This window comes from Advenella incenata (genome assembly GCF_004217095.1).
GTDB classification, from domain to species: domain Bacteria; phylum Pseudomonadota; class Gammaproteobacteria; order Burkholderiales; family Burkholderiaceae_B; genus Advenella; species Advenella incenata.
The window spans coordinates 173014-230022 of record NZ_SHKO01000002.1 but is presented as its reverse complement, the minus strand read 5'-3'; the positions used below and the strand labels follow the sequence as shown (position 1 = coordinate 230022).

General features: G+C 56.4%; 58 protein-coding genes and 1 pseudogene (2 of these 59 cut by a window edge). 6 read left to right on the top strand and 53 right to left on the bottom strand.

Annotation, left to right across the window (positions count from 1 at the left end; all coding sequences use genetic code 11):
* Both EV681_RS12295 and hutG read left to right on the top strand, forming a co-directional pair.
* On the top strand, positions 1 to 1269 hold the 3' portion of the coding sequence (locus EV681_RS12295) for a gamma-glutamyltransferase family protein (protein WP_128393193.1). Its footprint begins 321 nt before the window's first position; 1269 of the gene's 1590 nt are visible here — the last part of the coding sequence; the start codon falls outside the window, past its left edge; its stop codon occupies positions 1267 to 1269.
* 30 nt (positions 1270 to 1299) lie between these two features.
* Complete coding sequence (gene hutG, locus EV681_RS12290; protein WP_130304159.1) at positions 1300 to 2097, top strand: N-formylglutamate deformylase; 798 nt, start codon at positions 1300 to 1302, stop codon at positions 2095 to 2097.
* A gap of 139 nt (positions 2098 to 2236) precedes the next feature.
* Here hutG and EV681_RS12285 read toward each other — a convergent pair whose 3' ends face one another.
* The 5 genes from EV681_RS12285 to EV681_RS12265 form a co-directional block, all read right to left on the bottom strand.
* Positions 2237 to 3778, bottom strand: a complete 1542-nt coding sequence (locus tag EV681_RS12285; RefSeq protein ID WP_128393195.1) for a tripartite tricarboxylate transporter permease — start codon at positions 3776 to 3778, stop codon at positions 2237 to 2239.
* On the bottom strand, positions 3775 to 4212 hold the full coding sequence (locus EV681_RS12280) for a tripartite tricarboxylate transporter TctB family protein (RefSeq protein WP_128393196.1): 438 nt from the start codon (positions 4210 to 4212) through the stop codon (positions 3775 to 3777). The genes EV681_RS12285 and EV681_RS12280 overlap by 4 nt, the downstream gene beginning before the upstream one ends.
* Positions 4213 to 4298: 86 nt before the next feature.
* Positions 4299 to 5294, bottom strand: coding sequence for a Bug family tripartite tricarboxylate transporter substrate binding protein (locus EV681_RS12275; RefSeq protein ID WP_128393197.1), 996 nt, complete (start codon positions 5292 to 5294; stop codon positions 4299 to 4301).
* 222 nt (positions 5295 to 5516) lie between these two features.
* Complete coding sequence (locus EV681_RS12270; RefSeq protein ID WP_128393198.1) at positions 5517 to 6932, bottom strand: sensor histidine kinase; 1416 nt, start codon at positions 6930 to 6932, stop codon at positions 5517 to 5519.
* Positions 6929 to 7609: a response regulator gene (locus tag EV681_RS12265; RefSeq protein ID WP_128393199.1), complete on the bottom strand. Its 681-nt coding sequence runs from the start codon at positions 7607 to 7609 to the stop codon at positions 6929 to 6931. The genes EV681_RS12270 and EV681_RS12265 overlap by 4 nt, the downstream gene beginning before the upstream one ends.
* A gap of 338 nt (positions 7610 to 7947) precedes the next feature.
* Here EV681_RS12265 and EV681_RS12260 point away from each other — a divergent pair, with 338 nt between their 5' ends.
* Positions 7948 to 9381 carry an NAD-dependent succinate-semialdehyde dehydrogenase gene (locus tag EV681_RS12260; RefSeq protein WP_130304158.1) on the top strand — a complete coding sequence of 478 codons (1434 nt, stop codon included), beginning with the start codon at positions 7948 to 7950 and terminating at the stop codon, positions 9379 to 9381.
* 301 nt (positions 9382 to 9682) lie between these two features.
* Positions 9683 to 12166, top strand: a complete 2484-nt coding sequence (locus tag EV681_RS12255; protein ID WP_130304157.1) for a membrane-bound PQQ-dependent dehydrogenase, glucose/quinate/shikimate family — start codon at positions 9683 to 9685, stop codon at positions 12164 to 12166.
* A 103-nt stretch (positions 12167 to 12269) separates the two neighbouring features.
* On the opposite strand, the gene EV681_RS12250 is transcribed toward EV681_RS12255, so the two are convergent.
* Complete coding sequence (locus EV681_RS12250) at positions 12270 to 13055, bottom strand: IclR family transcriptional regulator (protein WP_128393202.1); 786 nt, start codon at positions 13053 to 13055, stop codon at positions 12270 to 12272.
* 191 nt (positions 13056 to 13246) lie between these two features.
* On the opposite strand from EV681_RS12250, the gene EV681_RS12245 reads away from it, so the two are divergent.
* Positions 13247 to 13993, top strand: a complete 747-nt coding sequence (locus EV681_RS12245) for an SDR family oxidoreductase (RefSeq protein ID WP_130304156.1) — start codon at positions 13247 to 13249, stop codon at positions 13991 to 13993.
* A gap of 325 nt (positions 13994 to 14318) precedes the next feature.
* Here the strand turns inward: EV681_RS12245 and EV681_RS12240 are convergent, their stop codons facing one another.
* The 10 genes and pseudogenes from EV681_RS12240 to EV681_RS12195 all read right to left on the bottom strand — a co-directional run bounded on the left by EV681_RS12240 (position 14319) and on the right by EV681_RS12195 (position 24144).
* Positions 14319 to 15824: a tripartite tricarboxylate transporter permease gene (locus EV681_RS12240; protein WP_128393204.1), complete on the bottom strand. Its 1506-nt coding sequence runs from the start codon at positions 15822 to 15824 to the stop codon at positions 14319 to 14321.
* A gap of 103 nt (positions 15825 to 15927) precedes the next feature.
* Positions 15928 to 16374 (bottom strand): annotated as a pseudogene (locus tag EV681_RS12235) (tripartite tricarboxylate transporter TctB family protein); the annotation flags it as partial.
* Between the two features lie 104 nt (positions 16375 to 16478).
* Positions 16479 to 17468 carry a tripartite tricarboxylate transporter substrate binding protein BugE gene (locus tag EV681_RS12230; protein ID WP_128393206.1) on the bottom strand — a complete coding sequence of 330 codons (990 nt, stop codon included), beginning with the start codon at positions 17466 to 17468 and terminating at the stop codon, positions 16479 to 16481.
* Between the two features lie 700 nt (positions 17469 to 18168).
* On the bottom strand, positions 18169 to 19149 hold the full coding sequence (locus EV681_RS12225) for a branched-chain amino acid ABC transporter permease (RefSeq protein WP_128393207.1): 981 nt from the start codon (positions 19147 to 19149) through the stop codon (positions 18169 to 18171).
* Entirely contained in the window at positions 19146 to 20033 is an 888-nt protein-coding gene (locus EV681_RS12220; RefSeq protein ID WP_014752524.1) for a branched-chain amino acid ABC transporter permease, read from the bottom strand. Before EV681_RS12220 ends, EV681_RS12225 begins: the two co-directional genes overlap by 4 nt.
* 85 nt (positions 20034 to 20118) lie before the next feature.
* The gene (locus EV681_RS12215; protein WP_128393208.1) at positions 20119 to 21315 is read right to left on the bottom strand and encodes an ABC transporter substrate-binding protein; all 1197 of its coding nucleotides are present in this window, start codon (positions 21313 to 21315) and stop codon (positions 20119 to 20121) included.
* Positions 21316 to 21358: 43 nt separating this feature from the next.
* Positions 21359 to 22078, bottom strand: coding sequence for an ABC transporter ATP-binding protein (locus tag EV681_RS12210; RefSeq protein WP_128393209.1), 720 nt, complete (start codon positions 22076 to 22078; stop codon positions 21359 to 21361).
* Positions 22075 to 22848: an ABC transporter ATP-binding protein gene (locus tag EV681_RS12205; protein WP_128393210.1), complete on the bottom strand. Its 774-nt coding sequence runs from the start codon at positions 22846 to 22848 to the stop codon at positions 22075 to 22077. The genes EV681_RS12210 and EV681_RS12205 overlap by 4 nt, the downstream gene beginning before the upstream one ends.
* Before the next feature lie 446 nt (positions 22849 to 23294).
* Positions 23295 to 23645 carry an ArsR/SmtB family transcription factor gene (locus EV681_RS12200; RefSeq protein WP_130304155.1) on the bottom strand — a complete coding sequence of 117 codons (351 nt, stop codon included), beginning with the start codon at positions 23643 to 23645 and terminating at the stop codon, positions 23295 to 23297.
* Entirely contained in the window at positions 23629 to 24144 is a 516-nt protein-coding gene (locus tag EV681_RS12195; protein WP_130304154.1) for an SRPBCC family protein, read from the bottom strand. The genes EV681_RS12200 and EV681_RS12195 overlap by 17 nt, the downstream gene beginning before the upstream one ends.
* Before the next feature lie 363 nt (positions 24145 to 24507).
* On the opposite strand from EV681_RS12195, the gene EV681_RS12190 reads away from it, so the two are divergent.
* Positions 24508 to 25485 (top strand): Bug family tripartite tricarboxylate transporter substrate binding protein, encoded by a 978-nt coding sequence (locus tag EV681_RS12190; protein ID WP_423191205.1) that lies wholly within the window; start codon positions 24508 to 24510, stop codon positions 25483 to 25485.
* Positions 25486 to 25601: 116 nt separating this feature from the next.
* On the opposite strand, the gene EV681_RS12185 is transcribed toward EV681_RS12190, so the two are convergent.
* From EV681_RS12185 to EV681_RS12005, 37 genes are all read right to left on the bottom strand, one after another.
* On the bottom strand, positions 25602 to 26510 hold the full coding sequence (locus EV681_RS12185; protein WP_128393213.1) for an aldose 1-epimerase: 909 nt from the start codon (positions 26508 to 26510) through the stop codon (positions 25602 to 25604).
* A 35-nt stretch (positions 26511 to 26545) separates the two neighbouring features.
* Positions 26546 to 27358 (bottom strand): 2-oxo-tetronate isomerase, encoded by an 813-nt coding sequence (otnI, locus tag EV681_RS12180; protein ID WP_130304153.1) that lies wholly within the window; start codon positions 27356 to 27358, stop codon positions 26546 to 26548.
* Positions 27358 to 28353, bottom strand: coding sequence for an Ldh family oxidoreductase (locus tag EV681_RS12175; protein ID WP_130304152.1), 996 nt, complete (start codon positions 28351 to 28353; stop codon positions 27358 to 27360). The genes otnI and EV681_RS12175 overlap by 1 nt, the downstream gene beginning before the upstream one ends.
* Positions 28354 to 28682: 329 nt before the next feature.
* Positions 28683 to 29312 (bottom strand): bifunctional 4-hydroxy-2-oxoglutarate aldolase/2-dehydro-3-deoxy-phosphogluconate aldolase, encoded by a 630-nt coding sequence (locus EV681_RS12170; RefSeq protein WP_130304151.1) that lies wholly within the window; start codon positions 29310 to 29312, stop codon positions 28683 to 28685.
* A 136-nt stretch (positions 29313 to 29448) separates the two neighbouring features.
* Positions 29449 to 30858 (bottom strand): FAD-binding oxidoreductase, encoded by a 1410-nt coding sequence (locus EV681_RS12165; RefSeq protein ID WP_128393217.1) that lies wholly within the window; start codon positions 30856 to 30858, stop codon positions 29449 to 29451.
* A 261-nt stretch (positions 30859 to 31119) separates the two neighbouring features.
* Complete coding sequence (locus tag EV681_RS12160; RefSeq protein WP_128393218.1) at positions 31120 to 32904, bottom strand: IlvD/Edd family dehydratase; 1785 nt, start codon at positions 32902 to 32904, stop codon at positions 31120 to 31122.
* A 33-nt stretch (positions 32905 to 32937) separates the two neighbouring features.
* A complete protein-coding gene (locus tag EV681_RS12155; protein WP_423191204.1) occupies positions 32938 to 33957 on the bottom strand; it encodes a TRAP transporter substrate-binding protein in 1020 nt (339 codons plus the stop codon).
* A gap of 32 nt (positions 33958 to 33989) precedes the next feature.
* Positions 33990 to 35270 carry a TRAP transporter large permease subunit gene (locus tag EV681_RS12150; protein ID WP_128393220.1) on the bottom strand — a complete coding sequence of 427 codons (1281 nt, stop codon included), beginning with the start codon at positions 35268 to 35270 and terminating at the stop codon, positions 33990 to 33992.
* 21 nt (positions 35271 to 35291) lie between these two features.
* Entirely contained in the window at positions 35292 to 35849 is a 558-nt protein-coding gene (locus EV681_RS12145) for a TRAP transporter small permease (protein WP_130304150.1), read from the bottom strand.
* 114 nt (positions 35850 to 35963) lie between these two features.
* Positions 35964 to 36716, bottom strand: coding sequence for an SDR family NAD(P)-dependent oxidoreductase (locus EV681_RS12140; protein ID WP_128393222.1), 753 nt, complete (start codon positions 36714 to 36716; stop codon positions 35964 to 35966).
* A 19-nt stretch (positions 36717 to 36735) separates the two neighbouring features.
* Positions 36736 to 37818, bottom strand: a complete 1083-nt coding sequence (locus tag EV681_RS12135) for an Ldh family oxidoreductase (protein WP_130304149.1) — start codon at positions 37816 to 37818, stop codon at positions 36736 to 36738.
* Complete coding sequence (locus tag EV681_RS12130; RefSeq protein ID WP_128393224.1) at positions 37815 to 39347, bottom strand: tripartite tricarboxylate transporter permease; 1533 nt, start codon at positions 39345 to 39347, stop codon at positions 37815 to 37817. Before EV681_RS12130 ends, EV681_RS12135 begins: the two co-directional genes overlap by 4 nt.
* A 10-nt stretch (positions 39348 to 39357) precedes the next feature.
* Positions 39358 to 39825 (bottom strand): tripartite tricarboxylate transporter TctB family protein, encoded by a 468-nt coding sequence (locus EV681_RS12125; RefSeq protein ID WP_130304148.1) that lies wholly within the window; start codon positions 39823 to 39825, stop codon positions 39358 to 39360.
* A gap of 77 nt (positions 39826 to 39902) precedes the next feature.
* On the bottom strand, positions 39903 to 40871 hold the full coding sequence (locus EV681_RS12120; protein ID WP_128393226.1) for a tripartite tricarboxylate transporter substrate binding protein: 969 nt from the start codon (positions 40869 to 40871) through the stop codon (positions 39903 to 39905).
* A gap of 236 nt (positions 40872 to 41107) precedes the next feature.
* Positions 41108 to 41953, bottom strand: a complete 846-nt coding sequence (locus EV681_RS12115; RefSeq protein ID WP_128393227.1) for a fumarylacetoacetate hydrolase family protein — start codon at positions 41951 to 41953, stop codon at positions 41108 to 41110.
* Positions 41950 to 42696, bottom strand: coding sequence for a FadR/GntR family transcriptional regulator (locus EV681_RS12110; protein WP_128393228.1), 747 nt, complete (start codon positions 42694 to 42696; stop codon positions 41950 to 41952). Before EV681_RS12110 ends, EV681_RS12115 begins: the two co-directional genes overlap by 4 nt.
* Before the next feature lie 153 nt (positions 42697 to 42849).
* On the bottom strand, positions 42850 to 43245 hold the full coding sequence (locus tag EV681_RS12105; protein WP_128393229.1) for a type II toxin-antitoxin system RelE/ParE family toxin: 396 nt from the start codon (positions 43243 to 43245) through the stop codon (positions 42850 to 42852).
* A gap of 8 nt (positions 43246 to 43253) precedes the next feature.
* A complete protein-coding gene (locus EV681_RS12100) occupies positions 43254 to 43553 on the bottom strand; it encodes a type II toxin-antitoxin system Phd/YefM family antitoxin (protein ID WP_128393230.1) in 300 nt (99 codons plus the stop codon).
* A 102-nt stretch (positions 43554 to 43655) separates the two neighbouring features.
* Positions 43656 to 44597 (bottom strand): sugar kinase, encoded by a 942-nt coding sequence (locus tag EV681_RS12095; protein WP_130304147.1) that lies wholly within the window; start codon positions 44595 to 44597, stop codon positions 43656 to 43658.
* A 300-nt stretch (positions 44598 to 44897) separates the two neighbouring features.
* Positions 44898 to 45530, bottom strand: a complete 633-nt coding sequence (locus EV681_RS12090) for a 2-dehydro-3-deoxy-6-phosphogalactonate aldolase (protein WP_130304146.1) — start codon at positions 45528 to 45530, stop codon at positions 44898 to 44900.
* Entirely contained in the window at positions 45511 to 46416 is a 906-nt protein-coding gene (locus EV681_RS12085) for a 2-dehydro-3-deoxygalactonokinase (protein ID WP_165393042.1), read from the bottom strand. The genes EV681_RS12090 and EV681_RS12085 overlap by 20 nt, the downstream gene beginning before the upstream one ends.
* Positions 46417 to 46615: 199 nt before the next feature.
* Positions 46616 to 48052 carry an FAD-binding oxidoreductase gene (locus tag EV681_RS12080; protein WP_130304144.1) on the bottom strand — a complete coding sequence of 479 codons (1437 nt, stop codon included), beginning with the start codon at positions 48050 to 48052 and terminating at the stop codon, positions 46616 to 46618.
* A gap of 32 nt (positions 48053 to 48084) precedes the next feature.
* Positions 48085 to 49452 (bottom strand): FAD-binding oxidoreductase, encoded by a 1368-nt coding sequence (locus tag EV681_RS12075; protein WP_128393235.1) that lies wholly within the window; start codon positions 49450 to 49452, stop codon positions 48085 to 48087.
* Positions 49453 to 49659: 207 nt separating this feature from the next.
* Complete coding sequence (locus EV681_RS12070) at positions 49660 to 50058, bottom strand: type II toxin-antitoxin system VapC family toxin (RefSeq protein WP_128393236.1); 399 nt, start codon at positions 50056 to 50058, stop codon at positions 49660 to 49662.
* Positions 50055 to 50375: an AbrB/MazE/SpoVT family DNA-binding domain-containing protein gene (locus tag EV681_RS12065; RefSeq protein WP_242612236.1), complete on the bottom strand. Its 321-nt coding sequence runs from the start codon at positions 50373 to 50375 to the stop codon at positions 50055 to 50057. Before EV681_RS12065 ends, EV681_RS12070 begins: the two co-directional genes overlap by 4 nt.
* 158 nt (positions 50376 to 50533) lie before the next feature.
* Positions 50534 to 50929 (bottom strand): hypothetical protein, encoded by a 396-nt coding sequence (locus EV681_RS12060; protein WP_128393237.1) that lies wholly within the window; start codon positions 50927 to 50929, stop codon positions 50534 to 50536.
* 271 nt (positions 50930 to 51200) lie between these two features.
* Complete coding sequence (rpsQ, locus tag EV681_RS12055; protein WP_024004135.1) at positions 51201 to 51482, bottom strand: 30S ribosomal protein S17; 282 nt, start codon at positions 51480 to 51482, stop codon at positions 51201 to 51203.
* A gap of 1 nt (position 51483) precedes the next feature.
* Positions 51484 to 51678 (bottom strand): 50S ribosomal protein L29, encoded by a 195-nt coding sequence (gene rpmC / locus EV681_RS12050; RefSeq protein ID WP_128393238.1) that lies wholly within the window; start codon positions 51676 to 51678, stop codon positions 51484 to 51486.
* A 10-nt stretch (positions 51679 to 51688) separates the two neighbouring features.
* Positions 51689 to 52105: a 50S ribosomal protein L16 gene (gene rplP / locus EV681_RS12045; protein WP_014752560.1), complete on the bottom strand. Its 417-nt coding sequence runs from the start codon at positions 52103 to 52105 to the stop codon at positions 51689 to 51691.
* A 2-nt stretch (positions 52106 to 52107) separates the two neighbouring features.
* Complete coding sequence (rpsC, locus tag EV681_RS12040) at positions 52108 to 52914, bottom strand: 30S ribosomal protein S3 (protein WP_014752561.1); 807 nt, start codon at positions 52912 to 52914, stop codon at positions 52108 to 52110.
* Positions 52915 to 52923: 9 nt separating this feature from the next.
* A complete protein-coding gene (rplV, locus tag EV681_RS12035; RefSeq protein WP_014752562.1) occupies positions 52924 to 53253 on the bottom strand; it encodes a 50S ribosomal protein L22 in 330 nt (109 codons plus the stop codon).
* Between the two features lie 3 nt (positions 53254 to 53256).
* Positions 53257 to 53532, bottom strand: coding sequence for a 30S ribosomal protein S19 (gene rpsS / locus EV681_RS12030; RefSeq protein ID WP_014752563.1), 276 nt, complete (start codon positions 53530 to 53532; stop codon positions 53257 to 53259).
* A gap of 12 nt (positions 53533 to 53544) precedes the next feature.
* Complete coding sequence (rplB, locus tag EV681_RS12025; protein WP_128393239.1) at positions 53545 to 54372, bottom strand: 50S ribosomal protein L2; 828 nt, start codon at positions 54370 to 54372, stop codon at positions 53545 to 53547.
* A 1-nt stretch (position 54373) separates the two neighbouring features.
* Positions 54374 to 54676, bottom strand: a complete 303-nt coding sequence (gene rplW, locus EV681_RS12020; RefSeq protein WP_128393240.1) for a 50S ribosomal protein L23 — start codon at positions 54674 to 54676, stop codon at positions 54374 to 54376.
* Positions 54673 to 55293: a 50S ribosomal protein L4 gene (gene rplD / locus EV681_RS12015; RefSeq protein WP_014752566.1), complete on the bottom strand. Its 621-nt coding sequence runs from the start codon at positions 55291 to 55293 to the stop codon at positions 54673 to 54675. The genes rplW and rplD overlap by 4 nt, the downstream gene beginning before the upstream one ends.
* The gene (gene rplC, locus EV681_RS12010) at positions 55293 to 55982 is read right to left on the bottom strand and encodes a 50S ribosomal protein L3 (protein ID WP_014752567.1); all 690 of its coding nucleotides are present in this window, start codon (positions 55980 to 55982) and stop codon (positions 55293 to 55295) included. Before rplC ends, rplD begins: the two co-directional genes overlap by 1 nt.
* A gap of 556 nt (positions 55983 to 56538) precedes the next feature.
* A protein-coding gene (locus EV681_RS12005) for an FGGY-family carbohydrate kinase (protein ID WP_130304143.1) crosses the window boundary here: on the bottom strand, positions 56539 to 57009 show its 3' end. 1086 nt of this gene lie beyond the right edge of the window; 471 of the gene's 1557 nt are visible here — the last part of the coding sequence; its start codon lies beyond the right edge, outside the window — the gene reads right to left on this strand; it ends in the stop codon at positions 56539 to 56541.

The following is a 57009-nucleotide window of genomic DNA, read 5'->3' as shown; positions in this document are numbered from 1 at the left end:
TGGGGCACCGTCACCGTACCTACGCAGGTGGCCGGCTGGCGTGCCCTGTCGGAACGATTCGGCAAATTGCCCTTTGAAGCGCTGTTTGAACCAGCCATCCGCTATGCGGAACAGGGCTTTATGGTTTCACCGACCATTGCACGCATCTGGGCTGCACAGGGCGAGACCTGCAAGGACCAGCCCGGTTTTGCCCAGGCATTTATGCCTGAGGGCGGGTTTCCCACGGCCGGCCAGTTATGGACGTTTCCTGAACAGGCCGCGACCCTGAAGGACATTGCCCAGACCCGCGGCGAAAGCTTCTACCGCGGCGCACTTGCCGAAAAAATCATTGCCTTTGCCGAGCAGACCGGCGGCTATCTGACTGCGGCCGACATGGACAGCGCTGCGGCAGAATGGGTTGAGCCCATCAGTGCCAACTTTCGTGACCTGACGCTGCACGAGATTCCGCCCAATGGCCAGGGTATTGCCGCCCTGATGGGTGTCGGCATCCTGGATCAGTTCGATCTTGAATCCATGGGCGTAGACAGCCCCGACTTTTATCATGTGGGCGTTGAGGCCATGAAACTGGCGTTTGCCGATCTGCATGAACATATTGCCGATCCTGCCCATATGACAATGACCACGGCAGACCTGTTGTCGCCTGCCTATCTGAAGGAACGCGCCCGCCTTATTAATATGGACAAAGCGTCGACGCCGGCGGCCGGCATGCCTGCCAGTGGCGGTACGGTTTATCTGACCGCCGCTGATCAGGACGGCACGATGGTGTCGTTCATCCAGTCCAATTATCACGGCTTTGGCTCCGGCGTGGTTGTCCCGGGCACCGGCATTGCATTGCATAACCGCGGCTGCGGCTTCAATGTTCGTCAGGGGCATGCCAACTGTGTCGGACCAAAGAAAAAACCCATGCACACCATTATCCCCGGCTTTATCACCCGCCAGGGCAAGCCGCTGATGTCATTTGGCGTCATGGGCGGCAGCATGCAGGCGCAGGGACATGCGCAAATGGTGGCGCGCCTGGGGGCATTCGCACAAAACCCGCAAGCCATGAGCGATGCGCCGCGCTTTCGCGTGGAAAACGGTCCTATCGTGTATCTGGAAGCCCATACGCCTGAGGCCGTGATCCAGAGCCTGAAGGCGCGTGGGCACCGGGTAGACGTCGCAGCTGCCGACAGCCTTGAGTTTGGCTCCGCACAGCTTATTTATAAAGCAGAGCATGGCTATTACGCAGCGTCCGACTCCCGCCGCGATGGTCAGGCCGTCGGTTTCTGAAGCCACGTTGAACGACCCAACGGAGTAACCATGTCGGAACCCATTTTTTCCCTGCAGCAAGGCGCTATCCCCCTGCTCATTTCCATTCCCCACATGGGGACCAGGCTGGATCCGCAGATTGCCACGAACTTCACGCAAGTGGCCGGATTCGTGGATGATACCGACTGGCATCTGGACCGGCTTTACGGATTCGCCAGGGATGGCGGCGCCTCTTTTCTGACGCCGGTCTATTCGCGCTATATTATTGATCTGAACCGCCCGCACGATGACGAGAACCTGTATCCGGGCCAGGACACCACCGGCTTGTGTCCCGTAGACACCTTTGACAAGGAACCACTTTATCTGGCGGGGCGCGAACCGTCAGAGCAGGAAAAAATCCGGCGTCGGCAATTGTTCTGGGAGCCGTATCACACGGCGCTGCAAACAGAGCTGCAGCGTATCAAGCAGGAACACGGGTTTGCGGTTCTGTGGGAAGCGCATTCCATCCGTTCCGAGATCAGCCGTTTTTTTCCCGGCAAACTGACAGACTTCAATTTCGGCACCGCCAATAATCAAAGCGCGCATCCACAACTGTGCTCGGTGCTCGCGCAACAGATCGAACAGGATGGACAGTTTACCGCTGCGGCCAATGGTCGCTTCAAGGGCGGCTATATCACCCGCCAGTATGGCAACCCGGCCGAGCGCATTCACGCAGTACAACTGGAACTGACCCAGATTGCCTATATGCAGGAGTCCCGGCCCTTTGCCTACGATCAGGCCAAGGCAGCCAGGGTTACCCCATTGCTGCAGCAGGCGCTGGAAACCACGTTGCGCTACGCACAAATGTGATTGGCTCCGTGTTGCGCAGTCCGTCACCCTATGACGTATGAAATAACCCACGGCCATCACGCTTTACTTGCTCAAACAAAAAGGGGCGCCCCACCGGGCACCCCTTTTTGATACTGCGGCACAGTACGATCAGTACCGCTTACTCACCGTCGTCTGCGGCTTGCGCCAACAGCTTTTTGCCTTTGCGACTGAACTTGCGCAACAGCAACGGCACTACCACAACCGCCGCCGACGCGATCCACAGGCCGATGGAGATATTGCTCTGAACCAGGATCGTGGCGTCGCCATTGGTAATGGACAGGGCGCGGCGCAGGTTTTGCTCCATCATGTCGCCCAGCACCACCCCAAGCACCAGCGGCGCCATGGGAATTTCCATCTTGCGCAACCAGTAACCGATCACGCCGACTATCACAACCATCATCAGATCAAAACTGCCTGCATTGATCGCATACACACCGATAAAGCTGATGCACAAAATGCCCGGGACCAGTAGCCAGCCAGGAACGGCAAGCACTTTGGAGAACACCCGCACCATCGGTACGTTCATGATAAACAGCATGACGTTGGCAATAAACAGCGATGCGATCAGCCCCCACACCAGTTCGGGTTTGGATTCAAACAGCACCGGACCGGGCGTAATGTTATACAGCGTGAGCGCACCCATCATCACCGCCGTGGTGCCCGAACCAGGTACCCCCAGGGTCAGCATGGGCACAAAGGAGCCGATGGCAGAGCCGGTCGCTGCCGCTTCCGGTGCAACCAGGCCACGCATATCGCCCTTACCAAACTTGGCATTGGGATCCTTGCCCTCGATGATGCGCTTTTCCTGTGAATAGGCCACCGCTGCGGCCACACTGGCACCGGCACCCGGCAGTACGCCCACGACAAAGCCGACAAAGGAGCTGCGCACGACACTCCACCAGGTAAAGGCCAGCTCTTTCAGATTGAACATTTTACGGCCACTGGAATCGACTTCCACGTGCTGTCCGCCCATGACCTTCTCAAGCATTTCAAGTAGCTCGGCCACTGCAAACAGCGCAATCACGACGACCACGAACTCGATGCCATCGGCCAGATGCACCGAGTCAAACGTATAGCGATAGACCCCGGAGTTGGCATCCACGCCAACCACAGAAATGGCCAGACCCAGCATGGCCGCCAGCGTTCCCTTGACCGGTTTTTTACCCAGCAGGCTGGTCAGGCAGCAAAACGAAAAAATCATCAGGACAAAATACTCGGGCGGGCCAAAAGCCAGGGCCCAGCGCGCCAGCATCGGCGCCAGCAGCATAATGCCGACCACCGAAACCATGGCGCCGAAGAAAGCAGACCAGGCAGACAACGACAGCGCGACATTGGCCAGGCCCTGGCGCGCCAGCGGATAGCCATCAAGCGTGGTCATGATCGCACTGGCTTCACCAGGTACGTTGAGCAGAATCGATGTAATCCGCCCGCCATATTCAGCGCCTACATAGACGGCCGCCAGCAGAATCAGGGCAGATTCAGGCGGAAAGTTCATGGCAAATGCCAACGGAATCAACATGGCTACGCCATTGATGGGTCCCAGGCCGGGCAGCACGCCCACCAGCGTACCAAGGAAAGCGCCGACCGCCGCAATGAGCAGATTACTCCAGGTCAGTGCAACACCGAAACCGATAGATAAATGATCGAGTAAGCCGCTCATAGCAAGCCCTCCAGAATACCTGTTGGCAGCACGACATCAAGCGCGCGATCAAACAGCAGGAAAAACAAAATACCCATGACAACGCCGCCGATCAGACACTTGATCCAGGCACCGCCGAACAGGCGACCGACCAGCACAGTCATGAGCGCGGTAGCAATAATGAAGCCGAGCCATTGAAACAGGAATGCGTAACCCATGGCAACCAGCACCATCAGGAAAATGCGGCTATTGGCGCCGGGCGGATTGGCCTCGGCGGTAAATTCGTTTTTGTAAATAAGCCACAGCCCGCACAGGCCGATGACCAGCGCAATGAGCAACGGAAAGGCGCGCGGGCCCACGGGCTCGTAGGAAACGGGTGCATGCAGGTTCCAGCCGAAGATGGTCAGGAATATGGCAAGCCCCAGGGATACAATCCCCAATATGCGATCATTCATGGTGGTAGTTCCAGACAGAGATTGTCACAGCGCGTCAGCGCCGGCCGCTGCCCGCGTGTACTGGCGGCAGCGGTCAGGCGGCACTGTTATTTTTTCATCAGGCCAAAGGAATCGGCCAGTTTCCGGTACTCGGCAACCTGTTGCTTAACGTAGGCGTCCAGCTCGGGACCGGTTTTGTCAAAGGGAAACAGGCCCTGCTGTTCGCGCAGTTTGGCAAAGCCCGGATCGCCAGTCATCTTCTTGAAAGCATCAAGCCAGAAGGTGTAATCTGCGTCGGACACTTTGGGGCCGACATAGTAACCGCGAATAATCGGCCACTGAATATCAAAGCCCTGTTCCTTGGCGGTGGGTACGTCCTTGAACTTGCCTTCCAGACGCTTGTCGTTGAATACGGCCAGCACTCTGATGGGCGCGCCGCCTTCGAGCATGGTGAAGGCTTCTGCCGCATCACCCATATAGGCTTGAATATGGCCGCCACGCAGTGCGGTGACAGACTCGCCGCCCCCTTCAAAGGCGACAAAACGCATCTTCTTGTAATCCACGCCCGCTGCCTTGGCCGTGAGCGCCGCCTTCATCCAGTCCTGACTGCCTACGGTGCCACCGGCGCCAAGCACGATCTTGGTCGGATCATCCTTGAACGCCTGCATTAGCGATTTCAGATCTTTATAGGGAGAATCATCGCGTACGACAGCCACGCCGTAATCGGTACCCACGGCGGCAAGCCAGCGGACATCGTTTTCGTTGTACTTGCCGAACTTGCCCTGGGCCAGATTGAGCAATGAGCCGCCCGAAAACGCCACAATATTGCCGCCTTCAGACGGTTTTTGTGCAACCACGTTATTGTAGGCAACAGCGCCAATGCCACCGGGCATATACACGATGCGCATCGCGGACTTGAGGGCGCCACTCTGTTTGAGGCCTTCCTGCGCCAGACGGCAGGTCAGGTCAAAACCACCACCCGGCTGGGCCGGTGCAATACATTCAGGACGACGGGGTTCGTCGGCAAACGCGGCCGGTGCAATCGCAAGCTGAGCAGCAATGACAGAAGCACCGAAGGCTCGGGACAGGAAAGAAGAACGCATGGTTAGTCTCATCTTTATAATTAAATGGTAGGAATTGGCCGGGCCTGCAGCCTGACCAGCCGTTCGGTTCTGCCTGTTGCTCTGGCGCACATGCGCGCACCAAATCCTGGCAAAACCCGCCCTGCGCGTTGCGCAACCGCCGCGACGCACGGGACCAATGAACTTTGCGTACCTTACAGATGGAACCTTTCGATTGCCTTTCAAAAACGGCGGCAATGCCGTTTAAGGCGTCAAATTAAGGGTAAACACTAGGCGCACACGCAAGCCCTTGAGCCGCTCGCCAGGCTCGAGAACCATCCGGGCCTGATGCATTTGCAAGATGGTGCTGACAATGGCCAGCCCCAGGCCGGCTCCGGGCAAATGTTTGCCCGCCTTGCCCCGCCGGAAGCGGGTGCCGGCTTTCTGCCTGTCCTCTTCGGACATCCCCGGGCCATTATCTTCGACCACGACCTGGGCCGTCGTATCGTCCAGGCGCACCAGCGAAATTGCGACCGTCCCCTGTTGCGGACAATAGCGAATGGCATTATCCAGCACGTTACGCAACGCTTCCTGCAACAACCAGGCAACCCCGCGCACGTACAGCGGGGTATCGGGCGGCATGACTTCCAGGTCAATGCGTCGCTCGCGTATGACCGGCCACAGATCGCGCACCAGTTCATTGACCACTGCACCCAGATCAACCGGGGCGCTATCTTGCCAGACCTGGGTATCCAGCGAATCGCGCACGCGCGCCAACGCCAGCATCTGGCTGGTCATGCGGATGGCTCGATCCACCCCTTCATGCATGGACAGCAGCACCTCGCGCACTTCCTGCGGGTCCGATTCACGCAAGGCGTAATCCAGCTGTGTCTTGAGCACAGCCAACGGAGTTTTCAGCTGATGCGAAGCGTCATCCAGAAACTGGCGCTGGCGGCCCGCCTGCTCGGTATAGCGCTGCATGTGCTGGTTGATCGCATTGACCAGCGGCTTGACCTCTTTGGGCATCCCCTCTGTGCTTACCGGCCGCAGATCATTGAGGGTGCGCGAGCGCATCTCGTAGCGCAGGCGCTCCAGCGGCCGTACGGCGAAAACAATACCGACGATCACAATGATCATCACAACGGCAATGAGCAGCAGATCCCGCCCTACCGAGCGCCATAACATGCGGTTGATAAAGGATTCCCTATCGCCAATGCCTTCGGCAACCTGAATGATGATGCGTACGCTTTTATCGCCGTACAGGGGCGGCACGGCTTCGCGCGCCATGACCACCGAGCGCACCGGCTCGCCCAGATAAACAGTATCGAAAAAATAGGCTTTGCCCGACTCCAGAGCCATTTCCGGCATCGGCAGATCGGCATTGCCAATAACCGACAGGCCGTCGTCGGCGGCAATCTTGAAAAATACGTCGGCATTGGCCGTCAGCTCGTAAAACTCCAGCAGAGTGTAGGGCTGCTCCAGCGAGAGCCCGCCACTTTGGGTAGAGATGTTATGGTTCAGTGAATTGAGCGCGCCGACCAGGGAGCGATCGTAGGCCACTGTAATTTGCTTGCGCAGGTCCTTGCTCGACAATCCCAGGGCGGTCAGCATGGTAAGCAAAAGCGCCGGCACCAGCAGCCATAGCAAAATGGATTTGAGGCTGCGCGAAAACAGCTTCATGCCTGCGCCGCCAATGCTTCCAGGCTGTAACCCACGCCACGCACCGTGACAATTTGCGTGCCGCTATCGGCCAGTTTCTTGCGCAGGCGATGCACGATCACTTCAATGGCTTCCAGATTGACTTCCTTATCGTCGGCCACGACCCGGTCCAGAATGGATTGCTTGCTCACCGGTTCGCCACTACGTTGCATCAGCACACGCAATACGGCGGTTTCCCGGGGCGACAGCGCCAGCGGCTGGTCGGCCAGATAAAACTGCTGCAGGCCCGCGTCCAGGGACAGGTTGCCCAATAGCAACCGCGGACGGCTTTTGCCACGACTGCGCCGGATCAGCGCCGTCAGGCGCGCTTCCAGCTCGCCCATTTCAAAAGGCTTGGCCAGAAAATCATCGGCGCCCTGATGCAGCAGATCAATGCGCTGGTTCAGGGAGTCGCGCGCAGTCAAAACCAGCACGGGCGTGCGATCGTCGCGTGCCCGCATGCGCGCCAGCACGCCGGCGCCGTCCAGCCCCGGCAGGCCCAGGTCCAGAATCACCGCATCATACTCCTCAAGCTCCAGACGTCGCACCGCCAACAGCCCATCGTCAGCCCATTCGACGATAAAACCTGCATAGCGCGCCAGGCTTTTGGCAAGCCATTTGGCCAGGGACGGTTCGTCTTCTACAAGTAATATTCTCATTGTTACGATACAGCACAGGCATACGCCCGGGAGGCAGAAGGAGATTGGATGGGGCGATTATGAACCCTGGAGCCATGAACTGCAACTGTCTTGCACGGTCTGGCAACGGACCCGGGCAAGTGCAAAAGGCGGCCTTTTTGGGTTTGCCCGCAAGCCGGTCGGTGGAAGATCGGATGAAAAATATTTCATTACCACGTGCTGCGCATGCAAAATTGCGCCAGTCCGTTTATTATCGGGATAGGCACAAGAATATAAAAAACCAACCTTATGCGGTACCGTCGCTTGCGATGGTGCGGCGCATTTTTATATAAATACCATAGACACAGAAAGGATAAGCAATGAGCCAGTATGAAGCACTCAGTCTTTACATTGATGGTGAGTTTCTTTCAGGAGACGGTCGTACCACGCAGGATGTCGTCAACCCCGCTACCGGCGAGGTACTGGCGCAATTGCCGCACGCCAGCGAAGCAGACCTGGATCGCGCCCTCAAAGCAGCAGATCGCGCCTTCCAGACCTGGCGGCACAGCTCTCCCATGGATCGTTCGGCCATTTTGCGCAAGGCAGCTGAACTTGCGCGTGAACGGGCCCAGGATATCGGCCTGAATCTGACACGTGACCAGGGCAAGCCACTGGCCGAGGCCGTCGGCGAGATCGTCAGTTGCGCCGATCATTGCGACTGGCATGCCGAGGAATGCCGCCGCATTTATGGCCGTATCGTACCGCCACGCAACCCGGCAGTACGCCAGCTGGTCGTGCGCGAACCCATTGGTGTATGCGCTGCCTTCACGCCATGGAACTTTCCATTCAATCAGGCGATCCGCAAAATTTCCGCTGCTATCGGCGCAGGTTGCACCATCATCCTGAAGGGTCCGGAAGACGCACCCAGTGCCGTGATGGCCATCGCCCGCATTTTCCATGACGCCGGCCTGCCCAAAGGCATTTTGAACATTGTCTGGGGCGATCCGCCAAAAGTATCCGATTACCTGATCCGCTCACCGATCGTGCGCAAAGTATCATTCACCGGTTCTGTTCCTGTGGGCAAGCAACTGGCCGCGCTGGCCGGCGCTCACATGAAACGCATCACAATGGAACTGGGCGGACACTCTCCGGTGCTGGTGTTTGACGATGCGGATATTCCAAAAGCAGCCAAAATGCTGGCCAAATTCAAGATCCGCAACGCCGGCCAGGTGTGCATCTCCCCGACTCGTTTCTACGTTCAGGAAAAGGCCTATGACCAGTTCCTTTCGGTATTTGTCGAGACGCTCAAGGGTGTCAAGGTAGGTGATGGCACGGCCAAGGACACGGAAATGGGACCGCTGGCGCATGAGCGTCGTGTGGGCGCCATTTCCTCTTTCGTCGAAGATGCCCGCAAGGGGGGCGCGACCATTGAACTGGGCGGCGATCCGCTGGGCGGGCAGGGATACTTCTTCCCACCGACTGTTGTCACCAATATCAGTGACGAGTCCCGCCTGATGACCGAAGAGCCGTTTGGCCCGATCGCGCCGGTGGTGCGTTTTTCCGATACGGAGGAAGTAATCAAGCGTGCCAACAGCCTGCCTTTCGGCCTTTCTTCATATGTGTTCACCACATCATTGCAGACCGCCACCAAGGCATCCAATGAAATCGAAGCGGGCATGGTCAACATCAACCACTTCGGCGTCGCTCTGCCCGAAACGCCGTTTGGTGGCGTCAAGGACAGCGGCATCGGCAGCGAAGGCGGTACTGAAACCTTTGACGGTTATCTGGTAACCAAATTCATTACCCAGATCTGATGAGTGCTGACCCGGCTCTTGCAGCCTGGTCAAAATGATGTCGTGCATTTGCTGTTGGTATATGACCGGCGCTCCCGCAAGGGGCGCCGGTTTTTTATGGCCGGCCGTTGTGGCCCACGCCAATTAACATATGGGAACGAATGTCCGCGCTCACGACCCGGTTATTTGACTTACAGCAGTGCTAGAATGACAAAATCGCATCTGACACAGTGCTGGCCATGCCTGCTGCTTTGTTTTCAGGACATGTTGTAAGTGAGCATAGTGTCTATGACAAATGTATTATCAACAAACGGAGCAGATCATGAACGCCATCGCGGCATTACTCACGCTACTATCCGGCCTGGCACTTGCCGCCGGAGGCGGCTGGCTGTTGTCACTTGGGGGCAGCATCTATTATGTGTCTGCGGGTATTGTCCTGCTGATCACGGCATTTCTTCTGTTCAAGCGCCGCCCTTTCGCACTCGTGCTATACGCTGCCTTTCTGATCGGCACCGCCGTATGGGCGTTTTTCGAATCCGGCTATGACTGGTGGCCGTTGGCTGCCCGTCTGGGTTTTTTCCTGATTCTCGGCCTTATCCTGCTGTTGCCCGGTGTTGCGCGTCCGCTGCGCAGCCGTCTTGAGTCCGATCGTCGCATGGCCGCCAACGAGGCCACCAACTCCAAGGCCGTGCTCGCTGTTATCACAGTCGTGATTGCGATCGGCACGCTGGGCAGTATCGCCAACCCAACGCATGAAATCGACGGGCAACTGCCTGATGCCGTAGTAAGTGCTGAGCCGGACATGGGCAACAACGCCCAAACCGGTGATAAAGACTGGCACGCCTATGGCCGCACGGGTTATGGCCAGCGCTATTCGCCGCTGGACCAGATAACGCCGGACAACGTGAGCAAGCTGAAGCTGGCCTGGTCCTATCAGACGGGAGACGTCAAGCTTGAAGGCGATACCAATGAGTTCACCTACCAGGCAACGCCAATCAAGATAGGCAATACGCTTTATCTATGCACACCGCATAACTGGGCGATTGCACTGGATGCCGATACCGGCGAGAAAAAATGGGAATACAAGGCCGATGTGGTGGCCGATGGCCAGCGCCAGCACCAGACCTGCCGCGGCCTGTCCTACTGGGCCGGTGACGGCGCCGCAACGGACGCTGCAGCGCCTACAGCAGGCGAGACCACAACGGCAACGGCCGACAATGGCCAGGCTGCCGCGACAGGTGCCACACCTGCACCCGCCACCGCTACGCCTGCAACAACTGCCGACTCCGGCGCCGCTTGCAGCACCCGCCTGTTTCTGCCAACAGCCACAGCCAAGCTGATCGCGCTGGATCCGCAAACTGGCGAAGTCTGCAAGGATTTTGCCGATAACGGTGAACTTGATTTGACCCACAATATGCCGTTCAAGCAGCACGGGTATTATTATTCCACCTCCCCACCGGTGGTTGCCGATGGCAAAATCGTGGTGGCCGGTGCAGTCAATGATAACTATGATATCAACTCGCCCTCCGGCGTAATCCGGGCCTATGACGCTCGCACCGGCAAGCTGTTGTGGAACTGGGACTCGGGCAACCCCGACGATACGGCACCATTTGATCCGAACAATCCGGATCAGAAATACACGGTCAGCTCGCCCAACAGCTGGTCTGTCGGCAGTGTCGACGAGAAACTGGGTTTGGTGTATTTCCCCATGGGTAACCGCACGCCCGATCAACTGGGCCAATACCGCAACGAGCATGAGGAAAAATATGCAACGTCGGTGGTCGCACTGGACCTGAACAACGGCCAGGCAAAATGGGTTCACCAGTTCATTCACCACGACCTGTGGGACATGGATTCACCCGCGCAGCCCAGCCTGATGGACATCAGCACCGCCGGCGGCGTGGTGCCGTCCATGGTTGTGCCCACCAAACAGGGTGATATTTTCGTGCTGGACCGTCGTACCGGCGAGGCCGTGTTGCCGGTACGCGAAGTGCAGGCGCCACAAGGCACGATTAAAGGCGAGCATAGCGCGCCAACACAACCGGAATCGGCATTGAACTTCAAGCCCGATCCCCTGACCGAAGGCAAAATGTGGGGTGGTACACCGTTTGATCAGCTGTGGTGCCGCATTCAGTTCAAGTCCCTGCGCTACGAAGGCCAGTACACGCCGCCCTCACTGCAGGGAACGATTGTGTATCCGGGCAACTTCGGCGCCTTTAACTGGGGCGGGATCGCGGTCGATCCAAAACGCCAGGTCATGTTCGGCATGCCGCTGCACCTGGCGTTCGTGTCACAGCTTGTGCCCAAGGAAGAACTGGGTAAAGATGTGCAGATGAACGTGGGTGAACAGGGCGTCAATAGCAATGAGGGCGCGCCGTATGCTGTCAATATGCATCCGTTCCTGTCGCCACTTGGCGTACCTTGCCAGCAACCGCCCTGGGGCTATGTGGCCGGGGTAGACTTGCGCACCGGCCAAACGGCATGGCAACACAAAAACGGTACCATTCGCGACCTGTCACCACTGCCACTGCCCATAACCATGGGCGTACCGGGCATTGGCGGCCCGATGATCACCGGCTCCGGCGTGGTCTTCATGGGCGCTGCCGTGGATGATTATCTGCGGGCCTACGATCTGACGACCGGCAAGGTACTGTGGAACGCCCGGCTGCCCGCTGGCGGACAGGCAACTCCCATGACCTATCTGAACAGTAAAAATGAGCAGATGGTCGTACTGGTTGCTGGCGGCCATGGGTCGGTCGGCACCAAACTGGGTGACTACGTCATGGCCTACAAACTGGCGCAGTAACCGGCCGGTGCATCAGGGACTCTGCCGCAGCGAACATGGCTGGCGACAGAGTCCCTTTCTTTACTTACCGATACATACAGTCCGTACCCCCCCCCTGTTCGCGTTATTCATGCCCCAGCCGGCGCGAGATGCGTTCTGCGGTATCCAGTAGCATCGGACGGATGGCGTCTGCCGAGGGCGTATGCAGGGCATCGATACGCGCAATATGCGGCACATTGATGGCAGCAATAACCTGCCCGTGCTCATTGCGCACAGGCGCTGCCACATTGGTCACGCCCTGGATTTGCCGGCTTTTCATGACCGAGTATCCCGTTTTCCTGACCTTGGCCAGTTGCCGGCGTAATTGCTCCTCGGGCAGGATGAGTTCGCCGTCTGTCGGAACATGATTCTGCAGCATGCGCGCGCGTTCCTCGTCATCGCAAAACGCCAGCAGCACCTGTCCTGAAGAGGTATCGCCCAACCCCATTTCAGTTCCCAGTTTAAGACTGAGCGACCACCTGGCCGGGCTATCCACTTGGGCGATGATCACCAGTCGGCCCTGGCGGTAAATGCTCAGATGACAGGACTGCTGGCAGCGCACCGCCAGCTCCTGCAACAGCGGCAGAGCGCATTCGGTTAACTGGCGAACCGGATAATGCCGGTGGGCCAGATGAAACAGCCGCAATGTCAGCGCGTAACGATCGCTTGTATCGGCGGCAATATAGCCGAGCTTTTCCAGCACAATCACCATGCGGAAAATCTCACTGACCGAGCGTCCAAGCCTGGCACTCAGTTCATTCATGGTGCAGCCGTGGGTGCTCTCGCTCAGCACTTCAAGAATGGCCATTCCTTTTTCCAGCGCGGGCGCCGAATAACGCGATGGGTTGGTGGCGGGCGTCTTTCCAGTCATAAAAATAATGTTTTACTAATAAAAGTGATGCCAGAGTATACGAGGTTTTGCCAAGGGCCGACCGGGCGTTGGGGTAAATCCTCAGTGACAGATAGACGACGAAGATTGAAGCGCTCCAACTATTCCGGTAAGATAACTTTGTTTATATATCAAAACAACTTTTATTAATGAAAACGAAAGGAGGATCCCCCATGGGACAGCGTCTGGCAGGAAAAACCGTACTTATCACAGCAGCAGGCCAGGGCATCGGCAGGGCGACAGCGGAACTGTTCGTCAGCGAAGGCGCCAAAGTGTATGCCACCGATATCAACGAGGCACTGCTGGCCGAACTCAAAGGTTGCGAAACGCGCAAGCTGGACGTCACCAAGCCCGAGCAGATTGCAGCGCTGCACAAGGAAATCGGCGCCGTGGATGCCCTGTTCAATTGCGCCGGGTATGTGCATGATGGCAATATTCTGGGATGCGAACCCAAGGACTGGAACTTTTCCTTTGATCTGAATGTGACCTCCATGTATCACATGATTCGCACCTTCCTGCCCGGCATGCTTGAGAAAAAACAGGGATCCATCATCAATATGGCCTCTGCCGCATCAAGTGTCAAAGGCGTGCCTAACCGCTTTGTCTACGGCACCACCAAGGCGGCAGTGATCGGGCTGACCAAGGCGGTAGCAGCCGACTACGTCGGCCAGGGTATTCGTTGCAATGCAATCTGCCCGGGCACCGTGGAATCTCCGTCGCTCAAGGACCGGATTGCCGGCCAGGCCAAAAAATACGGCACATCTGAAGATGAGATGCGTGCCAACTTTGTATCGCGCCAGCCTATCGGCCGCGTCGGCCGTCCTGAAGAGATTGCTTATCTGGCCTTGTACCTGGCGTCCGATGAATCCATTTACACCACCGGCACCACACAGATTATCGATGGCGGCTGGTCACTGTAATTATTTATGCCGGATCTTCAGAACCGGCAACTATTGAGAACGATCACCAGTCCAAGAGAACCCTTTGCTGTCCACCACACAGCAGTAACGCCCGGGCTGTACATTACATAGACAGACGGGCAACTGCCTTGCAAGTGACGCTCGTTTAAAAAACAATAAAGCGTGCCAACCGTCAGGTGAGCACGCTTTATTGTTTTTATTGCTTCAGGCCATTGGCGTTATTGTCCAGGCCATTTTCAAACACCAATAAAAAATCCCCGCCTGATCGGATCCTGTTGTTTTTAACGACAGGCCCGGGCGGGGATTATTCTTTCAGAATGCGGGGTTAGTCTTCTTCGACGAAGGTTTCCTCGCGTTTCTTACGGATCGATGGGATGGCAACGATCACCACAAGAATGGCAGCTGCAATAAGCAGTGACATGGACAGCGGTCGTGTGACAAAGGTAGTGAAATCACCCCTTGACAGCAGCAGGGCACGACGGAAGTTCTCTTCCATCATCGGGCCCAATACCAGTCCCAGCAACAACGGCGCGCCCTCGCATTTGAGCTTGGTCCAGAAATAGCCGATGATGCCGAAGATAGCCATGATGTAGATATCGAACACGTTGTAGTTCAACGAGTACACACCAATCGAGCAGAACAGCACAATGGCCGGGAACAGCATGCGGTAAGGCACTTTGAGCAGTTTGACCCACAGACCAACCAGCGGCAGGTTCAGGATCACCAGCATCATGTTACCGATCCACATGGACACGATCAGACCCCAGAACAGATCGGGGTTGCTGCTCATGACCTGCGGGCCAGGCTGAATATTGTGAATGGTCATCGCACCCACCATCAGCGCCGTTACCGCGTTACCCGGAATACCCAATGTGAGTAGCGGAATGAACGAGGTTTGCGCAGCGGCGTTGTTGGCAGACTCAGGGCCGGCCAGACCGGCGGGGTGGCCCTTGCCAAAGCGTTCCGGATTTTTGGAAAGCTTTTTCTCCATCGTATAGGAGGCAAAGGACGACAATACGGCGCCGCCCCCAGGCAGAATACCCAGCGCTGAACCCAGCAGCGTACCGCGCAGGACGGCTGGCGCCGCTTCCTTGAATTCCTGCTTGTTCGGATACAGGCTGCCGATTTTGTCGGTAATGTTGACGCGATTTTCCTTTTGCGCCAAGTTGTTCATGATTTCGGCCAGACCGAAAACACCCATGGCAACCACAGCAAAGTCAATGCCGTCCTGCAGTTCGGGAATGCCGAAGTCAAAGCGGGCCACGCCCGAGTTCACATCGGTCCCTACCATACCCAGCAGCAGACCCAACAGAATCATACAGATGGCTTTGGGCAGCGAACCAGAAGCGAGCACCACAGCGCCGATCAGACCCAGTACCATGAGCGAGAAATACTCCGCAGGCCCGAACTTGAAGGCGACTTCAGCCAGTGGTGGCGCGAACGCGGCCAGCAGGACCGTTGCAAAGCAGCCGGCAAAGAAAGAGCCCAGCGCAGCGATCGACAGCGCCGCCCCCGCTCGCCCGTTCTTGGCCATCTGGTGACCATCGAGCACCGTGACCACCGCCGAGGTTTCCCCCGGTAGCGCCACCAGAATAGCCGTGGTTGACCCCCCGTACTGGGAGCCGTAGTAAATACCGGCAAGCATAATCAAACCGGCAACAGGAGGCAGAACATAGGTAAGCGGCAGCAGCATCGCAATGGTAGGCACAGGGCCGATACCGGGCAATACGCCGATCAATGTTCCGAGAATACATCCGAGCAGCGCATAAAGCAGATTTTCAGGCGTAAACGCGACCGAAAACCCCAGCGCCAAGTGTTCAAGTAGTTCCATAATGTTATTTTCCTTTGAGACGACGTGCCAGCGTCACAACAGCAATAATGAGTGACAGAGGGACGAAGATCTGCGCGAGCAGAGACCATTCGCCGAAAGGGACTGGCAGCAAGGGGAAAATCAGGCCAAGCCCCTTGATGAACGCCAGCCAGGTGAACAGCGTGAGGAAAATGGCATTGAAGATCGCGATTTTGATACTGAATTCATGACTGGCCAGGCTGCTGAAGATGATCAGCAATGGAACCGAAATGTACAGTCCCAGATGGTCCAGCATGAGCGCGAAAATGGAAATCGAACCAATGATCAGAAAAAGGATGTCCCAGTCGAAATGACCGATATCGGTGTCTTCTTTAGCTTCGCCTCGCAGCGAGCTCATAAAGACGATAGCGCCAAGCAGAGCCAGGCAGACGCCCAGCCAGAAAGGGAAATAACCCGGACCCATGCGGGCTGGAGTACCCATGTCATACGATTCGGAGAACAGGGCAAAGCCCACTCCGATAACGACGAACATGATTCCTGCCCAGAAATCCTGTTGACTTTTGATGTGCATATACTAAACCTTCGTTTTTAATTTACTTTGCGCAAGGAAATGCTGCGGTCACGGTGCAGCCGGGATGCCCAGTCCCCACTGCACTTGACGGTCAGCCTGATGCGTCAGTCGAGCTTGATATTGCCTTTCTTGACGACTTCCTTGGCCCAATCGAATTGTTGCTGGATTTCCTTGCCAAATTCTTCTGGCGAGTTACCGGAAGCAAATGCACCCTGTTTCTCCAGTGCTTCAACAACTTTGGGATCTTTCAGTGCTTCTACAGCCGCACTGTTGAGTTTATCGATCACTTCCTTGGGTGTGCCGGCAGGGGCCAGAAGGCCATACCAGACGGGCTGATTCAGGTTTTCGTAACCAAGTTCAGCGAAAGTGGGTACATCTTTGAGGGCAGGCAAACGCTCTTTCCAGGCGATTGCCATTGGCCGCAGGTTGCCACCTTGGATCTGGGGTAATGATGAAGGCAGATTGTCGAACAGGATTTGTATCTGTCCGCCGACAGCGTCGGTTACGGCAGGGCCCGAGCCACGGTAAGGCACGTGCACAATATCGGTTTGGGTGGTTTGCTTGAAGGCTTCTCCGAACAGGTGCAGTACGCCGCAGGTGCCTGAAGAACCATAGGAAAATTTGCCAGGATTGGCCTTGACTTCTTCAAGAAAAGCCTTGAAGTCTTTGGAAGGAAACTTGGGGTTCACTTCCAGGATGTTGGGTACATTGGCGAAGTTGACCACGGGTGCGAAATCTTTGAGCGCATCGTAGCCCAGGCCGGTGGGTTTGCACGCAGGATTGACCGCCATGGTAGAGACGGTGGCAATGGACAGCGTGTAGCCATCTGGTTTGGCGCGGGCCGCTTCAGTTGCGCCCAGTGCACCGCCTGCGCCACCTTTGTTTTCGATGACCATGGGTTTGCCCAGGATATCACTCATTTTTGCGCTAACAACGCGAGCAACGATATCGGTAGAGCCGCCTGGTGCAAACGGCACAATGACGCGTATAGGTTTACTTGGATAATCCGCAGCCTGTGCAGAGCCTACAGCTACGGCACTCAGGCAAAGGGCGGATGCAACAACTGAAAAAAGGGTACGCTTTTTCATTGACATTCCTTAGTTATAGAATTCTCGGAGATGGCATCATTACAGATGAAATCCTGGCGGATTTAATTCAAACACAGTGGCGGATTGCGCGCACTTGGCTTCAATTAAAACAAGATAGTATTAAGGAACATGCACCGGAAGCAAGCCCTAATATTTGAACCTAGGGTAATTGCGGAGACATTGATGCCATGTAACCGTGCAGTAATGTGATGCCTTGGTGCTTCCTATTTGCGCAGGCATCCGGCGTACGACATGCGTGATATTACAACTCATATGGATACTCTTTCCGTGATTGGCCGCAATTGCACGGTAAATGCTGGAAAACTTGCACGTATGTGAAATGATCGGCCAATGCGCATCGTGACGGCCCGCGGCAATTGTCTGATATCCGATCTTGCCATACAACCTTATCTTGCCATGTCCGCCTTTAATGCACCATCCGGCAATTTATTGCGCCATCTCGCTCGCGACGGCTTCCTGATTTTTCCATTCTGCATGCACAACACAAAACAGGCGGGCGGCCAATTACGGTCAAGCAGTGCACCTGGCTGCATCCGCAGGTCACTAGGGTTATGCACGCAATCGCCAGTCATCAGGGTCGGGATCACCTGAGCCCCTCTCCTGCAAAGAGCATTGCAAATAAAACAGCCCGCTGAGGCGATTTCAGACGGGCTGCAGGCATTTGCGCCCGCGCCGCAGGGGGTGGCTAGTGCTTCTTGCGATTTGCCGGCAGCAGGGCCAGCAACTCACCTACAATACCCTTGCGGAAAGCCATGACACACAGAATGAAAATCAACCCCATGACAATGGTGACCGACTCGCCCAGCGTCTGAAACCACTGAATACCGGTGGAGTTGGCCAGCATGCGTCCGATATCTCCGATTTTGTTCTCAATAAACACCACGATCAGCGCGCCGATCACGGGTCCGGTAAAGGTGCCTACGCCGCCGATCAGGGTCATCAGAACAACCGTGCCCGACATCTGCCACATGGCGTCAGACAGCGTTGCAGAAACAAATACCAGGGTCTTGGTGGCGCCCGCCAGGCCTGCCAGGCCTGCAGATAACACAAAGGCCAGCAGTTTGAACTTGTCGACGTCATATCCCAGCGAAACGGTGCGTGGTTCATTTTCCTTGATCGCATGCAACACCTGGCCAAAGGGCGACTTCACGGTGCGCCAGCAGATGTAATAGCCGATCAGGAAAATGACAATCACCAAATAGTACAGATTCAGATCGTTGCTCAGGTCTATTATGCCGAACAGCTTGCCGCGCGGTACGCCTTGCAGGCCGTCTTCGCCGCCGGTAAAGGGCGCTTGCAGAAAATAGAAGAAGACCATCTGCGACATGGCAAGCGTAATCATGGTGAAATAAATGCCGCTGCGCCGGATGGCCAGCCAGCCCACGATCAATCCCAGCAGGGCTGCGATGACAACGCCAAAAATAATACCCAGTTCCGGCGTCAGCCCCCAGACCTTGATGGCGTGGCCGGCGGCGTAGGCCGCCCCGCCAAAGAAGGCGGCATGACCAAAGGACAGCAAGCCCACATAGCCCAACAGCAGATTGAAGGCGCAGGCAAATAGCGCATAACACAGGATTTTCATGACGAAAATCGGATAGACACCCAAAGCAGGCAGAAAGGCCAGTGCCAGGGCAAAAACCAGCATGGCAAGCAGTTGGCGGTTCATTTCACTTTCCCGAAAAGTCCGGCAGGACGCAATAACAAGACAATTGCCATAATAATGAAGACGACCGTACTGGACGCTTCCGGCCAGAATACTTTGGTCAACCCTTCAATAACGCCCAGTCCGAGACCGGTGACAATAGAGCCCATGATGGACCCCATGCCGCCAATCACCACGACGGCGAACACGACAATAATAAGATTCGATCCCATCAGCGGGGATACCTGCAGCACTGGTGCGGCCAGCACGCCGGCAAAACCGGCCAGGGCAACGCCAAAGCCATAGGTCAGGGTCACCATGAGCGGCACATTGATGCCGAATGCTTCCACCAGCTTGGAGTTTTCGGTGCCGGCGCGCAGCAACGCACCCAGGCGGGTACGTTCAATCACATACCAGGTCACCAGGCAGGCGATAATCGAGGCGACGACCACCCAGCCGCGATAGATAGGCAATACCATGAACCCCAGGTTGACTGCGCCACGCAATGATTCGGGGGTGGGATAGGGTTGTCCGGAGACGCCGTACATGCTGCGGAAAATGCCTTCGATGAGCAAAGTCAGGCCGAAAGTAAGCAGCAGGCCATATAAATGATCCAGCTTGTACAGATGACGCAACAGCAGCCGTTCGATAATAATGCCGAGCAGGCCTACAACCAGCGGGGCGACAATCAGCATGACCCAATAGTTCAGGCCCAGAAATTGCAGGCCCATCCACGCCACGAATGCGCCAAGCATATACAGTGCGCCGTGAGCGAAGTTGATCACATTGAGCAGGCCGAAGATCACGGCAAGGCCAAGCGATAGCACTGCATAAAAAGAGCCGTTGACCAGGCCCAGAAGAATCTGGCCCAGAAAAGCAGCAAGGGGTATGCCAAAAATGGTAATCATATTTCAACGACTGCGTCAGTTTAAATAACACTCATGAATCCGGCAGACGCCCAATTGGCGCGCCTGCCAGGATAGGCCTGCAGTATCAGAGCTTGCAGGTTGATTCGCTTTCAGGCCCGTAGGCTACGTCGCCCGGCACTTTTTCCACAACCTTGTAATAATCCCAAGGCCCTTTGGATTCTTCCGGCGTTTTCACCTGCATCAGATACATGTCATGCACCACCAGGCCGTCTTTGCGGGTGACGCCGTTTTTCATGAACATGTTGTTGATCTTGTTGGACTTGAACCACTTGATGATCTCATCACCGTTATCGGTCTTGGTTTCCGCCACGGCTTTCAGATAAGTGCCCACCGCTGCATAGTCACCGGCCTGAAGGAAAGAAGGCTTGCGTTTGACGCGGTCCTCGAATTTCTTGGACCAGGCGCGCGACTCATCATCCTGATCCCAGTACCAGGAGGAAGTCAGGTACAGGCCCTGTGTGGTTTTCAGACCCAGCGAGTGAACATCGTTGATGAACACGAGCAGCCCGGCCGGCTTGATGGCGGGAAAAACACCGAATTCACTGCCGGCTTTCATGGAGTTGATGAAGTCGCCACCGGCATTGGCCAGGCCCATGATCTGTGCGCCCGAAGACTGCGCCTGCAGCATGTAGGAAGAAAAGTCCGTTGTGCCAAGCGGCACCTTGACCGAACCCACGACTTCACCCTTGTTGGCCTTGACTACCGTGGTGGTGTCGGCTTCAAGCGCGTGACCGAAAGCGTAATCAGCGGTCAGAAAGAACCATTTGGTACCACCCTGCTTGACCACGGCGCCACCGGTTACATTGGCCAGCGCCTTGGTGTTGTAGGCGTAGTGAATCGTGTAGGGCGTACAGTTGGCATTGGTCAGTGCGGTGGTGCCGGGGCCAATGGCGATATAGGGCACTTTCTTGCCGGCAGCAACGGCTGCCGAAGCCAGCGCCGTGGCCGAATTGGTGCCGCCGACAATCATGTCTACCTGGTTCTGGTCAATCCATTGCCGTACCCGGGCCGAAGCCACATCGGCCTTGTTCTGGTGATCGGCGGTGAGCAGTTCGATTTTCTTGCCGTCGATCGCGCCGCCCGCGTCTTCAATGGCCATCTTGATGGCTTCTATACCGGCCTTGCCGTCGATATCGGAATAGACGCCCGACATATCGGTAATGAAACCAATACGGATGACGTCATCAGAAATGCCCGCAGCCATGGCGTGGGTGCCCAACGAAGCCAGAGCAAGCGCACAAAGTGTTTTTGTGAGTCTCATCGTTACTCTCCAATAGATATGATAATTGTTGTTAATTGAAACGTTAAACGCCAAGCAGCTCGTTTAACGTATCCTGTTTTGCAGTCAGTTGTGCAGCCGGAAAAGATTCTACGATTTCGCCATGTTCCATGACATAGAAATGATCTGCCAGGGGCGCGGCAAAGTGAAAATTCTGTTCGACCATGATGATGGTCAACCCCTTTTGCTTGAGCGTGGTAATCATGCGGGCCAACGCCTGCACAATGACCGGAGCCAGCCCTTCGGAAATTTCATCCAGCAACAGAATATCGGCACCGGTGCGCAGGATACGCGCCACCGCCAGCATCTGCTGCTCTCCGCCAGACAAGCGGGTGCCGGGCGAATTGCGACGTTCCTTCAGATTCGGGAACATGGCGTAGATTTCATCGAGCGACATGGCGTTGGCCGCGGCCTTGTCGTTTTTCAGCGGCGGCGGCAGCAACAGGTTTTCTTCACAGCTTAAGCTGGCGAAAATACCGCGCTCTTCCGGGCAATATCCAACGCCCAGGTGGGCAATGCGGTGGGTCGGCAGGCTGATGGCCTCCTCGCCGTGAATCCGCACCGAACCCTTGCGGCTGCCGGTCAGGCCCAGCATGGCGCGCATGGTCGTGGTGCGACCGGCGCCGTTACGGCCCAGCAGGGTCACGACACTGCCTTTGGGCACGGTCATGTTTACGCCGTGCAAAATATGCGACTCGCCATACCAGGCGTGCAGGTCTTTTATTTCAAGGGCAAGGGCGCTCATGCGTGAGCTCCCTGCAAAGCGGCGTCGGCGGTGCCCATATAGGCTTCCATGACGGCAGGGTTGGTTGAAACCGTTGCGTAGTCGCCTTCGGCCAGCACGGTTCCGCGCGCCAGCACCGTAATACGATCGGCAATAGAGGAGATCACATTCATGTTGTGCTCGACCATCAGAATGGTGCGCCCGGCACTGACTTTCTTGATCAATTGCGTGACGCGGTCTACGTCTTCGTGTCCCATTCCCTGGGTAGGTTCGTCCAGCAGCATCAGTTCGGGTTCCATCGCCAGCGTTGTGGCGATTTCCAGCGCGCGCTTGCGGCCATAGGGCAGGCTGGAAGTAATGTGATCCTGGAAATCCAGCAGATCGACTTCTGCCAGAAGTGCGCGGGCCCGATCATTGAGCAGGTTCAGCGACGTGTCGCTTTTCCAGAAATGAAACGAGGTGCCTTCTTCGCGCTGCAGCCCGATACGTACATTTTCAAGTACAGTCATATTCGGAAACACGGCGGAAATCTGAAAGGAACGGATAATACCCTTGCGTGCAATTTGTGCAGGCTTTTCAGATGTAATATTCTGGCCGTTGAAAAAAATCTCGCCCGATGTTGGCGTGATAAATTTTGTCAGCAGGTTAAAGCACGTTGTTTTGCCCGCACCGTTAGGGCCGATAAGCGCATGGATGGACCCTCTTTCCACCTGCAGATCAACAGCATTTACCGCCACAAAACCAAGGAATTCCTTGGTCAGTTTTTTTGTCTCTAATATTAGATCTGTCATATTCTTGTCTTGTGAAACCCGCAAGAAAGCAGGTAGTTCACCCGCTGCCGTTTGTAGCAGACAGTATGCTTACGAACACGTCAATTTGCTATTAGTGCTAACCATAGGTGAATTGCCGAAGACGATAATTGAAGACACAATACGGAAGATTCAGAGACGATTGGATAAAAAAAGCCCATTTTAGAAACATAGTCTGTCGCATAGGCGACAATTGTTTGCACCAAATCAGAATAAATGTCGACCCCGCTGATTCATTACCATACCGGTCTGTCCCCCAGGCCGAGTCCTTTTCGCGGCCCGGCTGGCCGTTTTTGATAAGGGGATCGACTTTAATGGTCGCCAATTATTTCAATTGTCATATTCGATGCGGCGTGCATTGCCAGGCTGACAGATAGCCTGCGCTGACCTTTTCTGCAGCGTGCCACATGTGCATCAATGGCAGTTTTTTACATATCCGTCTCTACCATGTGTCGCAGGCGTTCGAGCGCGCGATCCCAGCCGGCCGAGATGCCGTGCAGAAAGGCTTGTGCTTCTTCCAGCCGTTGTGGTTGCAGCGCGTAGCGTACTTCGCGACCATGCCTTTGGTGCTGCACCAGCCCGACCCCCTCGAGCACCTGCAAATGCTTGATGATGGCCTGGCGCGAGACAGGCGCGTTCACCGAAAGGCGCGAGGCCGATTGCGCGCCTTGTTCAACCAGCCGCTGCACAAGAGCAAGCCGGGTGCCATCGCCAAGCGCAGAGAACACATCTGCAATGTGCTGGCCATCGGCAACGGTTTGATCAATCTCGCTCGACATATTGCTTCACATTACGAATCTGCTCCTCCCAGCCGCCCGTGTTCATCAGGAAGGCGCGAGCGCGGCGATGTGCCGGTACGGTATCGAACCCGGATTCGGTAATCGTAAGCTGCGTGCCGTCTGCAACAGGTTCCAGGCGGAACTCAACCAGGGTGGTGGGCTCGTTATGGGGATCGGCCTGGGCATCGATACCGAAAGGGATCCAGCGAAAGCTGAAGTATCGCTCGGGCTCAATCGTTTGCACCGTGCAGAACGTCGTACTCTCTTGCGGCAGATTGACCGGTCCTGGCGTGACGCCGGCCTGACGTTGATATTGCTGGATCACGGCCTCGTCCAATGGCCCGATATATTTGCCCCGGACCGTCTCGGCCTCAATAAAGGGCCCTTCCAGCGCGACCCCGAACCACTGCCCGAACTGCTGCGCATCGGTCACGGCTTGCCACACCCGGGAGACAGGCGCGGCAAGCGTGACGCTTTTTTCGATCTGATTTGAAGACATTTACTCCTCCTGTTTATGTGCAACCATATGGTTGCACTAAGTGTAGAACAGAAAAACCCGACAGGCAACTGTTTTTTGTTGCACCGATCGGGTGCGCGCCCCCCCGATCAGGCCCACCAGCAATGCGTGTAACAGGTTTGTTCCTGGCCGATCCACGTTTACGCAAAAGACAATGGCCGATAGGTTTGCCCATCCCCCTTTGCACTGCCCTCTTATCGCCGTTTGCCACAGGGGGTTATCAAAATGAAAAAGCCTGCCTTTCGGATTTAACGATAGGCATTCATGGCGTTTGCCGACATACTACCGGGCACACCGATCCGCATGCCCCATTGTGCGCCCACGCCCCCATAAGGAGACACTCATATGAAAATGACACCCCTAAGCCTTGCAGCTACGATGGCCCTGCTGATTACCCCCGCCCTGGCCGCAGCTGCCGATTATCCACAACGTCCCATTTCATTGATTGTGCCTTTTGCCGCCGGCGGCCCGACCGATGTTGTCGCCCGCTCCCTTGCCAACGAAATGGGCAAGGTGCTCAAGCAGACCGTGGTGGTGGAAAACAGGACCGGCGCCGGTGGCACACTGGCGGCCGGCTACGTGGCTGCTGCCAAGCCTGATGGTCACACCATTTTCCTGCACCACACCGGCATGGCAACAGCCCCCGCCATGTACAGCAAACTGCGCTATGACCCGCTCAAAAGCTTTGAATATATTGGCGAAGTTGTCGATGTCCCCATGACGTTGATGGCGCGTGCCGATCTGCCACCGAACAATTTCAAGGAGTTTGTTGATTACGCCAAAGCCAATGGCGACAAAATCAATCTGGCCAATGCAGGCCCAGGTGCGGTCTCCCAGCTATGTGGTTCGCTACTGCAACAAGCCATGGGCGTGAAATTTACCACCGTACCCTTCCAGGGTACCGGGCCTGCCATGACGGCGCTGATGGGCAAGCAGGTTGATGTGCTGTGTGACCAGACCACACAAACCCTGCCGCATATCAAGGCAAAAGATCTGAAGTTCTACGGCGTGACAACACCCGAGCGGATCAAGCAGCTACCCGATGCGCCGACATTGGCCGAACAGGGACTCAAGGGATTTGACGTCAAAGTGTGGCATGGCCTGTACGCACCTAAAGGCACGCCCAAACAAGCCGTAGACAAATTGAACGAGTCTCTGAAGGTGGCCCTCAAAGCGCCCGCTTTTGTGCAACGCATGGAGCAACTAGGCGCCCAGATCGTCAGCGAAGAGCGTCAGACCCCCGAGTCGCTGCAAAAATGGCTGGCCGCCGAAGTGGCCAAATGGGGCCCTATCCTGAAAGCGGAAAACATCAGCGTCAACTAAATCGCATTGATACTTAAGGTCGGCGGCATTGCCCGCCGCGATTGCGCCTGTGAAGCTCGATCCTCACAGGCTTTTTTTCGCGTTACAGACGCCGGCTTGCGCTGCCTTGGGCAGTATTAGTCACTGAAGGCAACATCAAATGTCATCACCGAAGTAAGCGATTGCCCCGGCTCCAGCGGTTGCCCACCGACCTGTGTCGGGCCGTAGGTAGCGTTCAGATTAAACGCATCGGACGTATTGCTGACCGGCTCGGCGCAGAACCAGTCTTTGCCTGGCGGGCTGTAGACCACCAGGAAATCCAGCGGCTGGGTCGCCGTCATGCGTAGCGTGCGGCGCTCATCCGGCCAGTGGATGTCGGCCACGTGATCCCAGGCAGTGAAAGGATGATCGAAAACATGCCGATCGATCGCAATACCCTGTTTGAGCGCATCGGTGTCCGGATGCATGGCCAGATTCAGCGGCATGACCTCCTCGTCGCTGATCCAGGCCTGGCCCACGCCTGCTGTCAGAGTTGTATTGGGATGACGCACGAAGTAGGGATGATGCCCCATGCCCACCGGCATGACGCGGTGGCCGGTATTGGTCACCGTCAAGTGCACCTTCAGTCTTAGCGGCTCCAGTACGAAACGCTGCTCGGCAACAAACGCGTAGGGCCAGGCATCCGGCGTGTGCGCATAATGCAAGAGCAGCTCGTTTTCCTGCGCTGACTCTACGGTCCAGGGTTTGTTACGCACAATGCCATGGATGCTGTGTGGTGAGTCGGGCTTGGCCGAAGGGTAGGTCACGCGCTGGCCTTCGAACTCGAAGGTGCCGTTGCGCAGCCGTCCGAACCAGGGCAACAGCGGAAAGCTGGACATCTCGGAGACCAGACCTTCCTCGATCGCCTGCGCAGAAGCGTCGCGCAACCAAGGGCATATGACGTTATCAATGCGATGCCGGTAACCGCAAATGGCGCCGCCGATATGAGGCGCAACAATCAATTCGGCCTGGTCGGCACGCAGGGTAATCAATTTCGTTTTACTCATTCGGTGTCCTTTTTTGTGCAATGTATATGTCAGGTTCAGGCTGCCGGCGCCACCGCTGCGGCAGATGCCCAATAGCGTTGCAGCCAGCCGAGCCCGTCTCGGGTGCCACGGGCCGGCCGATACTCGCAGCCGATCCAGCCGTCGTAGCCCAGCGCCTCGAGTTGCCCGAACACATACGAATAATTCAGTTCTCCCGTATCGGGTTCGTGCCGGTCCGGTGCGCCGGCAATCTGCATATGGCCCAGCTGCCCGGCGCCAAGCGATTGGCCAATATGACGCGTGACATCGCCTTCGGTTCGCTGGCAATGGTAAAGATCCATCTGGATACGCAGGTTATCCATATTGACCTGCGCCAGCACATCGCGCGCCTGCGCCTGGCGGGACAGAAAATAGCCGGGCATATCAATCGGATTGATCGGTTCGATCATCAGCTCCAGATCGGCGCCCTGCAGCAGCGCAGCCGCTTTGGACAGCGTATCCAGATATTGCTCGTGCGCAGCAGCATACGCGCCCTGGTCGGGTACGATTCCGGCCATGACATGGATGCGCGGCACACCCAGAATCAATGCGTAATCAATGGCTTTTTTCACGCCATCCAGGCATTCGGCCTGGCGGCCCGGCAGACAGGCCAGCCCTTTTTCGCCGGCCGCCGCAACGCCCGGTGGCGCATTAATCAGCACTTGCTGCAAGCCGTGATCCTGCAGCCGACTGCCGATCGCATGCGCCTGTTCATCATAAGGGAACAGACATTCGACCCCTTTGAAACCATCCTGCGCCGCCAGCGCGTAACGATCCAGGAAAGGCACCTCGGTGTACAGCAAGGACAGGTTTGCAGCGAACTTCAACATTATTGATATCCCATTTGCGCCAGCAGGCTGTCGGGCACCGTGATGCCCTCTTCTTGCGCCGTATTGGCCAGATCATGACGGCGCGCGCCGGGCAGGCGAACCCCGTCATCTTCCAGCATGGCGGCAATCAGATCTTCAAGACGATTGAAATACGTCTGCTGGCCGGCCAGGGCCTGTGGATCGATCAGAATAAATACCTGACCCAGTCTGGGTTCGTTGCCGGTATCATCATAAAGCGGATCGGCCTCATAGCCGAAATTGGCCCCGGTAAGCGCCACGCAGAGCACTTCAACCATCAGGGCCAGCATGGATCCCTTGACGCCGCCAGCGGCCTGCATACTGCCTTTGAGGGCGGCCTTGGCATCATTGGTGGGCCGGCCTTCGCTATCGAGCGCCCAGCCATCGGGAATGGGTTTATCATCACGTGCGGCCAGAATGACTTTACCCCGGGCTACCTGCGATAAAGACAAGTCAATCACTACCGGCTCGGCCTGCTCGCGCGGAAAAGCCGCTGCGATGGGATTGGTGCCAAACAACGGTCGCTTACCGCCCCAAGCTGTGATGGCCGATGGCGAGTTGCTGAAAGCCAGACCGATCAGTCCGGCATGGGCTACCGGCTCCAGATGGTAGGCCGCCATGCCGAAATGATGGCTGTTGGTCACCCCGGCAATGCAAATACCGGTCTGTTTGGCCTTTTCTATCGCCGTGGTAATGGCCAGTTCGCAGGCCGGAAAGGCCAGCCCGGTACGCGCATCCACCAGCAGCGCCGATGCTTTTTCCTGCACAATTTCCGGTTCTGCGCCCCCGTCGGCCCGTCCTGAAGACAGATGCAGCGCGTAACTGGGTACACGCGATACGCCATGCGTGGCAATGCCGTGCGCATCGGCAAAGACCAGCGCCTTGGCGGTAGTCTCGGCCATGGCCGGATTAGCCCCGGCGGCGGCCAGTGTGTCCTGCGCCAGGGTAATCAGGGAAGAAAGTGAAATTGTGCTCATGCTGCCTCGTCCATATTGTTGTGTGTAATCCGTGGCTGTGCTGCGAGATATCCGCAACACGGCCTGTATCAACCTAATGATAATTCAGGAAGGTCCAGCACTGCCGCAGATCGCCGGGAACACCGCCAATTTGTCGGTGCACCCGTGCAATTTGATGGAGCGTAGCGACAACAAGCAGCCGCACACCGGGCAGGCTGCTTGTTTTTCGGAAAACGAAAGAGAATCAGTAAAGAAAGAGGATCAGTAAAAAGACCAGCGTGGGCCACCGATGAACGGCAGACCGGTGAGCAGGCCCCGCCGCCGGGTGGCCACCTGTAATACGGCCAGGATCAGGCCTGGCGCGCCTGTGCCAATGCGGTGGCGGCCAGCGCCGTGATTGCTTGCCAATCGCCAGCCAGCACCAGATCTGCGGGCGCCAGCCAGGAGCCACCTACGCAGGCGACGTTGGGCAGCGCCAGATAAGCAGCTGCATTTGCCGCATGAATCCCGCCGGTAGGACAAAAAACAATATCAGGCAAGGGGCTATACAGCGATTTGATCAACGGCACCCCGCCTACGGCTTCTGCCGGGAAAAGCTTTTGGGCGGTAAAGCCGGCATCAAAGGCGTTCATGGCCTCGGTGGGCGTGGCAACGCCTGGCAGGAAAGGCATGCGGTTGGCGGCCAGGGCCGGCAGCAGCGCTGCGGGCAGGCCAGGCGAGACCGCAAAGCGTGCACCTGCCTGCAGCGCCGCTTCCAGTTGGCCTGCATCCCGTACCGTGCCGACACCGATCAATGCTTGCGGAAATGCGTTAACCAGTTCGCGCACACCATCGAGTGCGGCGGGGGTGCGCAGCGTGATTTCAAATGTGTCAATGCCCCCGTCCAGCAACGCACGGGTAACTTGCAGGGCCTCGTCGACCGATTGAATGACCATGACCGGCATGACCGGGCCCCGCTTAAGAATGGCAAGTGTATCCACGACAGTATTTCCTTTGTAATTAATCTCACCCGGCGCAGGCTCGCTTCCAAGAGAAGGCGCGTCACGGAATTGGTTTTGAGCCAGGCACGGGCAGCAACTGCATAGCAACCACCCGCGCCATCAGTTCAACTGTGATTTACGCATCCCAGGAAACCAGTTTACCCGGATTGAAAATATTGTTGGGATCATAAGCATGCTTGATCAGCCGCATCAATTGCAGTGCGTCCTCACCATGCTCTTCTTTGAGGAACTCCATTTTATGAATGCCCACCCCGTGCTCGCCCGAGCAGGTACCGTCCATGCGAATGGCGCGCGATACCAGCCGGCGATTGATGCCTTCGGACATATCCCATTCTTCGCGGCTGTCAGGATCGATCAGCATTTGCACATGGAAGTTGCCATCACCCACGTGCCCAACGATGGTGTACGGAAAGGGCATGTCCTCGAGTTCCTGGGCTGTCTCGCTGACACACTCGGCCAGCCGCGAAATCGGCACGCAAACATCGGTCGCCACCGAACGCGAGCCAGGACGCAATTGCAGGCCGGAATAGTGTGAATTATGACGGGCCGTCCACAGACGTTTGCGATCTTCGGGCTTTTCTGCCCATTCAAAGTCCATGCCGCCGTTATCCTTGGCTATTTCCTGCACGATCTCGGCCTGCTCGCGCACGCCGGTTTCGCTGCCATGAAATTCAAACAGCAACAGCGGTGTTTCCTTGAGCGTGAGCTTGCTGTAGGCATTGACGGCCTTGACCGCCCGGGTGTCCATGAATTCGACCCGGGCAATGGCCACGCCCGACTGCATGATTTCAATCACCGACTGCACCGCAGACTCCAGCGTGGGGAAATTGCAGATGGCTGCGGTCACCGCCTCGGGTTGCGGATAGACGCGTACGGTCACCTCGACAATGATGCCCAGTGTGCCTTCGCTGCCAACAAACAGACGGGTCAGGTCGTAACCTGATGAAGATTTGCGGGCCCGACTGCTGGTGCGAATCACCTTGCCGGTCGCCGTCACCACTTTCATGGAGACCACATTCTCGCGCATGGTGCCGTAGCGCACGGCATTGGTGCCCGAGGCGCGCGTGCTGGTCATGCCCCCGATGGATGCATGGGCTCCAGGATCGATGGGAAAGAACAGACCCGTGTGCCGGATCTCGTCATTGAGCTGCGTGCGGATCACGCCCGGCTGCACAGTCACGGTGAAGTCTTCGGCATTGATGGCCAGCACCTTGTTCATCTCGTTAAAGTCCAGCGTGACGCCACCCTCGATGGGCAACACATGCCCTTCCAGCGATGAACCAATGCCGAAAGGAATGACCGGTACTTTGTACTGGTTGCAGATTTTGACAGCGTCGACCACTTCATCGGTGTCGCGCGGAAAGATGACTGCTTCGGGTGGACACACCGGATAGGGAGATTCGTCGGTACCGTGGTGCTCGCGCACGGCCATGGAGGTAATGAAACGCTCACCGAAGCGCTGGCGAAAAGCGGCAATGGCGGCTTCGGGAAGGGTACGAATGGCTTTCTTGTCCAGAACTGTCATAGTATGCTCGCTGCCCTGCTGTTGGCTATGTTGTATGACACAGGCAAGGCGTCAATAATGAATGAAAAAGTGACAGACATGATTCATGCCTGCCTGTAGCGGCGCTACCGCGCACTGCGCCCCGCGTTGGCACGAGACCTGGGCGCTGTGACATTGCTGCAGCCCGCTGCAATTGGGTTGCAATTTGTGTGCCATTTGCTCGCCATTTCGCTGCCAATATAGCAGACGAAACGGCAAACAAAATAGCCACGATAAATGACATTAATGATTATCGCGCGATTCGCCCCGTGTCTGGATAATATCCACATAGGCGGTAGCCGCTTCCAGACATGCACCATCGCCCTGCTGGCCCACCATACCACGGTAAATTTCTTCCCACGGCGTCATGTTCAACAGCTCCGGTTTGACCCATGCCGCACGCCGAGCCTGTAGTTCCTCTTCAGGCAGCAGGACATCTACGCGACAGGTGTTCAGATCAACCCGAACGATATCACCGGTGCGCAGCAAGGCAAGGCCCCCGCCGACCGCCGATTCGGGCGAGACGTTCAGAATGGATGGGCTGGCCGAGGTACCACTCTGACGGCCATCGCCCATGGTAGGCAGCGTATCGATTCCCTTGTTGAGCAGGTAAGCCGGCGGCTGCATATTGACCACTTCTGCGCCGCCAGGGTAGCCTACCGGGCCGCTGTTGCGAATAACAAGAATGGATTTGTCGTCAATCCCCAGTGCCGGATCTTCAATACGATCGTGATAGTCTTCCGGCCCTTCAAAAACCACCGCCTTTAGCTCCATCACATTGGGGCGCGCCGGGTCAGACAGGAAACGAGCCCTGAATTTATCATCGATCACGCTGGTCTTGATCACCGCGTTGTCAAACAGATTGCCGGTAAGGACAACGTAGCCTGCAGCTTCTCGCAACGGTGTGTCGTAGGCGCGAATGACTTCGCGATCCGGAGTTGGCACCGCTGCCAGATTGTCGGCCAGCGTTTTGCCGGTCACGGTCATGGCAGCACCATCAATTTTGCCTGCATCCAGCAGCTCTTTCATCACTGCCGGTACGCCCCCGGCACGGTGGAACGCTTCCCCAAGGAAACGCCCCGCAGGCTGACAGTCTACCAACAATGGAATGTCTGGCCCCAGACGCTGCCAGTCTGCCAATGTGTGATCGACGCCCATATGGCGGGCAATGGCCACCATATGAATCGGGCAGTTGGATGAGCCGCCCAGCGCAGCGGCTGCGACCACCGCGTTTTCAAAGGCGGCGCGGGTCATGATATCGGAGGGGCGCAGATTTTCCCGAACCATATCGACAATGCGACGCCCTGTTTCATAGGCCATCCAGCCCCGCTCGCGATGCGGCCCTGGAATGGCAGCGCAGCCCGGCAGAGACATGCCCAGAGCTTCAGCCAGGGAGTTCATCGACAGTGCGGTGCCCATGGTATTGCAGTGACCCACCGAGGGGGCGGACGAGGCCACATTGTTCATGAATTCGTCATAGCCGATCTCACCGGCAGACAGGCGCTTGCGCGCGTCCCAGACAACAGTGCCGGAGCCGGCCAGCTTGCCTTTCCACCAGCCATCGAGCATGGGTCCGCCCGACAGCACAATGGCAGGAATATTGACGGTGGCTGCCGCCATCAGGCATGCCGGCGTGGTTTTGTCGCAGCCTGTGGTCAGCACCACGCCATCCAGCGGATAGCCGTGCAGGATTTCAACCAGGCCCAGATAGGCCAGGTTGCGATCGAGGGCCGCGGTCGGGCGTTTGCCGGTTTCCTGAATGGGATGGACCGGGAACTCCAGCGGAATCCCGCCCATATCACGAATGCCATCACGCACCCGTGTAGCCAATTCTATGTGATGCCGGTTACATGGAGATAGATCGGAACCCGTTTGGGCAATGCCGATAATAGGCTTGCCCGACTGCAGTTCTTCCCTGGTGATACCGTAATTCATGTAGCGTTCGATATACAGGGCGGTCATGCCTGGATTGGCCGGATTATCAAACCACCGGCGGCTGCGCAAAGGCGTTTTTTCTGACGTAGACATAACGGGTTCCTTCTATTTCAATTGTAATAATACTTAAGCGCCGGAAGCCTTTTTGGCCGCTTCCAGTACACCTTCGACTGTTTCCTTGCCAATCTTGGCTTTCAGGCCTTCCACAATCGGTGCCACTTTTTCACGAATTTTCTCTTTTTCCTCGGTAGAAAATTCGGCCACCTTGACGTTGTGCTCTTTCAGGTACTTGAGTGCGTCCTCATTGCCCTGACGGCTGGCTTTGCGCTGAAATTCCTGGCTGTCTTTGGCCGCTTGCACAATGACGTCTTTTTCATCCTGGGACAGTTGATCAAACCATTTCTTGGATGCCAGGAATACAAACGGCGTATACACGTGGTTGGACAGCGTCAGGTAGGGCTGGACCTCATAGAATTTGCTGGTCTGGATCGTGGACAGCGGGTTCTCCTGGCCATCTACCGTTTTGGTTTCCAGCGCAGTAAACAGTTCCGTAAACGGCATAGGGATGGCATTGGCGCCCAGGCCCTTGAACACGCTCAAGGCCACCTGGTTCTGCATCACGCGCAGCTTGATGCCACCGATATCATCCAGCTTGGAGATCTCATGACGGGAGTTAGTGATATTGCGAAAGCCGTTTTCCCAGTAGTTCAGTCCGATCAACCCCTTGGCCGGCAGCTTGTCCAGCAGTTTCTTGCCTTCTGGGCCGTCCAGTACTGCGTCTGCTACTTTTTCATTGTCGAACAGAAACGGCAAGTCAAATACCCCGAACTCGGGAATCAAACTGGCAATCGGTGCGGTCGACACAAATGTGATTTCTCCGGAACCGCTGATCAGAGAATTGATCAATTGTTCATCAGGGCCCAGGGCGCCATTGCCGAAAGTCTTGACCTTCATTTTGCCATCGCTCAGCTTGCTGACCACTTCGGCAAAGTGCGCCGACGCCTTGCCGGTCGGACTGTCATCGGCCAGGCCATAGCCAAAGCGGATAATGCGTGGCTTGATGTCCTTGGCCCATACGGCCGCCGATCCCATGCCCAGCAGCGCTACTGCTGTCAAGCCCACAACGGTCTTTTTCAATGTCTTCATTTTCATCTCCAGGATATAGGTATAGTTGCAGATCAATAGAACCAGTTCATCGGTACCGTGACAATCTGCGGGAAAATCACAAGCAGCAGAATCAGCAGAGTGTAGGCGGCCACGTACGGCCATACACCCTTGATGATGTCTTCCATGCGAATGCGGGCGACGCCGCAGACCACATTCAGCACGGTTCCTACGGGTGGCGTCAACAGGCCGGCGCAACCGACCATGATGAAGATCACTCCGAAGTAAGTGGGATCAATCCCGGCTTCTTTGACCACCGGCATCAGCACCGGCGCCAGAATCAGGATCGTCGGCGTCAGATCCATGGCCGTTCCAACCAGCGTGAGCAGAATCACCAATACGATCATCAGCAAGGTGGGCGAGTCAACCAGCGGACCCAGCAGGGAAATCAGTTCCTTGGGCAGATCGGCCAGTGTGATCATATAGGATGTCACCAGGGCCGCCGCCACCAGGAACATCACCACGCTGGTGGTAGTAGCCGCGTTGACCAGCAGCTTCATCAAGTCGCGTGGCTTGATTTCGCGATATATCACCATACCCACGAACAGCGCGTAGACCGCCGCCACAGCGGCCGCCTCTGTTGGCGTAAAAATACCGAAGCGCAGACCGCCGATAATGATGACCGGCAGCACCAGCGCCCAGCCCGAATCACGCAGCGCCTTGGCCCTGACGGACCAGGGCTCTTTTGGAAAGGGCTTGAAGCTGGTGGAGCGGCGCGCTACGAACGTCCATACCAAAACCAGTGTCAGGCCCATCAGCAGCCCGGGCACAATGCCGGCCATGAACAGTTTAGTCACTGAAATATTGGTAGCCACGCCAAAAATAATGAACGAGATGGACGGTGGAATGATGGGTGCAATAATGCCGCCAGCAGCGATCAGGCCGCAGGACTGCTTCAGATCATAGCCACGATTGCGCAGCATGGGCACCAGCATGGCAGCCAGCGCGGCCGAATCGGCAACCGCCGAGCCAGAGAGCGCGGCCAGCAACACGCTTGCCATAATGGCAACATAGCCCAGCCCGCCATGCACGTGGCCCACCAAAGAACTGGCAAGGGCCACCATGCGGCGGGACATACCGCCGGCATTCATAGCTTCGCCGGCCAGCATGAAAAGCGGGACAGCCATCAGGGAGAAGTTGTCGGCACCGGCCAGCATGTTCTGGGCCAGAATCTGCACATCAAAGAAGTCCAGATAGAACATCAGGCCAATGGCAGAGAGCAACAGTGCAAAGGCGATTGGCATGCCAAATGCCATAAAGCCAAGCAGCACGGAAAGAAATATGGTTACGGTCATTCTGGTTTCCTGTTACTCGTGTTATTCCATGTCATCGACAGTGTCGACCGCGGTTCTGAAACGGTGCTGATAGCTGCGCTCTGCCGGCGTCATGATTGAAATGGCAATGTCGCCGATGGCCAGGACAAACATGGCCACCGCACTGAACCACACCATGCCGCTGAACAGGGCCTGCGACCAGCCGGTAACCGGCAAGGCCGTATTCATGCCAATCACCATCTGATCCCAGCCACCCTGCATCAGCAGCCAGAGGATCCACATGATGATGAGTTGACGCAGGATATGGATGATTTTCTGCAACATGACCGGCAGGCGGTCCAGCAGCATGTTCACGCCAAGATGTTGCTTGGTGCGAAACGCGATGACAGTGCCCAGAAAAATCAGCCACACGAAGGACATCCGGGCGACCTCCTCGGAAATGGTGATGCCCGAGTTAAAGCCGTACCTGAGTACGACGTTGCCGAACACCAGCAGCAGCATCACCAGTACGCAAAGCCCCAGTACATAGGTCAGTGTTTTTTCCACCGTTCGCGTAATCGCTGCCACCGATTGGAAAACAGGACTTTCCAATATCGTCATGAATATCTCCTTTTGCTAAGATGCCATGCGGCTTCTGGCTGCATGTATCATTTTTTTTGCATTGCATCCCATGTATGGCACACAATCGCGCGGGTTTGTGACGCTATGGTGTCGTCAATAGGTTGCCCGCCCGCCTGACAGATCGAATACGGCGCCTGTACTGAATGCACATTCTTCCGAGGCCAGCCAGCAGATCATAGAGGCGGCCTCGTCCACGGCAAGAAACCGCTTCATGGGAATCCGGGACAACATATAGTCAATATGTTCCTGCGACATCGAATCGAAAATTTCAGTCTTTGCCGCTGCCGGGGTAATGGCGTTGACCAGAATATTGCGCTCGGCCAGTTCCTTGCCCAGCGATTTGGTCAGCCCGATCAGCCCGGCCTTGGAGGCACTGTAATGCGATGCATTCGGATTGCCCTCTTTACCGGCAATCGAGGCGATATTGACGATGCGGCCATAGCCGTTTTTCAACATGGCAGGCACCAGCACGCGGCAGGTATAGTACGGGGCCATCAAATTGGTCTGCACCACCTGCTGCCATACGGCCGGATCCAGCTCCCAGGTCACGCCGTTGCCACCGGTAATGCCGGCGTTGTTCACCAGAATATCGACCTTGCCATGTTGCTGCAACGTCTCGGTCGCTGCGTTTTCCACCGCGGCCAGATCGGTCAGGTCCAGCGCATGCGCAGTCACCTTGCCCAGTGCGTCCAGTTGCTGGCGCGATTGCGCCAGCCGATCGGCATCAAGGTCCCATAGCGCGACCGACGCACCCGATTCGAGCATGCGTTTTGCGGCAGCCAGGCCAATACCGCGTGCACCGCCTGTAATGACGGCTACCCGGTTCTGTAAACTGTTCTGACTCATTGTCTATCCTTGTCGTAAATTAAAGTGTGGCCGGCATGCCGATGCCATAGGTTTGCGCCGATTCCTGCAGCAGCGGCGCAATGGATGGGTGCAAGAGCACGCCGTTTTTCTTCTGCTGCTCATACAATGCCAGGCCGCGATCCCCGGGCATGCGCACATTGTCAAAGCCTTCGCGAGGGGGATTGTTGCGGCAGGCGTCGGCAATCCAGTCCATCTGGCGCAGAAACGCGTCGCTACCACCGAAAGCGGCCGGATCATACAGACTGACGAAAACCGTCGCGCCCCAGCCCTGAACGTTGTCGGCTCGGCCATGGCCGGCCAGACCGCCGGTCAGCGCTTCAATCAGCAGCGCCAGCCCAAAGCCCTTGTGTCCCACCGACAGGCCGCCCAGCGGCAAGATGGTGCCTGGCGGCTCTTGCGACAGCACAGCGGGATCACGTGTCGGCTTGCCGGCGCTGTCGATCAGCCATTCTTCCTCGAATTGCTTACCTTCCTTGGCCAGGCGACCGCTCATACCATTCGTGGTAATCGATGCCGAAATATCAACCAGAAAGGGCGATGCCGACGGTATGCCAACGGCAATCGGATTGGGCGTGAACACGGCGCGGGTACCACCAAACGGTGCAACGCTCTGGCCCGAAGGATCGGAGCAGCTAAGCACAATCAGCATGTTTTCACGCACCGCCCGCAGCAGATAACTGGCCAGGCAGGCAATGTGATGGCTTTGGCGGATCACTGCCGTGGCGTTGCCGTATTGCCGCGCACGCGGCAGCAGCATGTCTATAGCCTGATTCACCAGCCACGGTCCCGGCAGGCGCCGCCCGTCCAGCAGCAGCGATGCCCCTTTGTCGGAGACAATATCGGCGCTGCCTTGCGTGCTCATCTTGCCCTGTTCGATCTGCTGCAGGTAGGGATTGAGCAGCGCCAGGCCGTGTGTGGTATGGCCCAGCAGATCCCCGTCGAGCAGCACATCCGATACATTGCGTGCAATGTCGTCCGAGGTGCCTGCGGCCACCAGCAGCGCACGCGCAAACTCGCGCAATGCCTCGGCGTCATATCGCTCGCCGGTCGGTTGCACAGCGAGGTTGGCAGTCTGGTTCATGTCGTGATTCCTGGTTTGGTCACCGGATCCCCGTTGCCGCCGGCTGGTGGCTTGGGTTTACCGAAGAACAGTTTGATAATGGGAATAGTCCAGATCAGGATGGCCACCACGCCCAGAATGGCGGCAATGGGCCGGCTGAAGAACATGGAGAAGTCGCCGTCAGCCTTGATCATGGATGAAATAAAGTTTTCTTCGAGCATGCCGCCCAGCACCACGCCCAGCACCGCCGGCGCGATGGGAAATTCATTTTCTTCCATGACATAGGCCAGCAGACCCATAAGCATCATGATGATCACGTCGAACGGGCTGTTGTTGATAGCGAACGTGCCAACAATACTGAACAGTAATATGATAGGCATCAGCAAGGAACGCGGCACCTGCAGCACGTTTCTGGCAATTTTTACCAACGCATAGCCCAGCGGCAGCATCAGGATATTGGCAATAATGAACACCAGGAAAATGGAGTACATTTCAACTGCATTATTGGTAAAAATCATGGGCCCCGGGGTGAGGTTTTTCATGTACAGCACACCTACCACGATTGCGGTAATAGAATCGCCCGGAATCCCGAAAACCAGCGCCGGAATCCAGGCGCCAGCCAACGCCGAATTATTCGATGCACCAGCCTCTACAATGCCTTCCACATGCCCTGTGCCAAATTTTTCCGGCTCTTTGGAAAACTTCTTGCTCATACCATAGGACATCCAGGCCGCAATATCGGCGCCGGCACCCGGCAATGCACCCACAATCGTACCCAGCACGCTTCCGCGCAAAATGGATATCGGGTATTTTTTGGTCAGCGTCCACATGCCGGTAAAAATATTGCCGATCTGCGCTTTGACTTCGCCCAGCTTGTCTTCGGAATTGACGGCATAACGCAGCACTTCGGCAATGGCGAACATGCCCACCATCATCGGCAGCAGTGTTACGCCATTCATCAGGTCTTCATTACCGAAGGTAAACCGCGGATAGGCGGCCGGGTTGTTCATACCCACGCAGGCCAGCAACAGGCCGATAAGCAGAGAGACGAAACCCTTGAGCTGGCTGGCTGGCGTAATCACAATGGAGCAGGACAGACCCAGCACAACCAGCCAGAAAAATTCATACGAAGAAAAATTCAATGCAAAGTTGGCCAGCATGGGAGCGCAGGTAATCAGCACAATTGTGCCAAACAGACCACCCACAAAAGAGAACACGATGCTGGCGCCCAGTGCCTGATCCGCCAGGCCCTTGCGAGTCATATTGTAGGCTTCGTCCGTGTAGGCCGCCGACGATGGCGTACCGGGAATCCGCAGCAGACATCCAGGCACATCGCCCGATGTAATGGCCATGGCGGTCGAAGTGACCATCATGGCAATGGCAGGGACGGCATCCATGAAAAAGGTCACCGGCACCAGCAGGGCAACGGCCATGGTGGCGCTCAGGCCCGGGATAGCACCTACGAAAAGGCCGAAAATGGCGGCGACCAGAATAACGCCCAGCACAAACGGATCGGTCACCTGACCCAGTGCAGCAGTAAAATTGCTCATGAACATAGGGTCACCACGCGAAGGTTTCGAGCAATCCCCAGGGCAGCGGGACTTGCAGAATATTGTAGAAGGAGAAGTGGATGACCAGCACGCTTATCACGGTCAGAATCAGGCCGCGCACGGGTTTGACGCCAAACACCAGGAACGTGATCATCAGAATAATGCCGGATGAAATAAAGAATCCCAGGAAGTCTGCAGTCAGAAAATAGAAAATGAGAACAGCCGGAATCATGCAAAAACGCAAGAGCGCAACGGTGTTCAGGCCGGGCCAGGCCAGCCACTGCTGGTTGTCCCTGCGTCGTCTGCTTTGCACGATGAGAAAGACGCCGCAAATAAGCAGGCCGACCGCAATGAGCCGGGGAAATAGCCCCGAGCCATATTCCTGGCCGGGTGTAGGGGGAAACGACAGCGCCATTACGAAAACAATAATGGCAAAAATGCCGATGATAATGCCGGAAAGGGTATCACTGATCTTCATGGGAATTGTCCACAGGGTCGGCAGTGCGGTCCGGTGCGCACAAGGCGCAAGGGGCCGACCACCCGGTTCATATCAGTTTATTTGGCCATCCCGATGGCTTTGAGCACCTCGCCGAAATCAGCGGTGGACTTGGCCATGTAATCGCCATATTCCTTGCCGCTGGCATAGGCAACACCAAAACCGCGCTTGGCCATGAAATCACGAAATTCCTTGCTCTCGTTGACTTTCTTGAGTGCGGCTTCCAGCTTGGCGGTCACATCATCTGGCAGCCCCTTGGGACCGGCAATGCCACGCCATACGCCCACGGTCCAGTCATTGCCGGTGGTTTCCTTCAACGTTGGCACATCCGGGTACATGGGTGAACGCTCTTTGGCCATGATGGCCAGCGGCTTGGCTTTTTCGGCGTCAATCATCGCGCGGGCTTCGGGCAAGGATGTCGGAACAATGTCAATCCCGCCGGCAACAAGTTCCAGCATGGCAGGCGCCGAGCCGTTGGAGGGAACAAAAGGAACCGAGTTGGCTGGCAGGCCGGCTTTATTGACCAGACCGGCAATAGCGATATGCCAGATGCCGCCCTGGCCGGTGCCAGAGGCTTTGAGCTTGCCGGGATTGGCCTTGATGGCCTCCATCAGCCCTTTCATGTCTTTATATTCGGATGTAGCACTGACGGTCACACCGGCCGGGTCCTCGTTCATCAGGGCCAGAGGCGTGTAGTCGGAAGTGGTAATGGTGGTCAGGCCCAGATGCTTCATGGTGGCAATTTCTACCGTGAGCATGCCCAGCGTGTATCCATCAGGCTTGCCTTTGGAGATGGCCATATGCCCCACCACGCCATTGCCGCCTGTGCGGTTGACCACATTGACCGGGTTGTCCAGTTCTTTTTCCAGCAGGGTCGCGATCATGCGGGCCGTGGCGTCTGTGCCGCCGCCTGCGCCCCACGGCACGATCATGGTGATGGGACGCTCGGGGTAAGCGGCGTGAGCCATGCCTGCGCCCACTGTCAACGTCAATCCCAGCAACCCTTTGAGCATATTGCGTTTGTTCATGTCTGTCTCCGTTTACAGGCAGCCCCGGCGCAGCCGGGCTCCTGAGATGTGGTGTCCGTACACACGGATTGCGCGACGGACGGTTCTATTTTTATACATCTACAACCACTGTCTGGCATCGCACCAACCTTGTTCCGGTGATCGCACGCCCGACTTCATCAACAACCTGAATAACACAAGCGGCATTCAGGGTTAAAGCAACGCGGCGCCTCCTTCGCGCCGCGCTTGTGCCAGCCTTAGGCCTGCACCACTTTCTGTGTCTGTTCACCCAGGCCTTCGATGCCCAGACGCATGGTCTGGCCGGCCTTCAGGTAAACAGGTTCAGGCTTGACACCCATGCCAACGCCGGGTGGCGTGCCTGTGGAAATCACATCGCCTGGCTGCAGACTCATGAAATTGCTCAGATACGAAATGATCGTGGCAACATCAAAAATCATTTTGGCAGTGGTGCCGTCCTGATAGCGTTTGCCATCTACTTCCAGCCACAGATTCAGTGCCTGCGGATCAGGCACCTCGTCTGCCGTCACCAGCCAGGGGCCAATAGGACCAAATGTGTCGCAGCCCTTGCCCTTGTCCCATGTGCCGCCACGCTCGGTCTGGTACTCGCGTTCCGACACGTCATTGATCACGCAATAGCCGGCCACATGCGAGAGTGCGTCTTCCTTGCTGATGTAACGTGCTTCCTTGCCGATCACCACGCCCAGCTCTACTTCCCAGTCGGTCTTCTTCGAACCGCGGGGAATGGCCACGTCGTCATTGGGTCCAACAATGGCGCTGGTCCACTTATTAAAGACCACAGGCTCCGAAGGCTCAGGCAGACCAGACTCAGCAGCATGATCCGAATAGTTCAGTCCGATACAAACGAATTTGCCGATGTTGCCAACGCAGGGGCCAACACGCGGATTGCCTTCGACAACAGGCAGGGTCGAGATATCCAGACCGCGCAGGCGCGCCAGGCCGCTTTCTGTGATGGTGCTGCCGTCGACATCGCTGATGACGCCGGACAGATCACGGATACGGCCGTCGCTATCGACGATGCCCGGTTTTTCCTGCTTGCTTTCCCCATAACGAATGAGTTTCATACTGACTCCTGTTGGTTTGTATGTGCCGGTGTCGTTGCGCCGGCTTGCTGATAGTCGTTGTAGTGCTTCTGCACATGATCCAGGTGCCGGTACATGGCTTCGGAAGCCTTGGCCGGATTGCGTTCGGCCAGCGCCCGCACAATATGTTCGTGGTCATCAAAGGTCGATTGCAGGATCGACGGAATGACGGTTGTGATCGTACGGCTCTTGCGGCTGAGCAAACTGATGCTTTGCGCCACCCGTTGCAGGTAAACATTGCCACAGGCGTTGATGATGGTCTGATGCAGTTCGATATCCAGATGGCGAATGGCTGCGTGGTCATTGCGGGCCAGCGCGGCGCGCGCTTCCTCTACATTGACTCGCAGACGGTCGATTTCGGCTTCAGTCAGCCGCTCGCAAGCCAGACGTGTAATACCACCTTCGATAATCTTGCGCGCATCGAACAGTTCGTTGATCTGGTCAAAATGCAGGTCAATCAGCAGGCTGAGCGGCTCGATCAGGTCTTCCACATTCAGTGAGCTGATGAAATTGCCTTCACCCTGCTGGATCTTGACCAGCCCCAGCAGCGACAGGCCCCGGATAGCTTCCCGGACGGCGGGCCTGCCCACATCGAACAATACCGCCAGCTCCCGCTCTGGCGGCAGTTGCTGGCCAGCCACCAGTTGCCCCTTGCGGATCATATCGATCAACCGCTGGGCAACCAGTTCCGACACGGAGCGGGATTTGATGGCTTCGAACTTCACTTGTCTCTTTTCGCTTTTTCTGTTTTTGGCTGGGCCGTTTATCTGAAATAACCCGGTAAACCGTGGATTTCAAATTAGCGTTCAATGGTAAGACCACTGAATGACATGCCGCAACTGTAGAAAACCCTAGGTAGGACAAAAAAGCCCTGATTTTCAGGACGGCCAGTGATTTGCGAAGTCGAAAGACAGTTGGCGTTGATGCCGGATGGAGAGCAAGTAGACGGTCGTATTGATTGTTGCATACAGTAGCAAATAGTTCGACATCACATATTCGCGCAACTGATCGCCTGAATTGGCAATGACGTCAAATTGTGCGCCCAGACGTTCAATACCATTAGCAACTTCGACCGAGCGTGCGGGTCGGGCCGAGAACACACGGCCCATATGCGGAAAACGCGCAAGATTCGGAATGATGGTGTCTGTCAGTTCATCCAAAAGCGCGTCAAACGTCTGAGGCGCTTCGGTCTCCCACAGGAACCCTTCAATTTGTTCGAGGTTGCGTTCAAAGTGGGCTGTCAGCCTGACGGTATAGCGAGCTGTTTCTGCCATATGCACCGTCAGCCTGCTGCTGCGGCGCGACGGCGTTTGATTGCCGCCAGGGTAGACTGAGCATCTTTCACTTTCCCAGTGGCGACATCGACCAGCCCCTTGCTGGCATCATCAATGAGCAGCAAGTGGATGCGCTCGCGTTCCAGTTGATGATAGTAATCCAGTCGCTGGGCATCAATGATAGCCACATAGCTTTCGCCATTTTTGGTGATGATTTTCTCAGCGCCCCCTTTGACCTGATCGGCCAGTTCGGACAAATTTGCCCGGGCCTGGGATAGCGAAATAACATCACCGGAGGTGATTCCCATGGTATTGCTCCCATTCATACAACTATTTGTACATAATAATGTACATTATATCAGTGCAAAAAAAGAAGCGGAATCAGGAGATTCCGTAATGTGTAGAATGCCTTAACCCCCATCCAGCTGCGCCAGCCTGGCACGGTCGGGGTAGCCTTCGGTATCGCCTGCGACCTGTACGGCACAGGCCCCGATGATGGTAGCGCGGCGTACGCTGGCCTGCCAGTCCAGCCCTTCGAGCCGGCCGCTGATCAGCCCGGCGGCAAACCCGTCCCCGGCGCCGACGGTATCCACGACTTTTTCCACGGGATAGCCTGGCACCCGGAACTGCAGGTCTCCGGCCTGTCCAAACGCGCCGCGGGCGCCCAGCTTGACGATAACGGCCTGTGCGCCCAGGCCCTGATAAAACGCCGCGATCCCCTCTTCACTGTCGGCGCCGGTGAGGATACGACCCTCTTCCAGGCCGGGCAGGACCCAGTCGGCCAGACCGGCCAGCTCATTCAGGCGCGAGCGCATCAGTTCGGCGGACCCCCACAGAGCCGGGCGCAGATTGGGATCAAAGGAAACCGTTCCCCCCGCGCGGCGCATATGCTGCATGGCGGCGATGGTCAGTGCATAGGTGCCGGCATTGAGGGCCGGGAAAATGCCGGTGACATGCAAATGGCGGGCCTGGCCCAGCCAGTCCGGATCCAGATCATCTGCCGTCATGGCGCTGGCGGCCGAACCCGAGCGATAATATTCAATTGGCGGGTCGCCCTCGATCACTTTGCCTTTGAGCATAAAGCCGGTGCGTTCACGCGGCATCATCAGCACCCGCGAGCAATCGATCGCTTCCCGCTGCATGATATTTTTCAGATACATGCCCATGGTATCGTCACCCAGCCGGCTGGCCCAGGCGACTTTTGCGCCCAGGCGGGCCAGCGCAATGCCCACATTGGTTTCGGCGCCCGCCGTCATTTTGTGAAAGGTATGCACCTGTTCCAGCGGACCCGGTTCTGCGGCCACCAGCAGTACCATCATTTCCCCAAACAGCGCCACATCAAATGTCGCCATGTCTCTATTCTCCCGTCATTGTCTGTGTTTTCTGATTCTGTACCGGCCCGGACAGCACTCGCTGCCGGACAATATCAAAACGCTTGTTATTCCCGGGCGCCCGCCACGGTCCCGGTTTGATGTACCTGCGGATTCTTTCGGTATCTCGTCGCCAACGTTGCCAACATTGCTAACGGCCAACGATCGCAACGTGCATACCTTTGCAATGACTGCGCTAAGCCCAACAGCGATGGTTGGACGACCCCTGGTTCTGATACAAAAGGCCGTCACCGCGCTCACAACCTTGGGCGCAGGCAACATTCAATGCGCCTGCACTCGTGCAGCCTGCCATGCTTGTACAAAGCGCTGTGCACGTTCACGCGTCACCGCCACCTGCTGTCCAGGCCGATACAGATCGGACCCCAGTCCGGCACCAGCGCAACCGGCGTCCAGATAGCTGGCCAGGTTCCCGGGATTGATGCCACCAACCGCGTACAGCGGCACGTGTGCCGGCAAAACAGCCTTGAGCGCCTTGACGTAATCCGGTCCGAATACGCTGGACGGAAACAGCTTGAGCGCCTGAGCGCCTGCCTGCAAGGCGGCAAAAGCCTCGCTGGCGGTGGCAAACCCGGCGCAGACTTGAAAACCGTAGGTGCTGACTGCCTCGGTGATTAGCGTCGGATTGGTATTGGGCGTTACCATCAGCCTGCCGCCGGCCGCGGACAGCTGCGCCAGATGTTCCGATGTCAGGACCGTTCCGGCCCCGGTCATCAGGCTCGCGCCAAAGGTTTGGCTCACCCGCTGCACACTCACCTGCCAGTCTGGCGAATTGGTAGGGATTTCAATGGCGTCAAACCCGGCCTCATGCAGCGCCTGCACGTGATCGAGCACTTCATCGGGACCGATGCCGCGCAAAATGGCGATCAGCGGCAACTCAGGTGTCCAGGGAGTCATGTATTTTCCTTATTCCGTTCAAAATGGCCGTATCGGCATCCTGGGTAGTAAACGCAATACCGGCCAGATGCAGGGCGCGATCATAACGTGTGAAAAGCGAGCCGCTACCCACCAGGGTGACCGGCGTATCGGTCGATAGCTCGAAACGCTGGCGCATATCGCGCACTTCGGAGCCGATCAGCAGCCCCGAGAGGTAGTCATCAACCTGCTGGGCAGGCAGATGACCCAAAATATACCGCGCCCGGACGCTGAACAGTTCGGTCATGGTATCGCTGGCAGCCAACCCGGCCGTGACGCCGTGATCAAAGGATTCGGGGTGTGGCGTCGCCGCCGGCAGACCACGACCTAGCAGGGAATGGTGCCGCAGTACATCGAACAGCTCCCCGGTCATAACCGTCGTGAAGCTATCGATGACATCGTGGCGAACGCGCGCCCATTTGCTGTGGGTGCCTGGCAGTATGAACAGGGCCGATGCCGTGTCTTGCAGCGCGCCCAGCAACTGGGTTTCCTCGCCACGCATCACGTCGGCGCCATCCGGGCCGGGCACGCATACGCCGGGAATAATGCCGGCCTGGGCCGGCCAGCCAGGATCCACCGCAGTCAGGCTTGTGCCCAGGGTATTGAGCGATACCGGGCAGGGCAGATAGTTTGCCTGTTGCCAACCCACGTTGCTGCCCGCCATGCCGGCAATGTAGACGCGCGAAACGTCGGCTTGCGCAATCTGCATTTGCTGCAGCAGGCCCTGTAGCACAGCGGGGAACGACTGGTTCTGCATCCGCGTAATCCCGAAAGGCGATGCCGCATTTTTCACGGCAATGCCGTCCTCAACCAGCCACAAACGCAGATTGGTGGAACCCCAGTCTGCTGCGAGATAACGCGAAACCATTTGTCTTCTTCTCCTTTTATTGCGCCCACGCATGTGCGGTTCTGTCGGGTGCCTGCAGCACTTTCGGCGCATGACACCATGTGAGTGGCGGCGATCAGCTTATCACAAATGAACAGAAAACCAGATTACTGCATACCTTTGTTTCGTTGCTGCGTCACTTGCACTTGCTCGCCTGGCACGGCGCGTGCGATCACATTCGTCATTGTCCCGCTGGCGCCGACCAACTGACGATTTTGCCCGGATTGAAGATATTGTTGGGGTCATAAGCATGCTTGATGTTGCGCATCAATTGCAGCGCGACTTCGCCATGTTCTGCTTTCAGAAAACCCATCTTGTGAATGCCCACGCCGTGCTCACCGGTGCAGGTGCCATCCATCTGTATGGCACGCAGCACCAGGCGATTGTTGATGTCTTCTGCCTGATGCCATTCCTGTTCATCATCTGCATCAATCATCATGACCACATGGAAATTGCCATCACCGACATGGCCGACAATAGACCACGGAAAGGCCAGCTTTTGCAGATCAGCGGCGGTGTCGGTAACGCAATCGGCCAGGCGGGATATAGGTACGCACACATCAGTGGTAATGGCGCGTCCACCAGGCCGTTGCTGCAGGCAGGCAAAATAGTAATTGTGGCGGGCAGTCCACAGCACAGTGCGCTCCTCGGGTTTTTCAGCCCACTGGAACGCCGTGCCACCCTGCCCGGCGGTCAGTTCCTGCACGATCACGGCCTGTTCGGCAATGCCTGCGGGCGATCCGTGAAACTCGAACAGCAGCAGCGGCTGTTCCGCCAGTGTGGTTTTACTGTAGGCGTTGACAGCGCGCACGGCACGCTCATCCATGAACTCGACGCGGGCAATGGGCACACCGCTTTGCATAATCTCGGTCACGGCCTGTACCGCATGGCGCAGGGTCGGGAACGAGCACACCGCGGCAGTCACCGCCTCTGGTAGCGGATACACACGCAAGGTAATTTCCACAATCACGCCCAGCGTACCTTCACTGCCCACATATAAATGCGTCAGATCATAGCCCGCCGACGATTTGCGGGCGCGACTGCTGGTACGAATAACCTCGCCGGTTGCCGTGACCACTTTGAGCGACAGTACATTGTCGCGCATGGTGCCGTAGCGGACCGCGTTGGTTCCGGAAGCGCGGGTCGCTGTCATGCCGCCGATAGATGCATGCGCACCCGGGTCGATGGGAAAGAACAGGCCGGTATGGCGAATCTCTTCATTTAACTGTGTGCGAATCACCCCCGGCTGCACCGTTACGGTGAAATCTTCCGGCTGGATGGCCAGCACCTGATTCATGTCGCGAAAATCGATCGTGATACCGCCTTCAATGGGCAGCACATGGCCCTCGATGGATGAACCAATGCCAAATGGCACAAGCGGCACATTGTATTGGGTGCATAGTTTGACTGCAGCGACCACATCGTCGGTGTCCCTGGCAAACAATACACCATCGGGCTGCACGGGCGGGTACGCCGATTCATCACGCGCGTGATGATCGCGAACGGCTGCGCCGGTGGAGAAGCGCTCGCCGAAATGGGCAACAAAAGCGGCGCGCGCTGCCTCACAAAGATGCCGGGGCGCGACGCTAGAAACGGGGGTGGCTGGGCTATATGCCATGACGTGTGGCCTTTTTAAGATAGCAAAAAATATCAATCAAGAATGCGTGCCGCGTTCAATACACCTTGCGGATTAAGTGCGTCACGGATACGGCGCATGACCTGCTGCTGGGTATCATCACGACTGTAATGAAGAAACGGTTTCTTTAAACGGCCAATGCCATGCTCGGCCGAAATGCTGCCATTGAACCTGCCGGTAAGTGCATATACCGCCTCTTCCACCGGCACAATATCATCCGGTTGCAGATGGCCGGTCGTCAGATGCAAATTACCATCGCCAAGATGGCCGAAAAGCAGGTTGGAGGCCTGCGGCCAGCGTTGGCTGATCTCAGCCATGGCCTGCTCTATGAAGGCGCCCATATCTTTTAAGGGGATACCTATATCGAAGGCCACGAATGGCCGCAGCGACGTGAACAGCTCGCCAATGCCATCGCGGATCGCCCACAGATCTGCTGCGTGTTCCAGGTTTTGCGGCACGATGGCATCCTGCACGGCGTCGTTCTCAAGCATGGATTCCAGGAAGGCATCGAAACCGGCATGAAACATGGGCGTGTCGGCGCCTTCGGTTTCGAGCAGCACGGTAAGTGGCCATGCGCCGTCAAAGGGAATAGCCCTGCCAGTGACCCGTGCAGCCTGGGCCACATAGTCGGCCCACATCACTTCAAAACTGGACAACTCGGGCAGCGCGCTGCGCGCTGCCTTCAGCAAGGGCGCGATCTGCGTGAACGAGCCCAGCCCCACCAGGGCCGAGCGCCTTGTCTGCGGACGTGGGAACAGGCGCACAACCACACGTGTGATAATGCCCAGCGTGCCCTCGGTGCCAATGAAAAGCTGCTTCAAATCCAGGCCAGTATTGTTTTTAAGGGTACGATCCAGCATGGTCATGATGGTGCCATCTGGCAGCACGACCTCCAGGCCCAGCACCAGTTGCCGGGTGGTGCCATAACGCAGAACCCGATTGCCACCGGCATTGGTAGCCACGTTGCCCCCGATCTGACAGGAGCCGCGCGCGCCAAGGTCCAGCGGAAAGTACCAGCCCTTTTCTTCCACCGCCGCACACAGGGTTTCCAGCACGACGCCGGCCTGCACCAGTGCTGTACCGCCCGCTTCATCGATGTCTTCAATCCGGTTCAGCAGTTCGAGCGAAATGACGACGTCGCCTTCGTCGGGCGCTGCCCCACCGGCCAATCCACTGCCGCCGCCGGCGATTGTGATTTTCCTATTGTGCCTGGCGCACAGGGCAACCAGTGCGCCCACCTGCTCGACCGTGGCAGGTCGCGCCACCAGTAGCGGGACGCCGGCGCACAAACCACTGGCGTCGCTGCCGTATCGTACGAGCGAAGCCGGGTCCGTCAAAACGTTCAGTTCTGCCGGTAATTGGGAGAGAAAGGAATCAGACATGAAAAAGAGGGAATCGCAGAAAATGACAGAAGATTTATTCTATACGATTGACCACCCTGCAACCGCCAGCTGTCGCCGATTGCCGCTTATATGTCGGCCCAGCGGCGCACCAGATTGTGATCAAGACGGCTTGCCGCCAAGCGCCATGACTGGCGACAAGCCGTTGGCTCGATTTGCCGATTCGACCATCAGGTCAGGACGGCCATATCAGACAAGCAGTTGCGCGGCTTCACCTTTTTCCGTCAACAGTTTGACGGCATGTTTATCGAATGACACGAACGTTTCACCTCCCAGCCAATTGCCCTCATAGGCAATAACGCCATCTGCAAAATCGCCACCCGCTTCAAGTATTGACAGCCCGGCCTCGACTGCCGGCCGGTTCATTACGACATTCCCCGCATTCAATAAATCGCGGATGGTCTGAGCGACGTCTTCCTGGGACAGTTTGGCGCCTCTTCGCAAAATCCAGACCAGTTCGCACAGACAGGGCAATGGAATGGCAATCAATGAGGCATTTTTCAATACATTCGCTGCCGCCCTGCCCTGATCTTCGTCATCCTGCAAAACCGCGCGAACAAGTATGTTTGTATCGACAGCAATCTTCACTTATCACCCGCCCAACCAGCAGCGGCAAGCTCGTTCATTTCCTCGATAGTCATTGGCTTTTTGACTTTTCCGGCATGCCGCCCAATAAAATTTTCAATCGTGCCTGCAGGACGCGCTGCTTTGACCCGCAGCTCACCACCGGGCATCTTGTCAAAGTCGATCCGTTCGCCCGGCTTAATACCCAGATGTACCAGCAAGTCCCGCTTTAGGGTGACCTGCCCTTTCATCGTTACCGTCACTGACGTCATGGAAAATCCTTTGTGGTTGAACTTATCAATATAGTAATGGATTTTTACATTACTTTCAATGGATCGCATTGTCGCATGCCCTAGCGGACCATCTCTCAACCGGCAACGACGTTAATGCGTCATTATTGATGGCGATGTTGGCCAGCAACCTGCTGGACAGCATCATGGATGAATGAAAACGCCACACCCGCAAAAGGTGTGGCGTGATGGACCAAAGAAGAGGTTGTTCAGCCCGGGTTGCAATCGCTGGCGACGGCAGTCGCCCTGCCGTTGCGCCCTACCTTAAGCAGACGGCTGCCCTGATGGGTATTGACTGACTGCTCGGTGACCTCGCCACTGGCAATCCACGTAACCGTCCCGTTGGTAAATGCCGTAGCGTCGCCATCAGTCTGATCTGCACGTGTCAGTTCATATGTCCTGCGCTTGTCGCTGACAATCACTTTGGTTGCCTTGTCATTGACAAACACATAGGCCACGCCCAATTGCCGTTTACCCTTGCAGATATAAACAGACTGCTGAGTGCGGCTAAGATTGTTGCCATCTTTGTTGCCGTCCGCTGAACCGGTAGCACAACCTGCCAGAACCATGCTGGCCAGAGCCGCCGGAAGTAGAATCAGACGCATGCCATCTCCTTTGATAAAAATAGATTGATTGTAGTCAAACAACGCCACCAGCAACACGATAAATCGACATGCAGGCCCGGTACCCTGCGCCAAGGGCGGGGTTTACCCCGATAAAACACGTTGACCCTGGCATGATCTGTTGGCTATGCGCACAAAAAAGCCACCCTTCAAAAGGGTGGCTTTGGTACTTCTTCTTCGCATGCCGGCAATCGGTGCCGTCTCAAGCCTGCAAAATGCACAGGCTCGTGACTTGGCTAACGCCGGCGAAGCATCAGATGACGCGTGCTGCCTCAATAAGACGAACGACACTCCACGATTTGCTGCGTGAAATAGGACGACCTTCAGCAATTTCTACTGTGTCGCCTTCGTTGATCTCATTAGATTCGTCATGCGCTTTGTACTTGTTTGAACGGACCACGATTTTGCCGTAGATGGGGTGCTTCACGCGACGTTCTACCAGAACGACAACGGATTTGTCCATCTTGTTGCTAACCACTTTACCGATCAGGGTACGCTGACGCTTTGCGGGTGTCGTTTGCGTTGTTTCGCTCATATTACTTACCTGCAGCTTTTTCAGTCATGACAGTGCGTACACGCGCGATGTCGCGACGTACTTTCATTAACTGACTAGTGTTGGACAGCTGCTGAGTGGCGCGCTGCATACGCAGGCTAAATTGTGCCCTCAACAGGCTTTCGAGCTCTGTGGACAGCTCTGTCGTCTCTTTCGAACGGAGTTCACTTGCTTTCATGAATCTCTCCTTAAGCGCCGAAGTGACGTGTGACAAACGTTGTCGCGATTGGCAGCTTGGCAGCTGCCAGACGGAACGCCTCACGTGCCAGCTCTTCGCTGACGCCGTCCATTTCGTACAATACTTTACCAGGCTGGATCTCGGCTACCCAATACTCCGGGTTACCTTTACCATTACCCATACGGACCTCAGCAGGTTTCTGAGAGATCGGCTTGTCTGGGAAAATTCGGATCCAGATACGACCGCCACGTTTAATGTGACGGGTCATGGCACGACGGGCTGCCTCAATCTGGCGAGCAGTCAGACGACCACGACCAGTAGCTTTCAGACCGAAGTCGCCAAAGTTTACATTGGTACCGCGAGTAGCCAGACCGGTATTGCGGCCTTTCTGCTCTTTACGGTATTTCCTGCGTGCTGGTGACAACATAATTATTCTCCTTCTGTCGCAGTTGCTGCGGCTGGCGCTGCAGCATCACCTGCTTTGCGACCACTGCTGCGACCACGGCCGCCTGGACGACGCTGTCCATCAGGACGGTCACCACGAGGACGACGTGGACGACGCTCATCTTCACGAGGAGCAGCAGCCACTTCAGCGGGCATTTCGCCATTTGGCAGCAGATCGCCTTTGTAGACCCAGACTTTGATACCAATAATACCGTAGGTAGTCTGTGCTTCAGAGGTGCCATAATCGATGATGGCGCGCAGGGTGTGTAGAGGCACACGACCTTCACGATACCATTCGGTACGGGCAATTTCGATACCATTCAGACGGCCGGCGGACATGATCTTGATACCCTGCGCACCCAGGCGCATGGCGTTCTGCATCGCGCGTTTCATGGCGCGACGGAACATGATCCGTTTTTCCAGCTGCTGAGCGATAGAATCAGCGATCAGCTGAGCATCGGTTTCAGGCTTGCGAATTTCTTCGATATTAACGTGAACCGGCACGCCCATCAGGCGTTGCAGGTCTGACTTCAGGCTCTCGATATCTTCGCCGCGTTTGCCGATGACAACACCGGGACGCGCAGAAAATACAGTGATCCGTGCATTTTTTGCAGGACGCTCGATAAGGACGCGACCGACGGATGCGTTTTTCAGTTTCCGTTTCAGGTACTCGCGAACGCGGACGTCTTCGGCCAGCATGGCGCCGTAGTCTTTATCGTCAGCGTACCAGCGTGAGCTCCAGTTACGGTTAACTGCGAGACGGAACCCGGTAGGGTGAATTTTCTGACCCATTGTGACTCCTTATGCGCCGACTTTGACCACAATGTGGCAAGTCTGCTTCTCGATACGGTTACCGCGGCCCTTGGCCCTTGCGGAGAATCGCTTCATTGACTGAGCTTTGTCGACATAGATTGTCGTCACTTTCAGTTCGTCAATATCAGCACCATCATTGTGCTCGGCATTCGCAATTGCGGATTCCAGAGCTTTCTTGACGATACCAGCGGCTTTTTTTGGTGTGAATGTAAGGATATTCAACGCATGTGCCACAGACTTGCCACGGATCATGTCCGCAACCAGACGGGTTTTTTGCGCAGAGATATGTACACCACGAATAACGGCTGTAGTTTCCATCGCTTACCTCTTAGACTTTTTGTCTGCAGCATGGCCCTTGTATGTACGGGTATGAGCAAACTCGCCAAGCTTGTGACCAACCATATTTTCGTTCACATACACAGGCACGTGCTGACGGCCATTGTGAACAGCAATTGTCAAGCCGATGAAATCAGGCAGGATGGTTGAACGACGCGACCAGGTTTTGATCGGTTTTTTCTCTTTCCCATCGACAGCGGCATCCACTTTTTTCAGCAAGTGGGCGTCTACGAAAGGACCTTTTTTGATAGAACGTGACATTTAGTTCGCCCCTTATTTACGCTTGCGACGTGACACAATCATTGAGTCAGTACGCTTGTTGCGGCGGGTTTTGAAGCCTTTGGATGGTGTACCCCATGGGCTGACTGGCTCACGAGCTTCACCTGTACGGCCTTCACCACCACCGTGTGGGTGATCAACCGGGTTCATGGCAACACCACGAACGGTCGGACGAATACCACGCCAACGCATCGCACCGGCTTTACCGTATTGACGCAGGCTGTGTTCTTCATTACCGACTTCACCGATTGTCGCGCGGCAATCAATATGCACGCGGCGAACTTCACCGGAACGCAGACGGACCTGGGCGTAAATGCCTTCACGGGCCATCAGTACAGCGGATGCACCGGCGGAACGGGCGATTTGCGCGCCTTTGCCTGGCTGCATTTCGATGCAGTGGATGGTTGAACCGATAGGGATGTTGCGGATCGGCATGGTGTTACCCACGCGGATAGGCACTTCCTTGCCGGACAACAGTGATGCGCCGACTTCCAGACCACGAGGAGCGATGATGTAACGACGCTCGCCGTCTGCATAGCAAAGCAGGGCAATGTGTGCAGTACGGTTAGGATCGTATTCCAGACGCTCTACTTTTGCAGGGATACCATCTTTGTTACGACGGAAATCGACCAAACGGTAATGGCTTTTATGACCACCGCCACGATGGCGAATAGTGATATGACCATTGTTGTTACGACCGGAGCCACGTTTCTGATGTTCTGTCAGGGCTGCAAACGGAGCACCTTTGTGCAGGTTCGCATGCACAACCTTGATCATGCCGCGACGGCCGGCAGAGGTTGGTTTTGTTTTAACTAAGGCCATCTCAGTTTACCTCCGTAAAGTCGAGTTCCTGACCTTGCTTCAGTGAAACGTAGGCAATACGGTTGGCTTTGCGGCGACCGACGAAACGGCCTGAGCGCTTGACCTTACCCTTACGGTTCAGTACAGAGACGGAATCAACTTCAACTTTAAACAGCAATTCAACAGCTGCTTTCACTTCGGGCTTGGTTGCATCGGGTGCAACACGCAGCGCGATTTGGGGTTTCGCACCAGATTCTGCGATGAAAGTCGCTTTCTCGGTGATGACGGGTGCCAAAATCACTTGCAATAAACGTTCTGCTTTCATCCCAGCATCTCCTCGAATTGAGCGATAGCTGCTTTGGTGATCAGCACTTTTTTGTAGTGGACCAGAGACAGCGGATCAGCGTAACGCGGTTCTACAACAGCTACGTTTGGCAGGTTGCGAGTTGCCAGGTAGGTGTTTTCATCAACAGTGTCGGTGATGATCAGAACAGAATCCAGACCCATGGCTTTCAGTTTTGACGCAGCCAGTTTTGTTTTTGGCGTGTCGAAGGTGAAAGCGTCAACAACGGCGATGCGACCTTCGCGAGCCAGTTGAGACAGGATCGAACGGATACCCGCGCGATACATTTTTTTGTTGACTTTCTGGCTGAAATTTTCTTCAGGAGAGTTCGGGAATGCACGACCACCTCCACGCCAGATTGGGGAAGATGTCATACCGGCACGAGCGCGCCCGGTGCCTTTCTGGCGCCATGGTTTTTTCGTGCTGTGCTTGACCTGTTCGCGATCTTTCTGGGCACGATTACCGGCACGTGCGTTTGCCTGATAGGCAATCACGACCTGGTGAACCAGTGCTTCGTTAAAATCACGGCCAAAGATTGTGTCAGGTGCGCTGACGGTTGCGTCAGACTGGCCCTGATCGTTCAGGAGCTTAAGATCCATTATTTGGCTCCTTTCGCAGACATTTTGATGGCCGGCAGAACCACGACGTCGCCATTCTTGTGACCGGGTACTGCACCACGGACCATCAGAAGACCACGTTCGGCGTCAACACGGATGACATCAAGATTTTGAACGGTACGGGTTACATCACCCAGGTGACCGGACATGCGTTTACCAGGAAAAATACGACCTGGATCCTGTGCCTGACCGATAGAACCAGGTACGCGATGCGACCTGGAGTTACCGTGAGAAGCGCGCTGGGAACCAAAATGGTGACGCTTGATGGTACCTGCGAAGCCTTTACCGATCGTTGTGCCTTGCACGTCGACTTTCTGGCCGGCTTCGAATACGCTTTCGACAGCAACAACGGCGCCGGCTGTAAATTCAGCGGCTTTTGCAGGATCGAGACGGAATTCTTTAAGGATGGAACCGGCTTCTGTACCGGCTTTTGCGTAGTGACCTGCTTGCGCCTTGACCACACGGCTTGCACGGCGTTCGCCGTAGGCTACCTGAACGGCAGCATAGCCGTCTGTGTCCAGAGACTTGACCTGGGTAACACGGTTGTTGGATACGTCCAGCACGGTGACAGGGATTGACTCGCCTTCTTCCGTGAAGATACGCATCATGCCAACCTTGCGACCAACCAGTCCCAGCCGATAAGCGGCAGGCGTAGGTGTCGTATTCGACATCATTTTCTCCAATTCCCAGCTACGATTGGCTGGGGCTAAATTTAATATGATTCATCCGGTAAACTCAAGGCTGCAACGCATTGCCTTCCCGGACAACAATACCCATGCAGGTTCAATTCAAAGTGCTGCCAGCGGCATTGCGGCACCCCAAAAAACGGCGTCGCAAAACCAGCAACTGACCAAACAGATTAAGGCGCACAACAGGTATTGGAGGCATAAAGATTACGTCGCGCTGCACCTTCCGTGCCCGCTCGCGTGAATCTTTAAAATCTGTCTTTGATACCTGTTTAGCGCCTGAAACCAGTTCAAAAGCCGGTCAATCAGTGAACCCAACTACAGTGGTTAGCCTGTGACTATAGCATTGCGCGAGCCGTTTGGCAAGAAAACTTACCGGCAATGAACAAAAAAGCCACGCCGAATCAACCATTTATGTCAGAAATTTGCGACAGGGGCATCTGCAAAGCAAGGTTCGCCCCAAATTGGGCACAGCCTCGTGATTGCGCCTTGCGTCCACCCTGCATATTTTAAGCGCCTCTTGTAGCAATTCACTCTACCCTCACCCCGCGCCCCGCATCGTCGCCAGCGCATGCATGGACGATTTCATGGCCGGATACAGCCCTTCGTATACGGCAAACAGCTGCTGATACGTCTGATGCGCCCGCTCGTTTGGGGTGGCGCGGCACACCACATGGGTCCAGCCCTGCTCCACTTCGGCTTCACTGACCAGGCCAAGCCCGACCGCACCCAGCAGCGCCGCCCCCATTGCCGCTTCAACTGCCTCTTCAATGGTGTATACCGGATATCCGGTGACATCGGCAATAATCTGCATCCACAGATCTGAGTTGACGGCACCGCCGACCACCACCAGACGCTGATCCAGATCGTGACGGCGGTCCCCAACGGCCCGCATGTTGTGCCACAAGGCAAAGGCGATGCCCTCGATGACCGCGCGGTACAAATGGGACCGGGTATGGGTCAGATTCAGGCCGGCAAACGTCCCACTGGCGCGCGCGTCCCATACCGGGCT

Coding starts and splice junctions, on each gene's coding strand:
- hutG (WP_130304159.1), top strand. CDS start 1,300: ATGTCGGAACCCATTTTTTCCCTGCAGCAAGGCGCTATCCCCCTGCTC.
- EV681_RS12285 (WP_128393195.1), bottom strand. CDS start 3,778: ATGAGCGGCTTACTCGATCATTTATCTATCGGTTTCGGTGTTGCACTG.
- EV681_RS12280 (WP_128393196.1), bottom strand. CDS start 4,212: ATGAATGATCGCATATTGGGGATTGTATCCCTGGGGCTTGCCATATTC.
- EV681_RS12275 (WP_128393197.1), bottom strand. CDS start 5,294: ATGCGTTCTTCTTTCCTGTCCCGAGCCTTCGGTGCTTCTGTCATTGCT.
- EV681_RS12270 (WP_128393198.1), bottom strand. CDS start 6,932: ATGAAGCTGTTTTCGCGCAGCCTCAAATCCATTTTGCTATGGCTGCTG.
- EV681_RS12265 (WP_128393199.1), bottom strand. CDS start 7,609: ATGAGAATATTACTTGTAGAAGACGAACCGTCCCTGGCCAAATGGCTT.
- EV681_RS12260 (WP_130304158.1), top strand. CDS start 7,948: ATGAGCCAGTATGAAGCACTCAGTCTTTACATTGATGGTGAGTTTCTT.
- EV681_RS12255 (WP_130304157.1), top strand. CDS start 9,683: ATGAACGCCATCGCGGCATTACTCACGCTACTATCCGGCCTGGCACTT.
- EV681_RS12250 (WP_128393202.1), bottom strand. CDS start 13,055: ATGACTGGAAAGACGCCCGCCACCAACCCATCGCGTTATTCGGCGCCC.
- EV681_RS12245 (WP_130304156.1), top strand. CDS start 13,247: ATGGGACAGCGTCTGGCAGGAAAAACCGTACTTATCACAGCAGCAGGC.
- EV681_RS12240 (WP_128393204.1), bottom strand. CDS start 15,824: ATGGAACTACTTGAACACTTGGCGCTGGGGTTTTCGGTCGCGTTTACG.
- EV681_RS12230 (WP_128393206.1), bottom strand. CDS start 17,468: ATGTCAATGAAAAAGCGTACCCTTTTTTCAGTTGTTGCATCCGCCCTT.
- EV681_RS12225 (WP_128393207.1), bottom strand. CDS start 19,149: ATGAACCGCCAACTGCTTGCCATGCTGGTTTTTGCCCTGGCACTGGCC.
- EV681_RS12220 (WP_014752524.1), bottom strand. CDS start 20,033: ATGATTACCATTTTTGGCATACCCCTTGCTGCTTTTCTGGGCCAGATT.
- EV681_RS12215 (WP_128393208.1), bottom strand. CDS start 21,315: ATGAGACTCACAAAAACACTTTGTGCGCTTGCTCTGGCTTCGTTGGGC.
- EV681_RS12210 (WP_128393209.1), bottom strand. CDS start 22,078: ATGAGCGCCCTTGCCCTTGAAATAAAAGACCTGCACGCCTGGTATGGC.
- EV681_RS12205 (WP_128393210.1), bottom strand. CDS start 22,848: ATGACAGATCTAATATTAGAGACAAAAAAACTGACCAAGGAATTCCTT.
- EV681_RS12200 (WP_130304155.1), bottom strand. CDS start 23,645: ATGTCGAGCGAGATTGATCAAACCGTTGCCGATGGCCAGCACATTGCA.
- EV681_RS12195 (WP_130304154.1), bottom strand. CDS start 24,144: ATGTCTTCAAATCAGATCGAAAAAAGCGTCACGCTTGCCGCGCCTGTC.
- EV681_RS12190 (WP_423191205.1), top strand. CDS start 24,508: ATGAAAATGACACCCCTAAGCCTTGCAGCTACGATGGCCCTGCTGATT.
- EV681_RS12185 (WP_128393213.1), bottom strand. CDS start 26,510: ATGAGTAAAACGAAATTGATTACCCTGCGTGCCGACCAGGCCGAATTG.
- otnI (WP_130304153.1), bottom strand. CDS start 27,358: ATGTTGAAGTTCGCTGCAAACCTGTCCTTGCTGTACACCGAGGTGCCT.
- EV681_RS12175 (WP_130304152.1), bottom strand. CDS start 28,353: ATGAGCACAATTTCACTTTCTTCCCTGATTACCCTGGCGCAGGACACA.
- EV681_RS12165 (WP_128393217.1), bottom strand. CDS start 30,858: ATGACAGTTCTGGACAAGAAAGCCATTCGTACCCTTCCCGAAGCCGCC.
- EV681_RS12160 (WP_128393218.1), bottom strand. CDS start 32,904: ATGTCTACGTCAGAAAAAACGCCTTTGCGCAGCCGCCGGTGGTTTGAT.
- EV681_RS12155 (WP_423191204.1), bottom strand. CDS start 33,957: ATGAAGACATTGAAAAAGACCGTTGTGGGCTTGACAGCAGTAGCGCTG.
- EV681_RS12150 (WP_128393220.1), bottom strand. CDS start 35,270: ATGACCGTAACCATATTTCTTTCCGTGCTGCTTGGCTTTATGGCATTT.
- EV681_RS12145 (WP_130304150.1), bottom strand. CDS start 35,849: ATGACGATATTGGAAAGTCCTGTTTTCCAATCGGTGGCAGCGATTACG.
- EV681_RS12140 (WP_128393222.1), bottom strand. CDS start 36,716: ATGAGTCAGAACAGTTTACAGAACCGGGTAGCCGTCATTACAGGCGGT.
- EV681_RS12135 (WP_130304149.1), bottom strand. CDS start 37,818: ATGAACCAGACTGCCAACCTCGCTGTGCAACCGACCGGCGAGCGATAT.
- EV681_RS12130 (WP_128393224.1), bottom strand. CDS start 39,347: ATGAGCAATTTTACTGCTGCACTGGGTCAGGTGACCGATCCGTTTGTG.
- EV681_RS12125 (WP_130304148.1), bottom strand. CDS start 39,825: ATGAAGATCAGTGATACCCTTTCCGGCATTATCATCGGCATTTTTGCC.
- EV681_RS12120 (WP_128393226.1), bottom strand. CDS start 40,871: ATGAACAAACGCAATATGCTCAAAGGGTTGCTGGGATTGACGTTGACA.
- EV681_RS12115 (WP_128393227.1), bottom strand. CDS start 41,953: ATGAAACTCATTCGTTATGGGGAAAGCAAGCAGGAAAAACCGGGCATC.
- EV681_RS12105 (WP_128393229.1), bottom strand. CDS start 43,245: ATGGCAGAAACAGCTCGCTATACCGTCAGGCTGACAGCCCACTTTGAA.
- EV681_RS12100 (WP_128393230.1), bottom strand. CDS start 43,553: ATGGGAATCACCTCCGGTGATGTTATTTCGCTATCCCAGGCCCGGGCA.
- EV681_RS12095 (WP_130304147.1), bottom strand. CDS start 44,597: ATGGCGACATTTGATGTGGCGCTGTTTGGGGAAATGATGGTACTGCTG.
- EV681_RS12090 (WP_130304146.1), bottom strand. CDS start 45,530: ATGACTCCCTGGACACCTGAGTTGCCGCTGATCGCCATTTTGCGCGGC.
- EV681_RS12085 (WP_165393042.1), bottom strand. CDS start 46,416: ATGGTTTCGCGTTATCTCGCAGCAGACTGGGGTTCCACCAATCTGCGT.
- EV681_RS12080 (WP_130304144.1), bottom strand. CDS start 48,052: ATGGCATATAGCCCAGCCACCCCCGTTTCTAGCGTCGCGCCCCGGCAT.
- EV681_RS12075 (WP_128393235.1), bottom strand. CDS start 49,452: ATGTCTGATTCCTTTCTCTCCCAATTACCGGCAGAACTGAACGTTTTG.
- EV681_RS12065 (WP_242612236.1), bottom strand. CDS start 50,375: ATGCGATCCATTGAAAGTAATGTAAAAATCCATTACTATATTGATAAG.
- EV681_RS12060 (WP_128393237.1), bottom strand. CDS start 50,929: ATGCGTCTGATTCTACTTCCGGCGGCTCTGGCCAGCATGGTTCTGGCA.
- rpsQ (WP_024004135.1), bottom strand. CDS start 51,482: ATGAGCGAAACAACGCAAACGACACCCGCAAAGCGTCAGCGTACCCTG.
- rpmC (WP_128393238.1), bottom strand. CDS start 51,678: ATGAAAGCAAGTGAACTCCGTTCGAAAGAGACGACAGAGCTGTCCACA.
- rplP (WP_014752560.1), bottom strand. CDS start 52,105: ATGTTGTCACCAGCACGCAGGAAATACCGTAAAGAGCAGAAAGGCCGC.
- rpsC (WP_014752561.1), bottom strand. CDS start 52,914: ATGGGTCAGAAAATTCACCCTACCGGGTTCCGTCTCGCAGTTAACCGT.
- rplV (WP_014752562.1), bottom strand. CDS start 53,253: ATGGAAACTACAGCCGTTATTCGTGGTGTACATATCTCTGCGCAAAAA.
- rpsS (WP_014752563.1), bottom strand. CDS start 53,532: ATGTCACGTTCTATCAAAAAAGGTCCTTTCGTAGACGCCCACTTGCTG.
- rplB (WP_128393239.1), bottom strand. CDS start 54,372: ATGGCCTTAGTTAAAACAAAACCAACCTCTGCCGGCCGTCGCGGCATG.
- rplW (WP_128393240.1), bottom strand. CDS start 54,676: ATGAAAGCAGAACGTTTATTGCAAGTGATTTTGGCACCCGTCATCACC.
- rplD (WP_014752566.1), bottom strand. CDS start 55,293: ATGGATCTTAAGCTCCTGAACGATCAGGGCCAGTCTGACGCAACCGTC.
- rplC (WP_014752567.1), bottom strand. CDS start 55,982: ATGTCGAATACGACACCTACGCCTGCCGCTTATCGGCTGGGACTGGTT.